The sequence below is a fragment of the Fibrobacter sp. UWB13 genome, from assembly GCF_900177805.1.
Taxonomy (GTDB): Bacteria; Fibrobacterota; Fibrobacteria; order Fibrobacterales; family Fibrobacteraceae; genus Fibrobacter.
On record NZ_FXAX01000001.1, the window covers coordinates 1,555,328 to 1,612,998 of the forward strand.

Here is a 57,671-nt window from a genome sequence, read left to right on the forward strand (position 1 = left end):
GAATCCATGTAATTCAAATAAAGTTGTTTCAGTTCACGCACCGTCAAAAATCCACGGCGCGAGTAAGCCCGCCCCACTTTCACATTTTCAAATGGGTCACCCTGAATCACTCCATCAGCCTTCATCTTGTTGCAAAAAATACGGAACACCGAGAGCGCCTTGACCACAGTCGCCTCCTTATGATGGAGCGTTTCCAAATGACGCTTGTAATTCCGCACCGTTTCGGAAGTCACATCTTTGCATTCGAGCCCCGGCTCAAAAAGCGCTATTTTCTTTAAATTCCAATAATACGTGCGTACCGTCAAAGGCGCGAGTTCATCAGCATCCTTCTTTAAATAGTCTAGCGCACAGTCCAAAAAACGCATAAAGCCTCCAATAGTTTAAATGAAGGCTGAATTTAATCACGTTTTTCAATTATTTCGACTTCTGTTTAAAACATCCCATATTCATAGATTATATTTATACTAGCGATTTATTACACATTTTTTAATGGAGGGAGCCATGAACGATATTATCCAGGCGGTAAACATCTGTATAGACTTGTTCAGCCTTTCCATATTGTTCCTCATTTTGGTTCTCCTCTGGGTCGGGCATTGGCGTAACGACAGGCTTCAGTACAACTTCACAGGCATGATAATCGCCTACCACGGCGTGATTATCACGTACGCCATCATCCACTTTTGCGACGGTGAACTTTCGGCCCCAGTTTATACCATTGTCGATTTAGTCAGCTTTGCTTCAAGCGCGCTGTGCATATACTATTTATCTCAATACGTCATTGCATTACTCGAAAACAAGAAATGCGAACTGCACAAAAACATACACTACATGATTTATGCGCTTTGCGTCCTTGACTTTTTGCTGAACGTCGGCGTAGACATCTCTACAGGCGACATTACCCGCGACTGGACTTCAAACGAGACAATCGTTTCTTGGCTTGCCACAGGCGTTTGGGGCATTCTCATGACGGGAATCATCATTTATTACCGCAAGCAGTTTGGACTACGGACTTTTATCTTCTTTATCATCTACTTTATTCTGCCCTTTATTGCAGGCTCGGCAGCTCCGTTTGTCGAAGGGATCCGCGTGGATATCGTCAGCGTGGTCTTCGTAATTGTCTGCCTTTTTGTCGGTGTTCAGGTCAGCGAAAACACATCGCATAAAATGTTCGAAAAGCTGAGTTTCAACGACGCCATGACGGGACTTTTCAACAGAAACTACCTTGTGATGCACCCCGACGATGTGAAGCGCAAGCTCCCATGCAGTTACGTGATGTTTGACCTAAACCACCTCAAGGAAATTAACGACAACTACGGACACAGCAATGGTGATGAATACATACGAAACTTTGCCGAGATTCTAAAGAAGATTCTCCCCGAAAACGCCGAAGCCATCCGCACCGGAGGGGATGAATTTTTGGTGATTATCCCCAAGTTCAACCGCACCAAATGCGAAGCTTTCTTGAACCGTTTCGTTGAGGAGTCTAGGCAAACTCAGGTTCAGGGAATTACGGAAAGCGCGGCCTATGGTTTTGCGGTGCGCACATCGGGCGTCCAAACCGAAGACGAAGTCATTGCGTCAGCCGACAAGCAGATGTACTTGCAAAAGAAAGCGTCACGGGAAGGAAGATAGTAGGTAGTTAGAAGTAGACAGTAGGCGGTAAGAAGGATTTGCTATAGGAATGCGCGCGGAAAGCGGCGATGCGCCATAGCATACAAAAAGACCTGAAACTAAATCCAGATCTTTTTTTCAAGTTTTTCGAGATGGCGAGTAAGCATTTCAGGTTTTATCTAAATCAGCCTGAATTGCTAAAACATCAACTTCAGAAAGCTCCGTGAATTCAATAATTTCTTCGACGGGCTTCTTTTTCAACAGCATTTTTTTCGCAATTTCGCGAGCTTTTTGATCGGCGCCTTTTGCAAGACCTTTTGCAAGACCTTGTTCGAGACCCTGTGCGAGACCATGTTCGAGACCTTGTTCGAGACCTTGCTGCAAGCCGCTATCAATAGCCGCTTTATGGATTGCATATTTATCCCACTTGGCTTTCTGAGCTTCGTCAATCATCTTCTGTTCCTCTTTCGATAATTTAGCCAATTTCGCTGTCGAAAACAAGAGTTCGAACACCGTATTCACATACTGCTTGGGCATCTGCGTCATGTTTTTCATATTCTTAAGAGCATAAAGCGCCTTGTCGAGCGTCGTTTCTAGTTCGTCCAAAGGCTTGTTGAACTTCGGGAGTTCTACATATGCAAAATAAAGAGTATCGCTGATGCAAGACCCATTAATTTCTCGAAGTTTTGCCCGACGGATGTAGCGGTCATCGGCAAACACATTAAATTCCATGATCACAACTGTAACAACAGGGTTCAATTCGTAATTGTACTTTTTGCCGCGTTGCCCCTGAGCAACGACCGTCTGCGAAGCATAATAAATCGAACGATTGACAATGTTTTTCTGAAAAAGAATCTGCACTTCGATGATGAATCTCCGCTGAGCCGAATCGATGCAGTGCAAGTCGAAGATGGAAGTCCGATTTTCATTCGAACCGTCGCTGTATTCCTTGTTACGAGACTGCACATCCACAATCGGCGATGCAATTTCTCCTTCAAGTACAGCGTTCAAAAGCGCAATCAAACATACTTTGTTCTGCGAGTCAGGATTGAAAGCCTTCTTGAAAGTTCTGTCGAGAAGAAGATCCGCAAAGACGCCAGCCCCTTTGTATTCTTCGAAAGTCTTTGCCTCGCCAATCATTTCACCATGGCTATTTTTTATTTCAGCCACAATATTATTTTCCATATTTTTTTCGTTGTTAAATTCCCGATAATGTCGGGATCATAGACAGAAAACCGCTCCCCGTCCATTATATTAACACGCTTTTTTGAGCGATTTATTTCACATTTTTTTGAAATAAAATGAATTTTTACAATTAGTAATACACAAAGCATACAAAAAGACCTGGAACTAAATCCAGGTCTTTTTTCAATTTTTTCGAGAAGACCGCGCGGATTACTTCGTTGCCGCAGCGAAAGCCGCGCCAAGCTTCGTCAAAGCTTCGTCGCATTCAGCGGCGGAGACGTTCAGCGGCGGGAGCAAACGGAGCACGTTGCCCTTAGCGCTGAGAACCATCATGCCTTCGTCACGAGCGGCAGCAATCACGTTACCGACCGGGAGGGATTCGTCGAGAGCGAGGCCGAGAATAAGGCCTTCACCACGCACGCCCTTCACTGCCGGGAACTTAGCAGCAATCGCTTCGAGGCCAGCCTTGAGCTGAGCGGAGCGAGCTTCGACATTGGCGAGGAATTCCGGCTTTGCAATCTGGTTCACGACAGCGAGACCCACTGCGCAAGCAACCGGGTTACCACCAAACGTCGTGCCGTGATCACCCGCCTTAAGCTGGTCAGCGACCTTCTGGCGGAGGAGCACTGCACCGAGCGGGAGACCGCCGCCAAGAGCCTTGGCAAGCGACACGAGGTCAGCATCAATGCCATGCTTCTGGAGGCCAAGGAATGTTCCGAGACGGCCCATACCTGCCTGGACTTCGTCGACAATCACGAGGCAGCCGAATTCTTTCTTCAAGCTGTTGATTGCAGCGACCATTTCATCGGAAACGGTCATCACGCCACCTTCAGCAGCGAGAGATTCAAGCATGATAGCGCAAGTGTCGCTGTTGACTTCGGCCTTGAGGGCTGCGACATCGTTCCAAGGAACGTGAACAAAGTCACCCGGCATGGAGCCAAAGCCTTCGCGGATAGCCGGCTGACCCGTTGCAGAAAGGGCTGCAAACGTACGACCGTGGAAGCTGTTGATGAACGTCACGATCTTCTGGCGGTTCTTTTCACCCTTGCGATCGAAATACTTACGAGCAAACTTGATGCAGCCTTCGTTAGCTTCGGTACCGGAGTTGCAGAAGAATGCCTTGTCGAAACCCGTTGCAGCGAGGAGAGCCTTGGCGAGGTTCACCTGCGGGTAGTTCGGATAAAGGTTCGAAATGTGGAAGAAGCTGTCCATCTGTTCTTCGACAGCCTTCTTGATTGCGGCGTTCTGGTGGCCGAGAGCGTTCACGGCGATGCCAGCGACAAAGTCAAGATACTTCTTGCCGTTCTTGTCGAACAAGTAAGAACCTTCGCCACGGACAAATTCAATATTGGCCTTGCCATAAAGCGGGGCGATAAACTGCTTGTCTTCTTCAAAAACGGAATTAGCCAAGGATTGTGCCATAGTTCAGTTCTCCATTAATTTGTTTTACAAAGTGGTCGGCATCCTTCCAGCCGACAATGTGAATGCTCTTGAGGCCACGTTCAATGCTCTTGAAGCTTTCGCGGACCTTCGGGATCATGCCGCCGTTGATGACGCCAGAAGCAATGAGGGCTTCGCTTGCATCTTCCGTGAGTTCCGGAATGACGGTCTTGGTATCGTCCATCACGCCCGGGACATCGCTCACCAGCACGAACTGGTCAGCGTGGAGTGCCACAGCCAGTTCGCTTGCGGCAGTATCGGCATTCACGTTCCAGCTCACAGCCTTGCCGTTTTCGTCCGGACCGATAGAGATCGGGCTTACGACCGGGACAAAGCCAGCAGACCAAAGCGTTTCCACAATCTGCGGATTGACCTTCTTGACTTCGCCCACGAGGCCAAGATCCACCTTGCCCTGCTTCTTGACCACTTCAAACAACTTGCCATCGACGCCACTGAGGCCGACAGCGTTGCAATTGTTTTCGAGGAGCATTCGCACGAGCTTCTTGTTGACGTGTCCCGAGAGCGTCATTTCGACCATCTTCATGATAGAAGGCGTCGTGACTCGGAGACCGTCGATAAAGGTGGGTTGTTCTCGGAGCAAGGAGATGTTCTCGTTGATGTCCTTGCCACCGCCGTGTACCACGGCCACTTGGCAGCCCATAGCCGGAAGCTTGCTGACTGCCGCCACAAAATCGGCCAACTTGGCTTCGTCGATTGCCAAGCTGCCACCAATTTTTACAACCACTTTTTTCATCGCTTACGATGTCCTCATAATTCTCAGGCGAAAAGCGAGCACCATTGCCCGGATTAGCCCGAAAAATTTACCGCAAATGTAGAAAAAGGAACTCTAGGCTTACCGCTAAGGATTAATTTTTAAAAGAAAAAAGCACGACTTATTGGTTAAACCTTTTTTTCCCAATTTCTTTCACTTTTTCACTCTTCAGGCGTAATTTTTTTATATCTTTTGGGAAAACCTAACCAATATAAGAGGTATTTTATGGCAATTACGAAAGTTTGGCTCGATGAATCTAGCGACGAATGCGTCTCCTGCGGCGCTTGCGAAGCAACTTGCGATGCAGTCTTCTCCGTTCCGGAAAAGATGGTCGTTAAGGAAGGCGTTGACTTCAGCGCATACGAAAACGAAATCAAGGACGCTGCAGACAGCTGCCCGGCCGGCGTGATCAAGTTCTCGTAATTCGAGCATTTAGGCAAAGTTATCGCGGAACCCCGCGATGGTACGAAGCTTTGCTTATCTTGTAAGATTGAACACAAAAACAGCACTCGATTCTATCGAGTGCTGTTTTTGTTTGTTTTGAAAGGGGGATGCCCGCTCGGCGGCGGGCATGACAATGAAAGCCGCGACTCTCGGCTAGAAGCCCTTCTTCATAGATTTAAGAAGAGCGTTCAGCTTGGCGGGCTGGGCTGCATTCGGCTTCTTCTGCGGCTGCATGCCCGGGCGTTCCTTACCGGCAATTTTGTTCTTGAGGTCGGCAATCGTTGCATGTCCCTGAATGCCACCCTGCGGGCGAGCACCACCGTCGCGATGACCGAAGTTACCACGCGGGCCACCCACGCGCTGACCGCGAGGACCGCTCACGCCAGCACCGGCAACACCGTCCGTCTGTTCCTGCTTCATGGAAAGGCTGATGCGCTTCTGGTTAGCATCGACTGCAACCACGCGAACCTTCACCACGTCACCGACCGTAAGCACGTCCTTAGCGTCCGTCACATACTTGTCGCTGATTTCAGAAATGTGAACGAGACCGTCCTGATGCACGCCGATGTCCACGAAAGCACCGAAGTTAGCAACGTTGGTCACGACACCTTCCATCCAGCTACCCGTCACGAGGTCGTTGATGGTCTTGATGCGGTCATCGAACTTAGCATAACGGAATTCCTTACGCGGGTCGCGGCTCGGCTTCTGGAGTTCCTTGAGGATATCTTCCAAAGTAGCACGACCGACTTCGTCGGAGAGGAATTCGTCGAGCTTGATGCCCTTCACGGCGTCTGCATTGCCGACCATTTCCTTGACCGGAACACCGACCTTTTCAGCCATCTTTTCGACGAGGGCGTAGTTTTCAGGATGCACGGCGGAATCGTCGAGCGGGTTTTCTGCACCCGGGATACGCATAAAGCCTGCGGCCTGTTCGAAAGCCTTCGGACCAAAGCCCTTGACCTTCTTCAAATCTTCACGGCTTGCATAAGCGCCATTTTCTTCACGGTACTTCACAATAGCTTCAGAGAGCGTGTTGCTGAGGCCTGCCACGTGAGAGAGGAGCGGAGCAGAAGCGCTGTTCACGTCAACACCGACCATGTTCACGCAGCTTTCCACGACTTCGTCCAAGCGCTTCTTGAGTTCGCGCTGGTTCACGTCGTGCTGGTACTGGCCCACGCCAATGGACTGCGGATCGACCTTGACAAGTTCAGCGAGCGGGTCCTGCAAGCGGCGGCCAATGGAAATAGCACCACGGGTCGTCACGTCTTCCTTCGGGAATTCGGCGATAGCAATCATGCTTGCGCTATAGACAGATGCACCGGCTTCGGAGACGATAACGCGCGGCGGAACCTTGCCCTTGAACTTGAGAGCCATTTCGCCACAGAAAGCGTCCGTTTCGCGGCTTGCCGTACCGTTACCGATTGCGATGAGGTCAATCTGATACTTGTCGATGAGGCTCATCAGATAAACTGCGGCACCGGCCTTGTCGTTCCACGGTTCATGCGGCTTGATGATGCCGTGATCCATGAACTTGCCGTTCTTGTCGAGCACAGCGACCTTGCAACCCGTACGGAAACCCGGGTCGAGGGCGAGCACAGCCTTGTGGCCTGCCGGAGCGGCGAGCAAAACGTCCTGGAGATTCTTGGAGAACACCTTGAAAGCTTCTTCTTCGGCGCTGTCCTTGAGGAGGAGGCGCACTTCGCTTTCCATGCTCGGCTGGAGCAGGCGTTCCCAAGCGTCCTTGCACATATCTTCGAGGTACGGCTTCCAGACAGAGTCGTGCTTGATGACCTGATTCTGGAGATAACCGATCATTTCTTCGTTCGGGACTTCGATGGAGAGGCGAAGCACCTTTTCCTTTTCGCCACGGCGGAGAGCGAGCATACGGTGGCTCGGGATCTTGGAGACCGGTTCGCTAAAGTCGTAGTAGTCCTTGAACTTGGTTTCTTGCTTTTCGAAATCCTTCTTGACCTTGGAAACCATGACGCCAGTCTTTTCGACCTTGTTGCGGAGGTACTGACGGTATTCGGCGTTGTCTGCAACTTCTTCGGCGAGGATGTCTGCAGCACCCTTGAGGGCGGCACGTGGGTCGGCAAGTCCCTTTTCTTCGGACAAATAAATGCGTGCAATTTCTTCTGCCGTGTTTCCGGTATTTTCCTGAGCCCACATCAGGCGGGCGAGCGGTTCCAGACCAAGTTCCTTTGCAATCGTTGCGCGAGTACGCTTCTTCGGCTTGAACGGAGCGTAAATATCTTCGAGAAGAGTCTTGTCCTTGCAAGCTTCAATCTGAGCCTTGAGTTCCGGCGTGAGCTTGCCCTGTTCCTCGATGCTCTTGAGGATCGTTTCCTTGCGGTCCACAAGTTCCTGGAGGTAGTCGCGACGGTGGCTGATGTCGCGGAGTTCAATTTCGTTCAATGTACCCGTTTGGTCCTTACGGTAACGGGCGATAAAGGGGATCGTGCCCCCCTGGTCCATAAGTTCGAGCGCCTTAGATACGCGCCACACTTCAAGATTCAGCTCTTCAGCAATAATCGCAGAAAAATCCATTTGAGATTCCTACTTGTAGATTCCGTTTCCGGATTTGGGGTCCACCGAACCGTACACCCCTCATTGGATAGCACAGCCCGCACGGCCCTCAGTGACACAAGCCTGGCAACTACCGCTGCCAGACACCCCTCTCGGGGTTCTACCGAATATAGCAAAAGAAAGTGTCAAATTTTCGACACTTGGGGGCAAGGCTCAAAAAAGCCGTCCGGAAACCGCCCAAAGACGGGTGCGGCGCATTAAAACACCTGCAACACTTTTGAAATTTTAGTTTACGATGGATTCCCCAACCACCCCATTAAAAGTTACCTTTGGAGTATAGAAAAGGGATGTTTTATGAAAAATTCAAAATTTTTCGTTTTGAGTCTTGCCGTTGCATTTGCCACAGAAGCCTATTCCCAGGATTTTTGCAACACAGCAACCCACAGCGGCGAAAGCACGGTCGTCACTTCCAACGACATCAACGATATCGGTAACTATAGTTACGAACTTTGGGCCGACATCGGCAACAACTCCGCCACGTTCTACACCGACGGCTCATTCTCCTGCGAATTCAACAACGTGAACGATTACCTCTGCCGCGAAGGCATCCGCTACGGCATGAACAGCGGGCTCAAGTACACTGACCTCGGACACCTTTACGCCGACTTCAAGCTGACCGACCCGTCTTTCAAAAGCTACTCCAACGTGACGTACTCCTACATCGGCGTTTATGGCTGGTCGCAAGACCCGCTCATCGAATGGTACATCGTCGACACCTGGAGCCCGTATCGTCCGAACTGGATCGGCAAATCTACAGCAAACTGTGACGAATGCGGTCTGCGCGGCACCATCACCGTTGACGGTGCGGTCTATGAAGTCTACGTCGACAAAGTCCAGCGCGGATCCATCGAAGGCGAAAACACTCCCTTCACGCAATATTTCAGCGTGCGCAAGACCAAACGCGCCTGCGGCACCATCGATATTACCGCCCACTTTGACGGCTGGAAGAGCTTAGGTCTTGAACTCGGCAACTCCATGTACGAAGCAAAAGTTCTCGGCGAAGCGGGCCAATACCCCGAAAACGGGAACGCCTCCGGCACACTCGACTTCGCCTACGCCAAGGTCTACACAGGCGAAGCAAGCTCCACGGCCCTTCCCCAATTTGCACCGAAAACAAACACAATCACTAGCGCACAGGTTTTCGATATGCAGGGCAAATTCCTCGGAAACGTAAATGCCACAAGCGATATCCAGAGCGCCATCAAGAACAAGTTCCATAGCACCGGTATTTATATGGTAAAGCTCGGCTCTGCAATGAAGAGCGTTTCCGTAAAATAAGTTCTTTTCATAACAAACCACACTCTAATCATCAAGCTTGCGATTTCCCCAATCGTAGGCTTTCTTATATTTAAAATAATGGAACAACAAAACTTATCAGTCGCAAAGCAATTCAAGACCGGGTTTGCCACATACATTAAGGCATTCCGTCTCATACGTGCAAACAAGCTCACTAAATATTTGCTCATTCCCGCCATTTTGAACATCATTGTCGTGGTCGCGTTCATTTTCTCGGGCGTCGGCATTAGCGACTGGATCAACGGCATCATCGAGCGCAGCACCGAAAACATGAACGGCTGGATTCACGCCGGCATGGTCGCCATCAAGATTATTCTCCCCATTGTTTTCTTTGCGCTATTCATTTTTATCGGCGGAACAATCGTCAATATTCTCATGTCGCCCATTTACACGTTCCTCTCCGAAAAAACAGAAACCATCCTTACCGGGAAAGAATTTCCGTTTGACATGAAGCAAACGCTCAAAGACATTTGTCGCGCCATCGTGATTGCCATCCGCAATACTGCAAAGCAGCTTGTCTTGACCGCCCTTTGCCTGCTTTTGAATTTTATTCCTGTCGCGGGGAGCATCGCATCGCTTGTCCTAATTTTCATCATCAACGCATATTACTTTGGCTTTGGATTCATGGACTACACTTACGAGCGCTGGCGTTTATCGCCGAAAGACAGCCGCAAGGAAACCCATAAATTAAAGTTCGTCACATTTGCAAACGGCGCCGTATATTCGTTACCTCTTTACCTCATCTGCGGATCATTTATCGCCGCATTTATCGGAGGCGTTTCAACTGTTGCCGCCACGCTATCGCAATTAGAATTGAGCGAAAAATCGCCATCTTAAATTTCTATCTTTGCGACATGCTCAAGAACTACATTTTTGATTTAGGCGGAGTTCTTTTGGATATCCGCATGAAAAACGCTTACGAACGATTTGTCGCACTCGGCTTGCCGCCCACCGAACTTGAGCCGGGCAGTTTTGTCTACAAACTGATGGAAGATTACCAGCTTGGGTTTGTGACGACCACAGAATTCTGCCAGCAAGTCGCAAGCAAGTGCGTTGCCGATTCTAACACCAAATGCGCAGCAAGCCTAACAACGCCACACGATATCGAAGACGCCTGGAATTCCATTTGCTTGAGCGTTGCCGACCGCAAATTACAAGCACTCCGCAAACTGCGCAAAATGGAAGGTGTTGCAAGCGTTTCGCTTTTGAGCAATACAAACGAACTGCATTGGGAATGCTGTTGCCAAAATTGGTTCAATGCGAACGGCAACAAGCTCGAAGACTTTTTCTACAAGATTTTCTTGAGCCAGGAGCTCCATTTGCAAAAGCCCGACCCCGAGATTTTCAAGACTGCCATTCGCGAACTCGGAGCCTCCCCCGCCGAGACGATATTCCTCGACGATAGCCCTGTCAACACCGCCGCCGCAGCAGCATGCGGATTACAGACGCTTACCGTAACATCAGACGTTGACTGGGTGGCAACGCTTTTTTCGCAAAAACCTTGAATCAATGTAAACATTTTCTTATTTTTACGCTACATAACGAGTACCTGCAACCGATTTTTGGGGCATTTGGCACCTTGAATTCTGTATAGCAGCCTCGTCTCAAGGAGTTAAAATGAGAAACAACATTCAAGCGATTTTCGCGTTAGTTCTTTTACTAACGGTTTCGCTTTTTGCACAAAACATGTGCATTGAACTTTGCACAACTTGTCAAAATAATACAGATCAAACTTGCCAAAAAGTTGAAAATAGCTGCCATTGCACAGCCCTCCTCGACAGCATCAACGCAGTCCAAGCAAACAAAGATGAAGCGATTGCTAAAGAAAAGCCCGTTGAAGAAAAATCAATTGAAGAAGCTCCCGTCAACAAGTCCCAAGACACAAGAATCGTCTCCGCGCAAAACAATAATTTTGGGTCAACGTCCAACGAAGTCACCCCAAACAACCTAGAAATACGTTCCAAAAAGAAATCAAGCAACTACTTAGGATTTACACTTGCATATGAATCGCCTAAAAGTTACGATTATTATGGAAGCAATTTAATAGACTACGGTAGCGATAGCGAATTCGGTCTAAACGCAGGCTTTGTATTTAGGCATTACCTTAATCGTTTTATATCATTTAATTCCGGGATTAATGTTGTATACCATACCGGCGATTACGGTATTTCACAAAGGGCTAAGGAATACAATTTTTCTATCGCATCTCTCGGTTTCAATACAATAATGGCAGAAATTCCGCTTGGTTTCCGCTTTGGCATTCCCTTGGGTTCATCCCCAATTTCACTTTTCATCAGCGCCAATTTCCATATTCGCAAGCCCATCTATCAATGGCTTGAGCTTGATGTCCTCGACTATTGGTGGTATGACGACAGTTATGATGATGTAGCAGCATCCTCTGATTGGGAATTCATCCATCTTTTGGGATTGGGCATAGAATTAACACGCCATTTTTCACTTGAAGTCCAATGGTTCGCAGGGAACTTCCGCGCCTACAAAGACGGTGTAGAGCAAGCCTACGAAAACGGCAATAGTTGGCATCTCAAAATGGAAGCAGCATTCTAAAAGGAGCTTAAAATGACAAATAAATTCAATTTACTTTTCATCACATCACTCCTTTTTATTGCCTGTGCCGACGAAAGCCCCATGGAGTCCGTAAACGAATACGTCAGCGCAGCAGAAAGACAATACGCAGAAGACCAAGAATATCAAAGAGAAGAACAAATAAAGCAACGAGAGCAAAACGATTGCTATTATGGAACTAGCAACCATTCCGCATCTTGGTGCTGCTCCAATTATGGCTACCAGTGCAACACCGCCAAAAGTTCGTCTAGTTATTACAACTACTATTACTCTAGTTCCAGTTACAAGAGCAGCAATTCAGGCTCAACTTCGTACAATTACCTCACCCAATATAAAACGATGAAGTTTACGCTTACATACTATAAGCAATTAACTTCTGCTTGGGATGGAATTTCAGCAGGAGGTGCATACTCCGACGGCGATCCAACTATCAGTTTTACCATCTATTTTATCGCTTCAGGCGGACAATCTGATTCAGAATCAACAGGGACTTTACTTTCTCTGCAAGATCAAGGTTCTTGGAGCGGAACAGCAACAACCACAATTTTCGTCCCTAATGGAACTCAGGATATAAAGGTTTGCCCAAAGGTTATAGATAAAGACGCATTTAGCAATGACGACATGTCATCAGGGAAATGCTATACAAAAACCAATATTGGAAAACTCGCCAATAATTCCAAAGTCGAACAAAGCGATTATAACGCCACCAAGTACGATCTCGAATGGGAATGGTACTTGTACTAAAAATTTAAAATCAATATAAGGAGAAACTCATGAATAAACTTTTTAAAGGCATTATAGCATTTGCTATCGTGCTGTGCGCCTGCTCGGGAGAAAATGGCGTAGACGGCAAAAACGGAAAAGACGCAGAAGTCAACATAGACTCTCTTGCAAACGTCATCCGTGAAGAAATCACAGGATCTCTTTGGGATACACTTTATGCCAAGCCCTACATCGATACGGTTTATAACGCCCTTTTCGATAACACGTTCGCATCCAAATGGATGGATTCTGTTCGCAACGCTTTGTTGGACAGCCTCAGAGATGCCGACTACGAAGATCTCTATACCAAACTCTACGACAGCGTCTACAGCGACATTTATTCACAGACAACCATCCGTTCCCTTGACGGATTTATCTATTACGCCAAAGAAAATATCTATGGTTCCTTCGCCAATCAATACCCCTTGATGTATAAGACATTCAAAAGCGGCAAGGACAGCAATTTCGTCCCCCTTTCTGTTAGCGTTCGAAATCAATGTCTCAAATCCACCAAGAATGCCGCCCCCTGCAACTACAAGAAAATCATGGTGCAGGCATGGATTCCAGGATTTACCGACACCGCTAGCGTCACTAGCTTTGTCAACCCCGATACATCAGCCAAGTTCTCTCCGAAATTCAAATTTGACAACAAGGCGCTTGCTAAATTAACAAGCTCTGAAAAGGCTCAATACGAAATTCGCGCTTACGCACTCGAAAACGACCACCAGATACTCTTCTTCAACGGTTCTTCGCCAGTGACCATCCACCCGATGCAAGTTTTTGGTACTGAAATTGAAGGCGTAAAAAACATCAACTGGTGGTACTCCGTCTGGGTAACTCCCAATGCAGATTCCATCTCTCATATTTTGACTGAAATTTCTCGCACATTGCCTGACACCACACTTAAAGTTTATCAGAAATACACAGCAGACACAAGCATTGCCCAAAGCTCAAGACGAGTCGTTTCTGCTCTATTCAGCGTTTTGCAGAAGAGAAAGATTAAATACGTGCAAAACGAAAGCCTCGGTAGCGTCGGACAAAAAATTCAATACCCCGTCGAAACGCTCCGCAAAAAGCAAGGCATCTGTATCGAAACAAGTACATTATTCGCCTCAATTCTTGAAGCTATGGGATTCCAGGCTGTATTGGTTATCATTCCTGGACACTCTTTTGTCGGTTGGCACTCTGAAAAAGATTCAAAAGTCTACGACTTCATTGAAACAACCATGATTTCGAACAGCAAGGCAACGGCAGCAGACGCAATCAACTCAGCCATAAAGACCTATAACGCAGAAGTCGAAGCCAAGAACTTTTCCACAGGAAAATCTGAAATCGTCGACCTGGCAACAGTACGTAAGTACGGCATTTTGCCAAACGACGTTCCGTAACGGATTCTTACTTTATTATCAAAAAAGGTGGCCATTTGTGGTCACCTTTTTTTGTATAAGCATTTTATTGCAAGCAACTCTTAGATGCTCTTTCCATCGCTGAATGCGTTACCCACGCGGCGTTCCATCACGTAGTAGCCGTGACCCGCGGAATCGTAGCACACCGGAGCAAGCTTTTCGACGGAAAGTTTTCCGTCTTGATCAAGCACGGATTCGTCGGCAGTGACGTTCACGATTTCACCGAGCAGGAGTTCGGATTCTTCGTCGTAGCTCACGAGCTTGCATTCGAGCGCAAGCGGCAATTCAGCAACAAGCGGGGCATCGACATTATCGCTCTTGACGGATGTAAAGCCAGCCTTCGCAAATTTATCAGCCACGCGATTACCACTGGTAATGCCCAAATAGTCGATAGCCTTGATGAGATCTGCAGTCGCCATGCTCACGGTAAAAGCCTTGCGAGCAAGAATGTTCGGGATGGTCTTGTGGGTTTTCGCCACGTAAATTGCAACCTGATTGTTGTCGCTGATAGAACCCCAAGCGGCCACCATGGCGTTCGTCGAGCCATCCTCGTTATAGGTGGCGATGACCAAAGTCGGCTGCGGGTACAGATACGTTTTCACTCCGAGATTTTTGCGCATAGACGCTCCTTTTTTTCTTGAATTATAAAATTTTAATGACGGTCAAGATAGACTCGCGCTCCGTTCAGCTTGTAAAACTTCAATAGTTTTTGCGGATTCTTGTTGGGATTGCGCGACTTTTTAAGCCCGACAGTCTGCGATTTCCACTTTTCTAACGAATCTAGCCCAGCGTTCCCAAGAACAGCCAAATCATAACCGATGACATTCACAACACCCGAAGCACGCGCTGTATCCAGTTGCGCCGAAATTCGCGCACTATCCGCAAGTGCTTTAGAATCATCCGTGCGGAACAATTCCGCATCGACCCAGAATTCAATTCCATATTTTGCACAAGCTTGGGCCACCACACGTTCGTATTTTCCGACTGTCGCAATATCTGCATGAGCCTTCCCTGCATCACTTGCCCCAATGCCATCTTGAACCGCAATCACATCAGGCTTGAATCCCGCTGCAAAAAGTTTTTCGAAAAACAATTGCAATTTTTCGGGAGATTCCAAATTCTGGTTGTAGAACGGAGCCGTCATAACCTTCCAGCCAATTACCTTCGCAGCATCCACAAGCGGTTTCAAAAAATGAGTCACTAGCGATTCTACGGTCGCATCATCGCGGAGTCCATCCCAATAATAACGCGCAATTTCTTGCGGGATATATACGCCCTCAATTACAGTCTCATGCCCATACAATTCATAAAGCTCATTTAAAACGTGAACGTTTCTCGCAGACAAAGTATCAAGTTGTGTAATCGTCGGTGGAGCAAACCAATCATTTCCATTGTAATAAAGCCCAAGCCAAATTTTGGTTCCTGCAATTTTTGCAGCCTCTATACTCTTTGGGAAAAGCTGATTATTCTTGTACTGCGTATTCTGCAAAAAATCGAGTTGCGAAGGGTAATACAAATGAGTCGCTTCAACTGCAGCATATTGCAATACGATATATTCCATTCCGAGTGATTGCAAACGCTGATGCATGTGCGTCAAGGAATCCTGCGACTGGTACGCCGTTGTCCAACCCGCATCAAATACACCATTAAGCCCCGCTGCATAAGCACCTTTATTTGTAAACAAAGAAATACAGCACAAAAACGTGACAGAAGTATAGTGCAAAATATGACACAACCTAGACATACTTGAAATATAACATCGTTTCCTTTTATTCGTAAAAAACATTTATCCATATTAGGCTTTTGTTCGTTGGTTTTAGCCACATGGAATGTGCTAGTTTAATAAAAAAAAGGAGTACATCATGAAAAACAAATTCTTTTTATCAACAGTAATCGCATGCGCTTTCATGTTCATCAACTGCAGCGACAACACCAATAAAGAAACCACAGAAATCTCAGAAGACGATGAAACCAGAGTCGAAACGGTTATGACCGTTTCTCCATCAATATCACACGAACATAAAACCAAAGGAGAGCCCAAAGCAAAAGCATCTTCACTCCTCGATAAAGGATCGGTAAAATATTTGGCAGCATCGTCAAAAACATCGCCATCTTATTCAATGGCGGATGCCAAATTTTCAAAAGACATCAGTAAAGTCTTGAAAACCGTAGATGGCTTACACACAACCGGGAAAACAGTTCTTGGGGGAAGACGTGGGAAATCTGCGGGCTTTTCCGAAGGGGCCGCCGGTTCAGCTGGAGTTAGCGACGGTTTGGCAGGACTGCTCGGAGGTTCCGCATCCATGCTCTCCACATCAGGTTCCAAAACGTACGCCAAGAAATCATCAGTCGTAGCCAAAGCTACTCCTAGAAAAAGTTCAGAACGTTCAGTTTCATCAAAAACAGTATACCTCGCTTCTGACAGCGACGAAAGCAGTTCTTGGGACGATGATGAACCTGTTACAAGGCGCAAAAGAAGAGCAAGACATTCCGATGAGCAAGCATCAGGATTGCTCACCGCCGGTGAATGGAACGATCTGGAACATTGGAAATTCTGGACCAACATCATCAACGACAATGATTACAACGGAAAGATGAGCTACTGGAAATTCTACCCCCAGCAACTCGTTGCGGTAAAAGTCGTAGATGGAAACGACGTTGCCATCGCGAACGTTCCCGTGACGCTCCTCAACGGCAGACAAGTAGAATTCACAACCAAAACAGATAATGCGGGTTACGCTTATTGCTGGATTAATTTATTCAATAAATACCAAAACCAAAAAAATGATTTTTGGCTAATTGTTGACGGAGTTGTAATCAATGGGCAACTTAAAATTTCATCTAGGAATAACCGCAAGCTCAACATCAATACCGTTGTAGACAAAGATGCCCAACCCACCAAAACAACAGCTGACATCGCATTCATCGTTGACGCCACAGGTTCTATGAGCGACGAAATCAGGTTCCTCAAATCCGACCTCAATTACATTATCGACCATGCGAGTTCGGAAAGCAATGTTGGCTTACGCACAGCAGCACTCTTCTATCGCGACGTTGGCGACAATTACCTCACGCGCCACGATGACTTTACCGATGACGTCGCAAAGACCCAGGAATTTGTATCACGCCAAAGCGCAAATGGCGGCGGCGACTACCCCGAAGCCGTTCACACAGCGCTTGAAGCCTCATTGCAAAATCTCTCTTGGGACGAAGGCGCTCGTGCACGCATCGCATTCCTCATCCTTGACGCCCCCGCCCACTACGAAGAAGACATCATCAAAAGTCTCCAGAAGTCTATCCGCCTCTTCGCCAAAAAAGGCATCAAGCTTATCCCTGTAGCGGCAAGCGGTGTAGACAAAGAAACTGAATTTATGTTGAGATTCTTCGACTTGGCAACAGGCGGCACATACGTATTCCTCACCGACGACAGCGGCATCGGCAATTCACACATCAAGGCAACCGTTGGCAATTACCAAGTGGAAAGCCTCGCTGAACTGATGATCAGGCTCATCAAGAAATACGTGGAATAACAAATTTTAGACACGACAAAAACACCTCAAGCCGCCATTTTTGGCGGCTTTTTTGTGAAAACAAGCAAATTTCGCTAAGAATTTCGACATCGAGAACGGAATCACGTCCGTTCCGCTTTATGCAGTGTTTATGATTAGGTGATAGAGAAAGGCTAATAAGCAATAGACCGCAATGTTCGGAAGATTCTTGATAATCTAGAATGTCTTAAAATATTTATCCACGAGAGCATCTTTCGAAGAGCGATCCTATCATTTTGGCTCACAAATTATGCATTTCCGTTACCATAACAACAAAAAAATGTATATATTCCTTAACAATCAGGAGAATTATATGAGCGCATTCGATCAAGTCACAAATACTCAAGCTCGCCCACTACCAGTCATCGTTTTAGCCGACACTAGCGGCAGCATGTCCGTTGATGGAAAGCTAGATTCGTTAAAGAAATCGCTTATAGATATGATTAAGTCATTTAAAGGGGCTACAGCATCAAATCTTGAAACCGAAATTTATGTTTCCATTATTTCATTCGGCAATAATTCCGCAACAACAATTATCGAACCTAAATCAGCAAGCGAAATCGCAGATAGCCCATCATTTCTAAATGCGATATACGCAATGCAAGCAAATGGAAACACACCACTAGGTCTCGCATTGACTAAAATTTTAGGCATGCTTGAGCATCGTGAAACATACCCATCTCGAGCCTACCGTCCATTCTTGGTCCTAGCATCAGATGGTCATCCTAACGATAAATGGCTAGATCCTCTAAACAAGCTTCTTACTAGCGAGCGAGGAAAAAAAGCAACACGTTTAGCGCTCGCTATTGGAGCCGATGCAGACGAACCCATGCTAGAAAAATTTACAAATAACAAAAAAATTCCTGTATTTAAAGCAAATAATGCAAACGAAATTCGGGAATTTTTCAAATGCGTCACAATAACAGTGGAAGAAGTGTCTCAATCTCCAAATCCTGGGGAAATTACCGAAGCCGAAGTCATAAAAATAGCCAATAACGTTGGCTTAAAAATTGCTAAAGATGCTGATGATTTTTTCGAATAATAAGGAATAAACATGCTTTCCGAATTCCTAACACGTTTCAAATGGAAACTGTTAAGTGCATCCGTTCGCGGGCCAGGTCATATCAGAAATAATTTACCAAATCAAGATTCCGCATTTGTCGGTTTTATCGGGAAATATCTTTTAGTCATGGTCTGTGATGGACTCGGTTCACATAAACATAGCGAATTTGGAGCAAAAATACTTTGCCAAATTTTTCCAAATTGTTTTAAAGAATGGAGTAAAGTCAAACCACATAATTTCGATGATTTTCTAAGGCTTTTGCAAAGCAAATGGCTCATGCATGTAAGAAAATTTGGGGTTGATTCGTGCGGATGCACTTGTCAATTCGCTATGCTAAACTCTAAGGGAAAAGGATGGGTGGCACAACTAGGCGACGGAATGACATTGATAAGACACAACAAACAAATAACCAAATTTACCGAAACAAAAGAAGGTTTCGCCAACGAAACAATGGCCATGAGCGATAGTTACATACTCCCATATTGGCGTACAAGCAAAATTGATTTATCCAATCAGGGAGATCGGTTACTAATAATGACGGACGGAATTAGTGAAGACATTCTACCACAATCTGAAGATAAATTCATCTCTATTTTCGACATGTTCTTTATTCAATCAAAAAGAGCAGGACAAAAAAAACTAACCAAAGAATTAATCAATTGGCCAACGCCACATCACACAGACGATAAAACCATAGTCGCCATCGAACGCAGGTAAAAAATGGGTTTGACAACAGAATTCTTAGAAAAAGAACAAATAACACAAGTTGAAACAGAAAATTCCGAAATTTTCGAACTAAAAGACTGCATTGGTGAAGGTGGTCAGGGCGCCGTATTTAAAACACAACGAAAGAATCTTCTTGTCAAATTAAGCATTTCAAGAGACAACTCTTTAAACAAAATCAAATCTATTTATAGGCGCTATAACAATTTAAGGTGCAGGCGAGATTTTCCAGCCTATCTAGCAAAACCTTTATGCGAAATCGCACCTATAGAACGTAACGACCATATCATATATGGCTACGTTATGGAACTTATGGAAGACATGGTATCCATAAACAGTCTCTTTCGAAAAAATAATGAAAATCCCCTAGAATACATTAACCGAATGGGCGGCATTCGACGAATGTACACAATTTTACGTAAGACTGCAGAAATTTTAGACAAAATTCACTCCTCAGGTTATTGTTACGGAGATCTCAATCCAAATAACGTTTTTGTATCTAGTGATACAAACTATAACGAAATTCAGTTAATTGACTGTGACAATCTCATGATAGCCTCCGAATTTGAAGGAATGATCTATTACCCTAATTATGGAGCACCCGAAGTTGTAAAAGGATTATCCTCAAACAATGCTATTACAGATACATGGAGTTTTGCGGTTCTTGCATTTTACACCTTACGTCAAGTATTCCCATTTAACGGACTACTGGTAACCGAAGCCAATTCTCTAAATCTGTCTCAAATGGAAGCAAAAGCTAAATTTGCCGAATTGCCCTTTATTGATGATGAACAAGGTGATAATAATCCTCCATCAACAGCATATCCAATTGACACAATGGAAACTTCGGAATTAAAAGAGCTGTTCAAACAAACTTTCGAAAAAAAACAAAGTCCTAGGGAAAGACCAGCTTTATTCGAATGGATCGAAGCATTACAGCATGGTGAAAATAGTTTTGTCATTTGTGCATCATGTGGAGCCCACTATTTAAGGCATAAAGCAAATAAGCAGTGTCCGTTCTGTGATAACACTTCTCTTAAAGCATGCGTCGTCATCCAAGCATATGTTCAGCATGGAAACTACGTAGAATTATGCGGGAAACAGACTATCATCACGCAAAATAATTCAGCGATTATCGAAATTCCCTTTAAAGAATATCAAATGCTAAAAGTAGAAATGTCGTTCAACAATACAGATCATAAAATCATTGTTAAGCAGTTAACTTCAGAAGAAATACCTACAAAATGGGTCATTGAAAGAATCACGGCAAAGGCAAAAACAGCAATTCTTCCTCCAGAAATGCCAATACGTTTCTCAGCACAAGATGGCATTGATAACTATCTAATTTTTCCCTCATACACATTTAAAATCGACAACAATGAAGAAGAATTACACGAAGCAACAGGAATCATAAGATTCAAATATAGAGGAACCAATGGTTAATTTAGAACTATACAATATAGCCTCTAGTTGCACATCCGAATCTAGTTACATGGATGTTGACTTTGATAATGACGCTGTAATTAATAAATATGATGTATTAGAATACACATCGGGTGGATACTTTGTAAATATTAAATCTCGCAATATAAGATTATGGCCAAAGATCGACAACGACTTATTCCGAGACAGCTCTCTTTATATCATAGAATCACTAACAGAAAATAATGATTTCATCACAGCAACACTAATACATTGGTCTTTTGGAGCTCCGACTATCCTCGGTGAATCAGATCAAGAATACGATATTGTTGTAACAGAAAACTTATTGGAGAGATTACCTAAAAATTTATACGTTAAAAAAACAGAACAGTTAATCGAATGGCTTAATACAGAATTTTTATTCAAACTTAATAACGGGCAATCTGTATTCCTACGCATCATAAACGGCAACAACGGACTCGATGGATCCTGGCTAGGTCGTAACTGGATTGCCATTATTAACGAAAAAAAGATTACCAATAGAAACGGAACTCAAAATTGTTTTGTAATTGAAGGTTTCAAAAAATCGCCTCAAAAAGCCCTAAACATTCAAAAAGGCATTGCTAACATAAATTTTGTAAGTGAAAAAGATGCTATAGAAGCAAACCCCATATTCAAAGCACAATTTGCACTCAGTTCATCCGACCCTAGTTCCATCATAAACCTTTGGAAAAAATATAATGATATTGATGAAAAATTTCTTCTAGAACAACAAGAAACATCAGGTATTTTGCGTGCAGATAAAATCACAAAGCGCAATGACGGGAAAATCTATGCAACAATACAAAATAGTTCTGAAAACATAGAAAAATTCAAAAACGTCTATGAAGCACTCAAAGAAGACTACTACATTTCTGTAAGTTCTTCATCTAACAAAAGAGATTTACCCATAAAAAACGTCTATTTCAACAGTGAACAACGAACCATGCTATGGGATTGGGCAGAAAAAGACAAAATTCCACACGAAAAATTAAACAACGCTTTAATTAAAATAGACTTCAAACCTTGGGCAGTTCAGGCTAAAAGAAGAAAAGAAGCACTTGAAGCCATTCGTTCTAGAAACATTCCCATACCGGCCATCACAGATTTATTAAACGAGTCCGCACCTTTTACATTTAGCTCTACACAACCGAAAAGGATACCAAGCGACATAATATTACGCAAAGCTTTTGGGAATAACGAGCCTAATGAAGCTCAACTACGAGCTCTTAAAATTTGCCTAAGTTCGCCTGACATTGCCTTAATTCAAGGACCTCCGGGAACAGGCAAAACAAGCGTTATCAGAGCCTTGCAAAATGTATTACAAAGTGAAGATGCAAAACACAAAAAAGCAGTTCCAAGCATTCTCCTAACAAGCTTCCAACACGTTGCGGTAGATAATGTGGCTACAGGGAGCAAAATATGGGGGTTACCCGTTTTTCGTTTTTACGGAGCTAAAAAAGATAAGGAACAGATTTTCGAAGGCTTAAAATCATGGCAAGAAGAAACCGCAAAAGTCGTTGACAAACAAATCGAAAATTTAAAAGTCGATGACAAATACAATGATTATGAGCACATCATTTTCATGTTGCATTGCGTAAAAGACGCGGAAAACGCTTATGAAATACGATCGTTGCTTAGTGAAATTTTAACATTGGCAGAAAAGGACAGTTTTCTTTCAACTGACGAAATTTTAGACATTCAACAATGGAAAAAAAAATTTTCAGCAAGTGAGAAAAACGATACATTTTACAAACTACTTATGGGGATTCGCATCACACCGACTAGTTTTGAAGACGATGGAGCGGCAAACATAAAAAAACTACTAGATTATTACGATCTCAGAAAAGAGTTTCTCAACTGTCCAACACTAGAACAGGAATACGATCATATAAAGAGTTTTATCGTTTCAATTCCAAGCAAAGAAGATTATGATTGGTTAAATGAATTTCGTAATAAAAGCATAAACCAAACCAATTCTAACTCAATTCGGTCTTCTGACAAAACATTATTTAGAGCTCTTCAGAAATATATTGAAAAAACACTCATTCCAAACATCGAAGAACGAATCAAACATAACGACATTCATTTAATGCAGATATTGAACGAGTATCGTAAATCAGTCGAATTCAAGTCAATTCGTAACGCTATGATGAAATACGCGGTAACGTTCGCCGCAACAACACAACAGTCCAAAAGCGACGCTTTCGTAAATCTACTTGGTGACGAAAATTTTGGTTTCGATTATGTAATTGTAGATGAGGCAGCAAGAGCCAATCCTTTAGACCTATTTATTCCAATCACTCTAGCTCGAAAAAAAGTCATCTTAGTCGGAGACCACAAACAATTGCCTCAACTCGTAGACCAAGACATCCTTGAACAAATGCAACAAAGTGATGATGAAAAATTACCCGATAACTTACAGCAATATATGGATAAATCCCTATTTGAAGCATTATGGAATTATCTCAAAACAGACTGTAATGACGGAATTAACAGAACAGTAACATTGGATTGCCAATACCGTATGCCTCAAAAACTAGGCGATTTTATCAGCACCAATTTTTACGGGGATAATAAAATCAAAACAGGAAAAAAATCCAACGACTGCATACATTTCAGTTCCCGCTATAAAAAAAGGAACGGAGAATGTATGTGTGCTGCATGGGAAGATGTAGACGGAAAAGAATCTGGTCGAACCAGTAAAGAAAACAGAGCTGAAGCAGAACGTATTATAACACGATTAAAAGAGCTAATTCAAGAAACAAAAGAATCCATCGGAGTTATCGCCTCCTATAGTGCACAAGTTAAACTTATAGAGCAAATGGCTAAAGAAGACTTGAACCTTAGTGAAGCTATTAAACAAAAACAACTAGAAATCGGATCTATCGATGCATTCCAAGGCAAGCAATTTGATATCGTATTTTTTTCAGTTGTTCGTAACAATAATCAAGGAATTTTCGGTTTTTTGACCATGAATAATCGTCTCAATGTAGCCTTTTCACGTCAGAAAAAACTATTGGTTGTTGTCGGAAGCCGAAAAATGTTTAGCACAAGTAAAGCTTGTGAAAAAGTTTCAGCATTGAATGCTTTTATCAGTCTTGCTGATTCGGAGGTCTAAAATGAATGTAGGATCTTTATTTTGCAATGCCGATTTCCTAGAAAAAGAAAACCTATCGAGACTGTATTTTGCATTACCCGTAGTAGCATGGGATGTTATACTTGAACAAGCCGCAATTCCTAGCAACTACTTTTCAGAGCTGATTGTCAAAATTTTAGGTGTTGGAGACAAAACAACTTCAGAACTACATAATTTGACCAATCTCGACGAAGGCTTAATCCAATATATTCTTACATATGAATTAAAAAACATAGTTTCAAAAACAATTAATGGTTGGCATTTAAGAGAAAGTGTTGAGTCGCAAGTTGTAGAAATAAAAAAAATAAGAATTACCATATTGCAATCAAAAATAACAGGACGTTTAATACCGCATCCTGTACATCGAAACGCATTAATGTCATTGAACTACGATGTAAACGAAAATGGTTATCCATTAATAAAGGGAGGATCCAAAGGAAAGCCCTTTGAAATCCGACCATTCAAAATCAATCCAATTACAAACGAGTTACCCGATATTAGCGAACAAGATATTTTTGAGATGTGGGATGAATATGAATCCAATGACAGTGACATAGCATTATCAGACTATAATGGAATTAAATCAGAATACATCAATCCTCCAGAAAAGATCCTTTCCATCACGAAACGGATTGGAGAATCAAATTCCTGTGATTATCTTTTAGTAAAAGTTACCAAAATCGCAGATGACGAGCACTTTGAATGTATAGATCTTCTTGAACCGACTACGAATATTCCCATGCAATTTCTTGAAACGGAACTAACGAGAAGCATGGATATAGACGAAAGAGTTGCAATTCGATTAGGATTAAAAGAAATCGAAATTTCTTTAGATTTTAAGGAAGCCATTAAAGCAGAGTATCCAAGATTCAGCGAACGCGTTATTGACGAAATATGCAGGTTTTTAAGTCTAAAAAAAGAAGTCCTTGAAGCAGACAACGATGACGAAAAAGACGATGTTATTCTAATACGAATGCAGACTATGTACGAAGGCCTCCTTAGAGATAGAGACGTAGATTGTGAGTCGGAACTCATAAAGAAACTTACCGAAAATGAAAAATACAATCAAAAAAAAGAACGTTCTTTTGAACTAGGGGTTGGACTAAATCGAAAAAATCTAAAACTTGATCTTGAAATAATTAATCAATTCATAAACAAAAAAGTTTGGCAAGAGATGAAAAGAAAGGAAGCCTCCTTAAAATCCTTAATTCTTAGACATCTCATGACACACTTAAAGCCACATCAAATAGATTCCCTATTTATATCCCAGCTCGTAAAAAAAGGACTATTCACAGAATCCATAAAATTTATTATGGACATGACCCAAATACGAAATGCTTATGGACATTTTAGCGATGAACGAAAGCGTATTCGAGATTATTATACCGATAAAAATCTTTCCGATAAAGAATCATTACAAGAATTCTTTAAAACTATCGAAAATCAACTTAAAATTTTAAATGAGGTTTACTAATGGGTAAAAAAAATAAAGCAAAAAAGGATAATGGCAACAACAAGACAATCTCTCTCGCAGGATTGAAAGACATCTTCACCAATGCAAAAACTATTGTTGATTCAGCACCCAAAGACGCCAATCTAGACGTACAGACAAAAATTGAAAATGTTCAATCAGACATCAAAACAATTTCTGATATAGGAAATAAATTGTCAGATGATGAAAAGAAAAACTTCGAACAGCTACTCAATGATCTAAAAAGTGCAATAGAAGCATATAAAGAATCGAAAAAAACATTCGACACCAACACAGCCGAACTTGGAAATTTCAAAAAAACACTGGACAATCAGAAAAGTAAGCAAGAACAAAAAGAAGCAGATCTTAAAGAATTCCAAGAAAGTCTTAAAAAGCAAGAATCCACACAAAATACAAAAGAATCCAAGCTTTTTGCCTGGGAAAATGAGCTAAAAACTAAAAATACAGAAATCGGAACAAGAGAAATAAACGTATCGAAAAAAGAAGCTGAAGCTGATGCCGGTTTTCAAGCCAAAGCATTAAAATGGGAAAAAGAATCGGTAGACAAATTCAACAAAGAAATTGAATCCATAAAAGCCAACCTAGAAAGCGAACGAGCTAGGTATATTGAAGTAAAAAAAAATCTTGAAAAGGACCAAGAGAAATGCCAAATAGAACTTGAATCATACAAAGAAAAAAAATCTGCTTACGACGACGCCAAGACAAATTTGGAAAACTATTACAAAGAACAATTACAACAAAAAGAAACGGAACATCAAGATGAACTAAACAGAATTCTTGATTCCAAGAAAAAGCTACAAGAGCAATTAAATCAGTTTAACGATATTCGAGCTGAATTGGGAGGAAAATCAGCTTCAGAAATCAAACATTTGATTGAAAAATACCGAGAAGAAAACGCAAAACTTCAACTCGACATTCAACAAACAGGTAGTGCGGAATACCAACAAGCCCTTGAAGAAGAACTTCAGAAATGTAAAGACGAATGTGATTCACTTATTATAGAAAAAAATCAACTAGAAGCAGAAAAACGTCAGTTAAGAAAAAAGATTGTTGATAATGAAGGTTTAATAGCATTAAACAGAACTCTAGAAACACATAAAAAAGCATTAGAAGCAGCACAAGAACAACTTCAAAACAAGCTTGACGAACTGACATCCAAAGACGCAAATAAGGAAATATTCGCAGAATTCAAGAGTATCGATAATAATTGCAGTATAGAATACAGTAATTTCACGCACTCTGATAAAAACCTCAAAACATTTATCAATGCAATTGGTTACCGACTAACACAATATACCCCCCATTTATTCTATACCCCAGAAACCCTGCAGCTATTCGTTGGAGGCCTCGCTATGAGCCGTCTCATTTTACTCCAGGGTATTAGTGGTACTGGTAAAACAAAACTTGCACAAGCATTCGCATCAATCGTTGGAGACAATATTGAAAACTCAGCAACAACCAACAATCAAGAAAAATGCAGTTGTATTGTTCCAGTGCAAGCTGGTTGGCGTGACAACCAGGATTTACTTGGATATTACAATGCTTTTGAAAAGAAATTCTACGAAAAACCATTCTCTAAAGGACTTTACACTGCATCTACACCATCATTCAAAGAAAAACTATTCTTTATCATTCTAGACGAAATGAACTTGTCTCATCCAGAACAATATTTTGCCGATTTTATTTCTGCAATGGAACAAGCTAATTCTGTAAGTGATAAATTTGAAGTTGACTTACTTTCAGGCATTTCCAATGAAATCATGGAAAAGAAAGAACTTTGGCCAAAGTATCTCAATAAAGAAAAAATCATAGTTCCATCCAATGTATGGTTTATTGGAACCGCAAACCATGATGAAACAACCATGGAATTTGCAGATAAGACATACGACCGAGCCCATGTTATGGTTATGGAAAGAAATACTCAACGACATCAATACCATGAAGTTCAAAGAGGGGCCGCACACTGGTCGGCCTCGGATTTAAGAGAAGCTTTTGTCAATGCTCAAAATAGCCAAGATGGGAAAAATCAATCAGATTGGGTAAAAAACAAGCTAGAAACACTAAAAGATATATTAAAGAAAGAGTTTGATGTATCTTTTGGAAATCGCCTAGAACGACAAATAGAAAACTTTGTACCCGTAGTTTGTGCGGCCGGAGGAACACAAACAATGGCTCTAGACCACTTAATCGCAACAAAAATTGTCCGTAAAGGAAAAATAACAGGATTATTCGGTGTACAAAAGGAATCTCTAGAAAATCTTCGCGATGAAATTCTTACAGGAATAGGTCTGAACGAAAATTCACAAACAATCAAGCTTCTAGATCAAGACATCACTGCTAAAGATCGAGGAAATTAATGTTTGATGTTTTCTTACAAAAAGAAACGGATTTAGAACATCCGGCATGCGGAGGAATCTTCTCTAAAAAAAGCCAACCCCTAAACAGAGAAGATCTTCTGTTTCATTTTTCTGAAAACGAAATAAAAGATTCCACTCCAATTCCGCAAGAAATAATCAGTGCTTTCACGCTTTTAGTGAATGATGAAGAAGGATTTTTCGCATTATGTGATGACCCCCAAAAAATGGATCGAAATCGACTAGAAAAATATTTACAAAGCGATCCGGAAAAAGTATCCCATAAGGATCCTCTAGTTCACATGAAAGAAATCATTTCTCGACCAATTTTAGACTTAAAAGAAGACGAAATCAAACAGCCAACCAGTCGTGTAAAAAAATTTGCTTCACGAGCACTAGATTATCTAGCTAGTCATTCTGAGGACTGGAGAAACAAATCTTTTGTGGGTGTACACCCACAACGTTTATTATCGTTAGTTCGTGAAGACAAATGGGAAACATACGAAAATAGGCTGCTATATACACTTTGTCAAATACTAAATACCTTGATTAATCAACGTCTTCATGAATTAAAAAGTGTTGATGATGGCTATGGAGAAATCCAGAAATATTACGAAGTTGTAAACAATCTTGACTACAATGGAATGTTATATGAAGTTAATAAATATCTAACAAATTACAGCAGTGAAAAGGTCGATAAAAGTAGAGAACAACTTAAAAAGACCATTGCTTTTCTCGAACATATTCAAATGGTAATCCATTCTTTTTGGAATTCACAACTCTTTAGAAATTTAAAGAGAATTCCTAATATAGAAGTAGATATAAATCAGTTCATTACAACCAACATTCTAATGAATAATCAACACTACCTATATTTGCCAAAGGTCCAAAAGGTTATTCTAAATTCATGTTCAAAGGCACTTTCTAAAAAAGAAAAACAAGAAGAACAAAAGCTACTATTAACAAATGAAATTTATTATGTTAAACGCTGCATCGACAATTTTAAAAGTGAATATAATTTTTGTTGGGATATTATTAAGCCAACAACGTCAATAAACGAATTTGAAATCATTCTCGAATGCAGCAACAAAAAATTACGTTTCTTTTTTGCAACATCGAATCCTTCTGAATCATACAAGCATCAACTAAAAAATAATCATGGCAACAATAATGAAATTTCCATTCTAATCTACCCTCAAGAAACGCCTTATCTCAAAGAAGAACAAAATCAAAAACAAACTATAGATACAATGCTTTCCATATTTGGACGGCAGTTGCCCCAATATGGAACATATTCTTCTGAAAATTCTGTAATCGGAATATCACCACAATCTGTATTTTCCAAACTAATAATACAGAGAATTTTACTACAATGGGCTTGGTCATTAACAATAATCAAATTTCCATTTGAATTGCCCCAGACTAAATTTCTCGAAAATTTTGTAAAAAGCAAATACATATTCAAAAAATATGACGAATCTGAATTTCGGAAATTTATGGAACATAAATGCCAGTCAATTTATAAAAAGAACGAAAAAATAGAACTAAAAAAGGCACAAGATAAAGAAGTCAGAATATTACAAGAAATGAATCAATTAGTCTCAACCGCTTTAGAATGCCCTTGTTGCAAAAAATTTGGTAAATTAAGTGATGGGGCTACAATTCTAAATTTTATGATAACGTGTCCTAATTGTGGTTGTAGATGGAGCCGTAACAACAACACGACAAAGTGGATAAAAGGAGACGATTCAAAAATATATGGGAAATTTGAAAGCTTTGAAATAAACAAAACTCCTTAAAACTAGAAACACCTAAAATAGTCAACCTATTTTAGGTGTTTTTGCTATTAACCCGCCCCTACCCTTTGTACTTTATCACAAGCATGGTAAGGTCGTCGCTCTGCTCTGCGCCATTCACAAACTCGGACACTGCATGCGACATGGTATCCAGCAATTGCTGCGGTCCCGCAAACGCAGGTAACTCGCGATTTTTGTCATCAGCATTCATTCCACCGTCGCCACAAATTGCGCTTTCGACTCGCTTCAATCCAAACAGCTTTCCATTTGCGTTCATGGCTTCGGTGAGGCCATCCGTATAAAGCAAAATCATATCGCCCGCAGCGATGACCGATTCCTGGACATTGTAATTTTTTTCTTCCATGACCCCGATAGGGATATTTGCGGTAACATCGAGATATCGCATATTACGTCCAGTAATGATAATGGGCTTTTCATGGCCGGCATTGCAGTAGCTCAGGCGCCCCGTTGCAAGGTCTAGCACACCAACAAAAAGCGTTGCAAACATTCCCGTCGTATTTCCACGACTGGCCATCGTGTTCATTCCCATCACAATGTGAGATGGATCATCGACTTTAGTTGCAATCGTGCGGAACACGGCCTGCGTCATCGACATGACAAGTGCCGCCGGGATTCCCTTGCCGCAGACGTCACCGATATTGAAGAACAGCTTTCCATCACGCACAAAATAATCATAAAAATCGCCACCCACCTGTTTTGCCGGGACCTGACTACCAACGATATTCAGGAATTCGCTTTCGGGCAGCGGTGGCGGAAGCATCGCCGTCTGGATAGCGTTTGCAATGCCGAGTTCCCTATTCATCAAATCTTTTTCGGCACTGACTTTGCTCAGCTTACGAACGCTGAGAATGCTACGATACATGATAAAGCCAAGCACCACAAGTCCAATCAGCTGGAAGATTATGACCGGAATGAGAGAGCGCTGCTGGTTATCGTACAACTGCACTGCCATCGAAGAGAGTTCGCGCATTGGGACATCGGCGCCAATAACGGCAACGACACGTCCTTGAGGATCGTGGACTGGCCGCGAGAATGTAGACATCAGCGCCACGTAATAGCGGCTCATGTACGGTTCGCTCCAAGAACCGTTGCCATGCAAGCCCTCGCGGTACCAAGTGCGTTCCGTATAATCAAACCCAATAACGGTGTCCTTAATTTCGTTGGTCGCATCATCTCTAAAAGTAAAGTATCCATCGCGAAGACCGTCGCTCCCCACTCGGTAAGCAAAATCAACGCCGACAATTTCAGGATGGTTCGCAACCACTCGTTGCAACGCCATGTGCAATGAATCTTGCTGTTGTGTATCGATTAGACGTTCTACTTCGGGCAGCACAGCCGCAATGGCGGCCTCGACTAATTCCTTGACTTCAAAGGTCCGGTTCGCAGAAGTAAGGTCTTGCTTAGCCATTTCCTTAATTTGTGCGGTAATGGCACGGCGTGTAGAAATGTACTGCACAGCGGTCGTCAGTTCGAGCAACAAAGCAGCAACGACGAGGACCGTTACGCTCCGGATTTTTGTATGGCGGGATGTGTTCATAATACTGCGCCCCTCAACATGCTAATCTTGTAGTTTTATAATATATCTTATTTAGGGAAAAATTGTAATTTGGGTCCCAATTTTTATTATAAATGCTGATTTAGAACACACTTTTTGGTCCCAAAACGCCATTTTTACGATTTTTTAAGCTAGTCCAAAAGCCCGCTATTTTGACGTTGGAACACAAAATAATATATCAAACTCCAGGCGCCCCACACGACGCAAAGCGCCATACCAATATAACCCACCGCATAAACAGCGGAGGCAATTTCATCGCATTTCAAAAGCAAGCCCGTTTCTGAGAGGATAAAATTCCAGTCGTGAAATCCGTAAGGGGCTTCGGCGCCGGTGCCACCGCTAATAAGCGTAAGCTTCATGGGGAGAGCATCTTCGATGTAAGGCGCCACGTCTATCAAGTTTTCGAACGCCCACCAAAGAGCAATGGAGGCTCCGAACAAATCGCGGGGCTTAACCCACAGCGCAAAGCAAAACACGAGCGGCATAATGGTCTGGAAAAGCGAGCCGCCAAGCGATGTCAGTACGGGCTTTCCGAAGATTCTAAAAACGATGTGCCCCGTTTCGTGAACGGGCAAATTCAAGTTGTGCAAGAATTGCGCAATCCAGGATTCATAGCCACCAGCAAAAGCCTGCAAAGTAAAAAACGACATTGCAAACAACAAAACAACACGGGCCGCGAAAAAATTATTGCGCCCGAGCGGTCGCGGCAACAAAACGAACTGCACCCAAGCAGGCCATTCTTTAGGCTCGTTCAGCCAATCCAGAATTCGGGCAAGTAACGGTTTCTTTTCGTGTGGGACAAAGGTCATAAAAGTAACGATAGTAATCTTTGTAACAAGATGCGCCGAGGACCCTTATTTGTTATAAATTTCTGGCGACTGGCTGTAGAATCGACGATGCGTGAAGCTGTACCAGAGATTCGGATTTTCGTAGATGCGTTCTTCAAGCCACTTGTTGAATTTTTCGAGAATCCGCGGGCCTTCCACCTCAATCGCATGGAGCACGCGAACTTTTTTTAAAGATGCGCATTTCAGAGATGCATCTTCCGGAGATGCGCCGCGCTCCTCCATCCAGCAAATAAATACGGGTGTTTGCGGACGATGCTTGAGCAGAAAATCCGGCAACGGATTCACATTCGCGGGGCGACCGAGAAAAGTTCCCGGGAGTGCGCTCGGAATGCGGGAGTCCTGATCAGAGAGCAAGCAGAAAAGTTTGCCCTCGTTCAATATGCGTATAAAGTCGCGTGGCGTCCGGGCATCCACCGAATAACTCCGGCCATCGACCGCACGGATTTTGCGTTCAAGAATGTTATTAAGCCACTTGGGCTTCACGGGTATATAACTTGCGACAAGCGGAATTCCAAGGCGGCAAAGCCACGGTCCCATCGCTTCATAATTGCCGTAATGCGCCGTCAAAAAGATTCCGCCACTCCGCATTTTTTCAAGCACCGGAATGGCAGCCTCGTCAAGAGCAAAATCCCAGCCATCCACACGACACGGGTACTTCGAGAAGTCCGCGGGCAATCGCTTGAACGTTCCAAAGCAGAACAGCAGTTCGCCCACATGACGAGTCAAGTTTATCAAGAGCTCATCGTAGTTGACGGGAGCGATAGTTGGCGCATTAGTCACGTTCAATGCATTAGACAAAGCGCCCGCCACATGCTTTACGTTCGCAAAAACAGTTTTACGCTTCCAGCCCACAAGCCTAAGCACCGCATAAGCGCCCCACGCAAAAACCGCCGCCGCTATTTTACCAAAGAAAACCATTACGGATTAAAGATACGAAAATCGAACAAACAATAACGAAATAATTTGTACTTTGAATAGGCTTTATTTCTAAATTACCTACTAGAGGTTATTATGATTTGCAATAATACGCAAAGCGCATTCTTTCTAGACGAGCCAGAGAACGTCCGACGCGGCAGAAGCGCCATTATATGGTCTTTCATATTCCTTGTTTTTACAATAATTGCTTGGGTTTCCATCGAAGTCTTAATCCAATTGCTCAAAAATTACACAAAAGGATCCTTTACTACTGTAGAATCCTTTGCTTTTTGTTTTTCCAGTCTCGCTATAGCATTCTTTCTCATAGTCTTTCTTTTATACGCCTACAAATTCAGTATATGGATTTACTACGCCGTAAAGGAACAGAACCAATACACCACCACTGAGCTCACCCCACTAAAAGCAGTCTTACTCGGTATCGTATTAGGTCCTTTCATTGACGCATATATTTTCAAGGACTTGTTCCATAAGCAAAACGCGACGCTCGAGAAATACGGGATTAAGCCGGCCGTTCTTCCAGAATGGATTTTCGCATTCATCATTGTCACTACGTTTCTCTCAATCCCAGCGTGCCTCTCGTCCTTATTCTTCCCCGGAAGACTCGCCCTAGTTGTATTGACCACCGTGATTTTCGCCTCATACATAAAAGTTATGCAGGTCATCATAGCAAACGGGCGTTCGTTACAACAAAAGCGATTCGACGACTTACTAGACCGCAAAGTGGAAGAAATCTTAAAACAACGCGAAAATTCCTAATCTCCTTTTACTACTATTATACATACTATGAGTGAAAATTGTCTTTTCTGCAAAATCATCAAGGGTGAAATCCCTTCCAAGAAAATCTACGAAGACGACGATGTGTTCGCCTTCTATGACATCGCCCCGCAGGCTCCGGTACACTTTTTGGTCGTGCCGAAGCGCCACATTGCAACCATCATGGACATGAAGCCGGAAGATTGCGAACTCGTGGGTAAGATGCTTTACCGCGCACAGCTCATCGCCAAGGACTTCGGCCTCGAAGAAGGCGGTGCACGCTTTGTGTTCAACTGCAAGGCTGATGCCGGTCAAACCGTATTCCATATCCACCTGCACGTCGTTGGCGGACAAGAAATGGGCTGGCCTCCGTTCCCAGCGAAGTAATCACGGCATAAAAGCCGCGAACTTATGATCAAAACTCGCGCTATAGTTCTGCACCGCTTTCCGTACAGCGATTCTAGCTTTATCGTCAAGGCACTTACGGAAGAAAGCGGGATTGTCTCGTTTATCGTGAAGGGCGGAAAGAAAAAGGAATCTCCGTTCCGGGGAGCCCTTGATCCGCTCGCGTTAAGCGAAGTCGTTTTTCGCCAAAATCCGAATACCGATTTGCAGTTCATCAAGGAAGCAACGCTTTTGGACTGGCGGAAGAACTTGCGCAACGATTTACTCAGCCTTGCAAAAGCGCAGGTCATGACCGAAATGATTTTGCGTTACGCACCGCAAGGCGTCCCCCTGCAAGAAGAATTTGAGCGATTGGAGCAAGCCATCCGCGAATTGGATGAGGTTACCACCGAAAAGTCGCGCATCTTTGCGCAGTGGCTACTGGACACCTGCGACATGTGGGGCTACAATCTTGACCTCACCACTTGCAGCCGCTGCGGTCGCACTCTCGAAAAGCCAGCCGCAGACTTTTTCCCCGAAACAGGCGGATTCGTATGCCAAGCATGCCTCGGTGTCGAGCACCCGCGTGCACGATTAGAAACGCTCAATGGGCTTTGGGCGCTGCAAACAGGCGACAAAATCGAGCATCCCGAATTCACCGAAAACGCGCTCCTCACCTACCTGCGCCACCACATCGGATTTTTAAAAGAAATCCACTCCATAAAATTCCTGAACGAGACACGAAAGCTGTTTGGTCAGTAGCCAATGGTCATTAGCGATTAACCATAACCAATGACTAACAACCAACAACTAGCTACTAAATAGCCATAACTTTACACTATTTGTATATTTGCCCATAGTTGAAAAAGTTTAAGTGAAGAGGTCATCATGTTAACACCAGAAGATATCAAAGCAAAAAAATCCAAGCACGAAATGATTTCCATGATCACCGCCTACGACTTCGCTTTCGCAAATATTGCAGAAGCCGCCGGAATTGACCAGATTCTCGTAGGCGATAGCCTTGCAAACACAATGCTCGGTTACAAGAGCACCCGTGAAATCGGCATGACCGAAATGCTCATCTTCACAGCAGCCGTCTGCCGTGGCGCCCCAAACACTCACGTAGTCGCCGACATGCCCTACTTGAGCGACAAAGATCCGCAAACCGCTTACGACAACGCCCGCCGTCTCATGGATGTGGGAGCCTCTAGCGTAAAAATTGAAGGCACACCCGCTGGCGTTCTCGAATTCTTGCACGAAAAAGGAATTCCCGTCTGCGGGCATCTTGGACTTTTACCGCAGACCGCAGAAAACTTCAAGCAGAAAGGCCGCACCGAAGAAGAAGCTCGCGCCATTGAAGAAGCGGCCAAGTTTGTAGAAGGACTTTGCTTCGAAACCGTTCTCGAGCACATTCCCGAAGAACTCGGCAAAAAAATCACCGACGAAATCAGCATTCCCACCATTGGCATCGGTGGAGGCAAGTTCACAGACGGTCATGTTCTCGTGATGCACGATGCTCTCGGCATGCACCCGAACAAAATTCCGCCGTTTGCCACAAAGTTCGTAGACATGTATTCTGTTGGTGTTCAAGGAGTTAAGAAATACATCGAAAGTGTCAAGGCAAGAGCTTAATTTCGAACGAACTAAAACCTAAAATTCAAACAACATAATTAATTTTATTACTGGCAGAATCGATCTCAGAAGAGGTCGATTTTTTCTTTACATACAATTTCAATCCGACCGATTTTCCATAACAAATTTTTTCAAGAAAAAATTGAATTTTTATAAAATAATTGTTGATTATTTGTGAAAAAGAAGTTATTTTTCAGGTATCAACAAATAAATAACAAAAAAGGAAGAAAAAAAATGGCTAACGAAACAACCGCTACTAAAAAGGCAACAAAGAAACCCGCTGCTGCTAAGAAGCCGGCCGCTGCCAAGAAACCCGCTGCCGCTAAGAAGCCGGCCGCTGCTAAGAAGCCGGCTGCTGCTAAGAAGCCTGCTGCTGCTAAGAAGCCGGCTGCTGCTAAGAAGCCGGCCGCTGCTAAGAAGCCGACCGCTGCTAAGAAGCCGGCTGCCGCTAAGAAGCCTGCTGCTGCTAAGAAGCCGGCTGCCGCTAAGAAGCCTACTGCTGCTAAGAAGCCCGCTACTGCTACAAAGAAGCCGGCTACTGCAGCAAAGAAAGCTCCGGCAAAGAAGTAATCTTCTTTTTGACCCAACGATTTTGACCCGCAGACCTCTGCGGGTCTTTTTTTTATATTGGCGGTCCGCCCTCCGTTTACTATTTTTGTTAGCATGATTTCAGAAAATGATTTGACCAATTCGCAGAACATTCCCTTTGAAGAACGCATCGCCCGCATCGAAAAGATGATTGAAGCCGAAGCAGAACCGAAAGCATTCGAACTCGGACTTTTGCTCGCTCTCAAGATGGGCCAGGAAATCCGCGAAAAGAAACCGCTCGGCAGCACGACTGGCGACATCGTCGCCGCATGGAGTTCCAAGTACCCGGAATCCGTCGTCGAAGAAGCAATCGCTCACGCCAAGCAGTTCCTCACAAATCCAGGCGCCCTCGCCGAAAAGATGAAGAACATTATGCTGAAGAAGATGAATCAGCAAGAAGAAAAAACGGACGAGGCCGAAAGTGGAAAATAAACTACAGGCAACAATCGACATCGGGAGTCACAGCTGCATTTTGCTAATCGCAGCGTTCGAAGACGTACCCGCCGCAGCAGCGGTTGCACCCGAAACGACTGAAACACCCGCCGCATCAAGCGAAGCGCCTGCAGCTCCACGCAAAATTCTCGTGCCAAAACTCCAGAAGGTCGAAGTCTGCCGCCTTGGCGAAGACATTTACGAACACGGGAAAATCACGCCCGAACGCATCCAGGAACTCGTCAACATCATGACCAAGTTCCGCATGGACTTACACGCTCTCGGCGCAGATCTCAAAGCAGTCGCCATGACCGAAGCCATGCGCAAGGCGACAAATCCGGACGAAGTGATCGAAGCTGTCGAAAAAGCAGTATGGGTCAAGCCACGCGTCATCACCGGCGAAGAAGAAGGCAAGCTCACCTACCGCTCCGTCAAGGAATGGCACGGCGAAGGAAACGTCACGATTGACATCGGTGGCGGATCCACAGAACTCAGCAACGGCGAAACGACTTTCTCGATTCCCGTTGGCGCGCTCAAGATGTTCAAGGCGATGGGCCCGATTCCCGGCCCGGAATACAAGAAGTTTATCAAGGAAACTTTCAAGGATTTATCCTTCAAGGGCATGACGAAAAAGCCCGTCTACCTTATCGGTGGTACAGGCACCGCACTTGCGATGGTCTTCTTAAACAGCCAAACGTTTGACTACAAGGCGATTGAAGGTCTCGAAATGAGCCTCGCCGACCTTGAAGCGGTCACCACGCGCATCACGAACCTTTCGAAAGAACTCCGCGCGATGCTCCCGGGACTTGGAAACGGTCGTCACGAAGTTATCATTTGCGGACTTTTCTGGTTGCGTTCGCTCCTCGAAAAGCTCCGTGTAGAAACGTTCAAGATCAGTACGGCAGGGCTCCGCTTCGGTTTGCTCTACCCGCCTGAAAAAGAACCGGAACCCAAACCAAAGAAGCGCCCGGCATTTTTGAAAAGTTAGTTGATAGTTATTAGTAGTTAGTCATTAGTTATTAGTTATTAGTTATTAGTTATTTGTTGTTTGTTGTTTGCGATAGCTATTGACCATAGACCAATGACTAATGACCATTGACAAATAAAGGAGATGCTTGATGGATCCTATCGCCTCTACGAGGCTCCAGGATGACAGAGCAAAAAGATTATGCGTATAAACAAGTACATTTCTCTCAGTGGTTTTGCTAGCCGCCGTGCCGCAGACGAACTCGTCGCCGACGGTCGCGTACAGGTGAACGGAGAAACGATCTCTGACCTCAGCCATCAAGTGGATGAAACCAAGGACCAGGTGACGGTTGACGGAAAGTTGCTGAAGCTCCCGACAAACAGGAAAACAAAAGTCATCATGCTCCACAAGCCGGCTGGTTGCGTTTGCACCAAGGACGACCCGCAGGGCCGCCGCACGGTTTACGATTACTTGCCGCCGGGATACCATAATTTCAAGTACGTTGGACGACTTGACTTGCAGAGCCGCGGTCTCTTGCTGTTTACCGACGACGGCGAATTGCTTTACCGCCTCACGCACCCGAGTTTTGAAGTGCCGCGCAGCTACTACGTGTGGACAACGCGTCCGCTCAGCGAATCTGCCGCCCAGCGCTTGGTCGATGGCGTGGACATCCGCGACCCGGAAGATCCGGACGCCCGAGAAGAAATCGCATTTGCAACAGACGTCTATCTCGAAAACGGATTTGCAGAACTTGTGCTTATCGAAGGCAAGAACCGTGAAATCCGCCGCATGATGCGAGCTGTCGGTTACGAAATCCGCGACCTCAAGCGCGTAAGCTACTGCCAGATTCAGCTCGGCGACTTGCCCGCAGGCGAATTCCGCGAACTCACGCCCAACGAGCTCAACAAGTTAAGACAAGCTGTACACTTATAACGGCATCGCCGCACTTCCTACAGTCTACTAATAATGAAACGTACTTTATATATCGGTGATGTTCATGGTTGCGCAGACGAACTCTCTGCGATTATCGACCAATTCGGCTTTGTGCGCGGTAGCGATACCATTTACCAGACCGGCGATATCATCAACAAAGGTCCCGATATGATGCGCGCCATGCGCATTGTCGAGGAACTTGGCATTCTGACCGTCCGCGGGAATCACGAAGAACATCTCATCCGCATGATGGAAACGCCCAAGAGCAACTGGACCGAAAAGCAGAAGAAGCGTTTCAAGGCGCTCTCGCTTGACGAATGGGTTTACATCCGCAATACCGTGAAGAACTGGCCGCTCTGGCGCGACACACCGCACGCCCTCCTCGTGCACGCAGGCCTAGAACCGGGCAAGACGCGTCTCGAAGACATGAGCCCCGAAGTGCTCCTTTCCATCCGCTACTGGAATGACAAGCCCTGGTTTGAACAGGTCAAGTGGAACAAGCTCGTCATCTTTGGACATTGGGCCAAGATGGGCTTCGTGAACATTCCCGGATTTATCGGTCTCGATTCCGGATGCGTCTACGGCAAGGCTCTCACCGCCTGGTGTCCCGAAGAAGACAAGTTCTACAGCGTCCCCGCACTCCGCGAATACACGCCCGTCAAGGACAAGGCAAAAGAATCCGAAGCCGCCCCCTGCAAAGTGCTCGGCGACAACTCCCCCGATTCCGTGCCACCCAAGACGTTCGACGAAATCAAGGAACGGATTGCAAGTGGCGACATCGCCTGCAAGGAAGAGACACCCGAAGAATCGAACATCCGCAAGGCAAGCCCCTCCATCAGCGCTGAATGGGCCGGGTATTAATTTACTATCTTTTAACTAGGCAATAATCTAGGTAACACAATGACAGCAGAAGAACTTTACAATCGTCTCAAGTCCGTCAAGCCGGGCGCAGCCCTTTGCACTTACACCATGGAAAAGGTGGAAAAGATGCTCCCGCTCATCAACGAAATCAACGAGCTCAAAAAGCAGCAGGATACCGTTATCCTCGCCCACAGCTACTGCGCTCCTGAAATTCTTTTGGGCGTTGCCGACTTCACTGGCGATAGCTTTAAGCTCAGCAAGGACGCCACCACCGTCCAGCAAAAGACCATTCTCTTCTCTGCCGTGCGTTTCATGGGCGAAACTGCCAAGATTTTGAACCCGCAGAAGGATGTGATTATCCCAGGCCCGCTCACGGGTTGCAGCCTCGCCGATTCCATTACCGGCAAGGACGTCGAAGAACTCCGCAAGCAGAATCCGGACTACACGTTTGTCTGCTACATCAACACGACTGCCGACGTGAAGGCAGCCTGCGACGTCTGCGTGACTAGCGGTAACGTGATGCACATCGTCGAAACGATTCCGTCCGACAAGATTTTCTTTGTACCGGATGCCCTCATGGGTCAGAACATCATCGACGAAATGAAGCGTCGCGGTGTCAAGAAGGATATCAAGCTCTATAACGGCTGCTGCTACGTTCACGAAAACTACGACCCGGATTTGATCCAATTCTTCCGTAGCCAAAACCCGAATCTCAAGGTGATCAGCCACCCGGAATGCAACCCGTCCGTCGCCATGCTCAGTGACTACGTCGGAAGCACAGGTCAGATGGTGAGCTACATCAATCAACAGCCCAAAGACAGCTGCATCTTGCTCCTCACGGAATGCGGTCTCAATGCCCGTATGCACTACGAACACCCCGATATGAACTTTATCGGTAGTTGCTGCATGTGCAAGTACATGAAGTCGAACTCGCTCGAAAACATCTTGGAAGCTCTCCGCCACCCCGAAAAGGCAGAACACATCTCGCTCGACGAAGGCGTACGCGTCAAGGCAAAGAAGTGCATCGACGCCATGTTCAAATACGCTGAATAATTCGCGTAAGCCACAGCGGTTCACAACAAGCGACTTCAAAATTTCTATCTTTGCGACACTCGGATTGTGGGATGTCAAAAACTCTTGGAGGATAAAAGATGAAGAAATTTTTATTAGCTTTAACCTTGTTGTGTTCCGCTATTTTTGCACAACCCGAAGACAGTGATTTTACCTACTGGCCACGCACTTATTTCGCTAGCATCGGTTTTAATGTTATAGCCAATCGCGGTGACCTTTTTGACCGCGCCATGGTCTTGAAAGACGACGGTATCGATGAAACCGTCCATTTGCCCAATACCAAAGTTATCGTTTCTCCGGACTACAATATCGGTGTAAACATTCGCGAATTTACCCTTGCCGCCTCTTTCCAATACTGGACCATGCAAGGTTCCATCCCGACTTTGCCCGCCCCCCAAAACGAACAGGACATGCGCTTTTGGAGATTCGGACTTGAAGGGACATACAACTTTTTCTATCCTGACTTTTTCCAGGTAGGTGTCGGTCTCGGGTATTCTTTCTCAAAATTGACTATAAAAGATAACGTTTCCAATGCCAAAGGATTTTTCGATTCCGAGCTGAACGGTTCTGCAATTGCACTTGTGACTCAAATACGTTATTTCATCACAGATAACTTTGGGCTCACTTCTGCTTTACGCATTTACGAAAACTGGTATAAATCAGTCCATACAAAGAATAGTGGAACTGTCGATTTCCACGAACTCGATATCAGCTACTATTGGCAAACCTACATAGCCGTTTCCATCGGAGCCATGGTTCAGTTTTAATTAAAAACTAAAGAAGGCACAAAAAATGATAACATTCCTAATCGGTGTTGCAATCCTCATCCTTGGATATTTCACCTACGGCAAGTTCGTCGAACGCGTGTTCGGACCAGACGACCGCAAGACTCCGGCACTCGCAAACCCGGATGGCGTTGACCGAGTCCCGATGCCGCACTGGAAAAACGTTCTCATTCAGCTTTTGAACATTGCAGGCATTGGCCCTGTGATCGGCGTGATTCTTGGCATCAAGTTTGGCGCCATCGTGTTCATCTTGCTCCCGCTCGGAAACGTCCTCGGCGGCGCAGTGCACGACTACTTCAGCGGCATGATCAGCATGCGCAACAACGGTTACAACGTTCCGGCACTCTCCCGTAAGTTCTTGGGCAAGGGTCCGGCAAAGCTTGTGATGACACTTATCTCGGTCGCGCTCATTCTCGTTGGCGCCGTGTTCACCAACACTCCGGCAGCACTCGTGAATACGCCGATTCTCGCAGGCAGCCACGTTTCGCCGACTCTTTTCTGGATTGCCGTCGCCGTCATTTTTGCCTACTACTTCATCAGCACCTTCTTCCCGATTGACAAGATTATCGGCCGCATCTACCCGGTTTTTGGCGCCCTCTTGATTCTCGCCTCCCTCGCTATTTTCGTGGGCATCATCCCGAACTTGAACGTCCTCGATGAATTCTGCTTTGCAGACATCATGAGCAACTTCCACAAGCATCCGGCTGGCCAGCCGATCATCCCGATGCTCTTCGTGACGATTGCTTGCGGCATCATCAGCGGTTTCCACAGCACGCAAAGCCCGCTTGTCGCCCGTACGGAAGTGACCGAAAAGACCGGTCGCCAGACGTTCTACGGCATGATGATTATTGAAGGTTTGATTGGTATGATTTGGGCCGCAGGTGGCATGTTCATTTATCACCAGATGCCGGAACTTTTGACAGGCGCTTCGGGCGTGAAGGTTTTGAGCGTTCTCGTTTCGACCGTGATTCCTTGGGCTCCAATTTCGATTCTCGTGGTCGTGGGCGTAATTATCCTTGCTATTACAAGTGGCGACACAAGCCTCCGCAGCCTCCGCCTTACGATTGCTGAACTTACGGGCCTTGAACAGACCTCCGTGCGTAACCGTTTGATTCTCACGATTCCGATGTTCGCTCTCTGCGCTGTGATTATCTTCTGGAGCAACTTGAACCCCGAAGGTTTCAATATCTTGTGGAACTACTTCAGCTGGAGCAACCAGCTCATGGCCGTTTGCAGCCTCTGCGTGGCAACCGTTTATCTCCGCAGTAAAAAGAAGAACTTCTGGATTGCGCTTATCCCGTGCATGTTCATGACGTTCATTACAGCCGATTACATTCTCTGGGTGAGCCCGGAAAACCTCAAGGGCGCTCCGCTCGGATTTGGTCTCGACTACAAGACAGCACTCGTGATTGCACTCCACGATGCCGCTATCCTCGGATTTTTCCTCTGCGTCCGTGGCAAGGAGCTTACCAAGATGCCTGGTTTCGATGCCGATGTTTGGAGACCGGAACTGGACGAAGGTAAAATTCCGAAGGCTCAGTAGCAATTCGTGCAAGTTAAAGGTTCAATAAAAAGCATCACGTTCCATAGCCAGCAAAATGGCTTTACCGTGATGCGCCTGAACGATATCGAAAGCAAGAAAGTCGTTGTCGTCACGGGTACTTTCCCCGCTTTGCAGCCTGGCGAAACCATCTCTGTAGAAGGCGACTGGGGTTCGCATCCGAAATACGGTAAACAGTTCCAGGCGACTTCTTTTGAATACCTCGCCACCGAAGACAACGATATCCTTGAATACTTGGCAAGCGGTCAATTCCCGGGTGTGGGGCAAAAGATTGCCGAACGCATTGTGGAAGCTTTTGGCGATGCAACCGCCGACATTCTCGACAACGATCCGGACAAATTCCGCGAAGTAAAAATCAAAGGCTTCCCCGCCCGCAAGGTGGAAACTTTTTTGGCACGTTGGCAAGAAGCACGACACAGCCGCGAAACGATGCTGTTCTTGTACAAGCACGAAATTGTCGGCAGTGTAGCCAAGCGTCTTTGGAACAAGTTCGGGCAAGCGACAATTGAACGCATCACACAGAACCCGTACATGCTCTGCGAAGAAGTCTGGGGCATCGGATTCTTGAAAGCTGACGAAATCGCGCAGAAAGTCGGATTCCCGAAAGACAGCCCCGAACGTTTTCAGGCAGCATTGCTTTACACATTGCAAGAAGCGTCGGTTAGCGATGGACATGTGTTTTTGCCGAAGAACGTTCTTTTGGAACGCACATTCCGCAACTTGCGTTTAATGCAGGACGACGAAAGCGCCATCAACACGCTCCTCGATGAATTCGAAAAAGCAAGCGAAAGCGGGCGTATTACGCGTGAAGGCGACGACTGCTATTTTCCGCCACTCTACAATGCCGAGCAGCGCATCGCAGACAACATCAAGCTCCGTTTGCGATACAACGAGCTTTCAACAGAAGGCTTCGAAGACGCCCTGGCGCAGTGGGAACGCGAACACAAGTTCAGCTTTGACCCAATCCAAAAACGCGCTATCCAGATGGCGCTCTCGCGAAAGATTTCCATCATCACCGGTGGCCCCGGCACAGGTAAGACAACAATCCTCAAGGGGATTCTGTACCTCGCCCGCCAAATGGAAGAGTGCGTAAGCCTCACGGCCCCGACAGGGCGCGCAGCCAAGCGCATGGGCGAATGCTGCGGCGAGAAAGCCCGCACGATCCACCGTCTGCTTGAAGTGGACCCGATTTCGGGTAAATTTCACCGCGATGGAGACAACAAGCTCCAATGCAATTTGCTCATCGTCGATGAATTCAGTATGGTCGATACGTGGCTTGCCGCGTCGCTCCTCGAAGCGACGCCACTCAATGCGAGAATTGTTCTCGTGGGCGATGCCGACCAGCTCCCCAGCGTGGGAGCTGGCAATGTGCTGAACGACTTGTTGCGTTGCCCCAAGATTCCGAGCACCCGCCTTCAGCACATTTTCCGCCAAGCCGGCGGAAACGACATCGCCGACAAAGCATCGAAAATCAATCAGGGCATTAGCCCCTCGCCCATCGAAGGCACGAACTTTCACTTTTTGCCTTACGAGTCGGCCGATGAAGCTAAAGACATCATCGCCCGCCTCGTCACGCGCGGCATCAAGGAAAAAATTGACATCGATACGCAAGAGATGCAGCTCCTCACACCGATGCGCAAAGGACCGCTCGGCATTTACGAGCTAAACAACTTCTTGCAAGACCTCCTGAACCCCGGCAAGGAACGCATCAAGATTGCAAGCGGCAACTGGAGTACCGGCGACCGCGTGATGCAAATCCGCAACAACTACGACAAGAACGTGTTTAACGGAGACGTCGGCATCATCTACAAAATCGGGAAAGACACGAAAAAAATCACAGTCTTTTACGATGACAAGACTGTCGATTACGAGCCCGATGAAGCCGATGAACTTATCCTTGCGTACGCCTGCACCATCCACAAGAGCCAGGGTAGCGAATACCCCGCCGTCATCGTCGTGCTAGATTCAAGCCACAGCATTATGCTGCAAAGGAACCTCATCTACACCGCCATCACGCGTGCGAAAGGCCATGTGTGGATTTTGTCTGCACCGGGAGCGTTCTATCAAGCCGTGCGCAACAACCGCAGCACAAGACGATATACAAGACTTACTGAAAAGCTGGGTTAGCTCCGAGGATGACGAGTCGCAAAATGCGCGGGCATTTCAGCACAGGCATGCGACGATTTTCATCATTATTGACTAATAACTAATGACTAACGACCAAATCTATTTTGGCCAGTAGCCGGTTGGCTTTTGGTTCAAGTAAATGAGTCTCGCCCATTCAGAACCTTTCGCCTTATTCATAAAGTAAAGTTCATCAAGCGAACCCTTGAAAACACGGTCCACCTTCCCGCTGGATTGCTTGCGGGCGCCAATGATAAACGGACCATCAGACATTCGCTTATCATCCGTATTGTTGCGGCCAATCAAGGTTTCTTCAAGCTTGCCATTCCTGTAAATCGCAGTCGAATCGCCCGACTTGACGACCGTAAAATGCACCCACTGCTTGTAATCGGTTTCCGGCGCAATCGCGATGCTCGCCTCATACCAATGATCCAAATCCGATTCATCGAGTTCCTTGAACATCCAGCTCGACCGGTCGCTATCGCCAGCCTGATACTTGAAGTGGTATTCCGATTCGGACTTGCCCCAGATGAATCGAGACGTCGAAGTATCTTCAACATTCACCCAGAACGACGATGTAAAGCTAGATGTATCCTTCAACGCAAAGCCCCAGTAATCTGCGGATTCCTGAATTTCAATAATGGAAGATTTTCCGTTAAATACAAACGCACCGCCAATAATCCCATCGCCTGCGGTAACGTCAGTGACGCGCCCCTTGAACGGATTATCGCCAGAAGTCAAGACTGATGAATCCGGGAATTCAGATTCATCAAAGTTCCACGCAGCCACAAAGCCATCTGTGAAAGAGAACGGATCTGCAGCACGCATCAAGGCCTGCGCATTTCCGGCAGTACCAGCATCACTTGAACCGGCGACATTATCCGAGAGTTCCGCAGCCCCAGCATTCCACGCGAAAACGAGCTTCTGCGTTTCGCGTTGCGGGTAAAGCGTCGACAAGCGAACCCACAGCCCCGTCGGAATAGAGTCCTTGCCACAAACGACCTTGAATGTTGTCCAGAACGAAGCTGGCTCTAAATAAACTTTTAGCGAATAAAGATTCTTGACAAGCGACTTGCGGTCATCCGCATTCAAATCGTTCAAGCGGACATACAGCGGAAACCCTTCAATAGTATCGCGCAGGTCTATGCCAGTCGCCGATGTATTGAGCGGGATTTCCAAAGTGCGGGCAGAACTATCATAGTAAAAGGCCTGCTTTGCATCCGTATTTTCAACAAGAACGGCCTTGATGCTATTAGTGCCCTCCGAAGTACTCACTTGCACCGAATCATAGTACGAGGCCGGCACTCCGGTAAAAGTCGCATAACGATTATTTCCGTCCGTTGTAATCTTGGCGGTCGCCTTATACGTTGAACCCACGATAGAAAGGCTTGCTACCGAGTCCTTAGGGTTTTGCAAATAAATCTTGATATCGTGACCTTGCCCCAATTCCAAATCTACGGATTGAGCCTGATCAGTCGCAATTTTCAAGCCCGATTCGCGAAGCACAAAAACCTCTCCATCCGGCACTTCATAAAACGCTTCCAAGTTGTAAACGCCCTCAGGCAAATTATCAAATGCAAAATGCCCCATCGAATCCGCAGTCGTTGTGTAGTACGACGTGCTATCTTCTTTTGCAGGATCGAAATCCGCCGGGACGCAGTAAACTCGGGCGTAAGACGCAACTTTCGCGGAAACTTGCGAACCGTCCATAAACGCAAGCGTGCCCATCAATTCCGGGGAACCAACTTCGGAACTGTTCCCGCCCGCCACCTTATTGTCGGAGCAAGATACGAGGAAAACCATTGCAAGCAACGCCTGCAACGCGAACAATGCAGAAACCGCCGATTTAGCCAATCGAGTATTTCGTTTCATTGCTTCCTCACTTGGACAACGGGAAAATCTGGATATTCATCTGGAAAACGCGGCCACCGTCCTCGTCCTCATTAGCAATCATAGAAATTTTTTTGCGGAACTCATTGATGCACTTGACAATTTTCTTGTAAGATGCCTCCGAAATGCCGAGAGTCACACTGCTGAGGTTGCGTTCGCTGCCGGGAATCGTCGAGATGGACTCCTTCGCCAAATCAATAAATTCCTTATGGTAATTGATAAACGCCTGCTGGATGACCTTGTCGCCTGTGCTAATCGCCGGATTGTTCAAAATCCAGTTACCCTTGGCGTCCTTCTTGATCAGCCCGACGCGTTCCAGCAAATCCACCGCCTGCCGCGCCTGCTCTCCAGAAATCGGCGGCATCAAGCGCGCCCCGAGAGCATCGTAGTCACCATCAAAACCAATCATCCCGATAATCGAGCGGATCGCGGAATAGTACCAATGCGAATAAACTTCATACTGGTACGCGCGGGTCAAAAGCATCTGCTGCGTGAAACGGTAAGTCGCCGTGATTTCTTCCATGCGCTTCTTGTAGTTTTCACGCTCATCGTCATTGGACGCCTGGCAGAACAGTACCATCGCCTCGAAATATGCAGCCTCGCTTTCATCGAATTGCAAGCCACCGACAATTTTCGCAATGCTTGCCGGAGTGAGGCTCTTTTCGCCCTTCATCACACGCGAAATAAAATCCTTGGACGAAAATCCCAACTTGTCCGAGAAACTCCGCAGCGAATAACGGCGGTTCAAGGCTTGCGCACACTCAAAATAGTGCCGCAAATAAGCGCGGTAATCTTCAAATTCAAAAACCAACATGCGCTTCGGAGGGATAGAACCGAGACGCTCTTCAGGCTGCAATTTTTCTGCACTGGATTTCATACTCTAAAAATATATTGTAAAGCCGATATTCGGTAAAAAAGCCCTAAAAACATCCCCTAAATCGTTGTCTGCCGAGGACGCTTTGTTCCCACGACACCAGTTTTCCCTCGACATTTAGGGCACACACATCTATTTTTATAGAAAAAGGAATTTTGCTCTGGCATCGGATTGAGCTATAAAAGCCCCACACCAAAACAAGCTCTAGCGGTGCTACGAGAACAGGTCCATCTCTCAAACACGCAGGGAACGACTCCGGTCGTTCCCTTTTCAGCATGTCATGCCGGCCATGTGCCGGCATCGCCATTCCTTGTCAGAAAATCCTAGCGTTTAGTGTAAATTTTCTGATGCGACGGTCCTCGAGCATTTAAAGCACGACCTTGAGCGTCAAAGCGTTGCACCGATTTAGCCATGTTCGCAGCTCCCGCCGAATTTTCGCGAACGACACGAGCCCCCGGCTTCAAGGCAGTCGTCTTTTCGACTTTCAACGGAGCCGTCACAATTCGCGAAAGCGTCCTTTCGTCCACCTTCACAGAAACCTTGTACTCGCCATCACCCGAAATAGCAAGCGTTTCAAGCGTTTCGCCATCAAGCAGTTTCCCATCCTTGTACCACTGGTAACCAAAGCCCTTCGGAGCTTTGAGCGTTGAGCCATCCTGCGTTACAAGCAACGTATCCATCTGCAAATGCGCATACACAATTTCAGCCAAGTGCTTTGCGCCCTCAACAGACGGATGCACCATATCTTCCAAATACCAGCTCGGATTTTCAAGGGCGCTAAAACGTGAATGCAAGTCAATCACGTTCACACCCTTTTCAAGCCCAGCCCGCAAAATAGCCGGATTCACGCGCTTTACGACAGCCGTATCAAGGATATTCCATTCAACGTTGTTCACATAAGGCGCCAAGCAAATAAAAACATGCGGTTTCGACTTCACCTGGAACGTGTCAATCAGCGCTTCAAAATCCGCCGTAATCGCAGAGTCCACCGCCGCATCCTGCTCCGGAGTATTCCAAGTCGTGTACGATTTCGAATCGTTCGTTCCCAGCTCGATGATAACCGTATCTGCAGCGAATTCTATCGCCGGCGCAAAGCGGTAACCTTTCCAGTAAGAAGCCTGATCGTCCTTGCGGACCGTAAGCCCGCTCACGCCAAAATTTTCGACCGTATCGCTCGGCGCATTTTCGCGAAGCATCCCCTGCAAATGATGCGGATAACTCGTCTGATCGGGCCAGGACTCAATCCCGTAACCATACGTGATGCTATTGCCAACGCAAGCGACCTTGCCCGCCGCAAACGCCGATGCCACCATAGCTGACGACACAGCAGCCGCAGCCAAAACAATCTTCCCAAACATATTCATAACCATGAGGTAAATATAATCAAGAAAGAGGGATGACGAGATAAGAAACTGCTATGGTTATGCTGCAATAGTAAAATCGTCGATTCAAAACACGATCTCTGGAGGACCGATCTCTTCTGGTGCACAAGCAGATCCAGAACGAACACATGCTAGATAAAAGCCAGCGTCATCCAAAACGCGCTTGCGGTTATATTCAAAGTGGACACTCTGAATCGATCTCTGCATAAACGACGCGTAATCTTCAACAGCCTGGTGAACCTTGTCGAATGTCGGGCGCAAAGCTTTACGCTTGCTTTCCACACGTGGAGTCGGCAACTGGCGAGCTAGATCCAATGCCAGAACCTGAACGGAGTCGAACTGGCTCTGCATTGCATCGTATGCCTGACGAGCACTATCGCGAGAAGCAACAGACACCATCGGCTTTTCCGTGCGTTTTTCAGCTTCGCTCAAAGGTTCGATAGCGTTCCGCCAGTCTTCCTTTATGTAGTAGCAGAAGCCAATCACGAAATACGCTTCGGAAGCGATGAATGATTCCGGAAAGTTGTTGATGATCCACTTTGCCACTTTCATAGCGTCATCCAGTTTGCGAGCCTTGAGAAAGCACCATGCAATACCGAGCATAGCCTCGTCGAACACCGGAGAATCCTTCTGCACCTGGACATACATCTGAGCAGCCGCAACGAAGTCCGGCTTTTCAACAGAGAAGAATATGTGGCCGAGCTTGACCTTAGCAGCATTCTGAATGTCGCGTTCGGATTTGTTGGAAACCGGCTGTTCCGTAATAGCACGGAAGCTGTTTTCAGCTTCGTCAGCCATGTTCATACGACTGTAAGCAAAGCCCATGGTATAGCGAGCATAGAAATAATTGGCGTTACCCGGAAGAATGGAGGAGAGCAGGTCAATGGATTCCTGATAGAGGCCCTGTTCGAACTTGATCTGGCCAGCAATGTAGTCAGCGTCAATCTTCGCATCGCTTTTGCCGAAATTCTTGGCAATGAATTGATACTTGTCCATACCTTCCTTGTACTTGCCTTCCTTATAGTCGATGTTCATCAACTGGAAGTGGTACTTGGCAAGTTGATCGCTCTGCGGATAACGCTTGATAGCGTCTTCATAGACAGACTTAGCAGCCTTGTGCATACGGAGGTTTTCGAAGGACTTTGCCATGTAGAAAGCAGCCTCGTCCGCCAAGCGGAATGATGGGTACTTGGTCTGGATTTTACCAAAAGCGTATACGGCATCCAAGAACCGACGGTTCAAGAAAAGACGCTTAGCGGCGCGGTAGTCGTCGAGCGGACCCGTTTCAAATAATCCTGCCGAGTTCTCGTACATCCAGGTGCTACTACCATATTCGGGAGACCACTCATCCTGCTGATACTGATTCGGCGTGTCGGTGGCCTTTGCAAACAAAGAAGTGCAGGCTACAGCAAGTCCGATAGCGGACGCCTTGATGAAACTAGTACGCAACGTCATTTTATCTACGCTTAAAAAACTCTTCAAAAAACAGCTTCTTCAATATACTTCATTTTGAGAGGGATTTACAAGCGATGGGGCGTTTCCCACAAAAAAACTCAAAATTTTTATATCTTTTCGCCCCTCCTAGTTGAACTATAAAGAATTTCTTTATAGTAGCCTCCCTAGGGAGTTCATCGGCAAAACGTACCGAGACATTAGTCTTGCCATCTTTATCCTGATACAACAAAATGCTATTATTCGGTTCATCGCTGTTTTTCGGCTGCATGACCGATGTTTTTACGCTGAAAAGGTCGTTCGGCGGTCCGCAGCATGTTCGCAGCTATACGGCCTGGCCTAACAGAGCCAAAGGGTCATTTTCGCAGTTTCGACCCCAAAGAATGCGAAGTCCCACCGTGGTACGCATTGTTAAGAGGCGCGGTGGGAACTGTTATTAACAAATATAACTAATTATCATTTGTCAAACAATACTCGCTTCGTCTGAAGAAAGTTCGCTCAACGACTAATCTTGTCATGCACTATTCTTCGTCCTTGACACAACGGACAGATAACACATGATTCTTTTCATAATCAACCAGTCTTACTTCGTCAAAATCACAATAAGTAAGGTTTATTACAGTAGCCTTGGACGCGCCAGACTGAGATGACGTCCAATAATACGCACCTTCAGTTCCCCCAAACTGAATTTTATCAATATTTTTACAATAGATATCATGCGTTGTTTCACAATCAGGAGAGCCTTGATCTTCAAGAACATAGTATCCTTTTTCATTATCCCACGCACTAAATCCATATTCATCAACTGATTGACGACCATAAGTGTCATCAACGCCCCAATCTTTCAAACGGAATAAAGCCTCGGTTGCTCCACCAGCAAAGTTTATCAGAGTATTCCATTCTTCTTTAGATGGCAAATGCCATCCATTTGGACATACACCTTTTCTATTTTCGCCATTATACATTTCTTCTTGATACCTAGACGAGACATCCATAGCCGCATTCCAATAATACACGCGAGAATCACAATCTTCATACCCCCATCCTCTTGTATTACCACCGTAAATCAAGCCGCACCAAGAGGCTCCTTTTAAATTTTCAGTCGTATTAGAATCAGCATAATTTAAATCCTGAGACATCCAAATCTGTGTACCGATACGAACAGTTTGATAAGATAGACCATCTCTTTCATCTATAAGAACATTTTTGTGTATTTGCCATACACCTTGTTTACAAACGTAATCGGATGTATCTGATTTTACATTTACGTTACCTTCATTATAGTCCGTACATCCTTCTTTAATGTAGATTTCTCTTGAATTCGCAATTCTAAACATTTCATTTTCATATACATAAAATGTATCCGTCACATTTCCTTTTCGTACGGTAGCATCTTCCTTTTTATTCCAACCATATGTATCTTTTTCATATGTAGTCGCATTTCGCCAGTTCCTTTTGTCGCATATATGGTAAACCCTATCACTCCCCTTACCCACAATATCTTGACGCGATGCAGTACAACCGCTCAATCCAAGCGAGCAATCCGAAGAAACTCCACTACGCCAAACGTTATCTTCAAATACATAGCAGTTATTGATATTTACAGAACCGTACTTACTATCACCATCTTTTCCAGCAGTCCAACGATAAGTATCATACTCAAACTGAGTCGCAGCAACCCATTTTTCTGATTTACAGATGTAATAAGTACTACCAACCTTTCCCACAGAATCTTTTATTGCAGTCACGCAACCACCAAGATTTTTCTCAATATCATCCGCAACGCGCCAAGCCGTTTTATCAAATACATAAATAGTATCAGTAACAGAACCCTTCTTGATTTCGCCATTTTTTCCAACAGCCCAATCCTTATTGTTTTTATAATCGTAAGTATCTTTTTCGATTGTGGTTGCATTTCGCCACGTTTTTTTGCTGATTTCATAGATGTAATAGATACTCTTATTCACTTGACCGGCACGTACTTCACCATCAAATTTTCCTGCGCCCCATGTAGCCGTATCTTTTTCAATATTGGTAGCAACACGCCAAGTTTTCGCATCGCATTTATACCATACTTTATCACTACCAAGACCAACCGTATCTTGTCTCAATGCTGTACATCCACGCAGTTTCAATGTACAGTCATTTGAATTACCGCTACGCCACATTTTATTTTCATACACATAGCAGTTCTTAGAATTTACATCACCCGTCTTACAATCTCCATCCTTACCAGCAGCCCACTGATAAGTATCATATTCAATAGACGAAGCTGTAGTCCACTTTCCTGATTTGCAAATGAAAAACGAACCTTTTGTTTGACTCAATTTATTTGAATTCTGCAATATTTTACCTTCATTTTCAGAAGAACATTTTCCTAAGCCATATTCTGTAGTCCCAAAATTATGGATATGCTTTTCAAAATTAGGGACAATCGTAGAAAGTTGCCAATTCGTCACATTTTTGCGGATACTCTCCATTTTTCCATCAAGTTCTTTTTGTGCAGCCCAATCCGCTAAAGACGCACGCATAGACGTATTATCCCATTTTCCGTCTTCTTCCATGTCATTTGCAATTTTCTGCAAAAGTTCAGACAACTGAGAAACGCTCCTGTTACCTTGCAAAATAATCGAGAACGCAAGCAAGGCTCCATCTTCATCACTGCCACCCGCAATATTCAAATCTTCGGAATTACTGAAATCCGTAGCATCAACATCAAGCAAAGCAAGAACTTCTTTCTGAGCCTGTTTCTTGGCAGCCTGCACTTTCATTTTCTTTTGCGTGACTAGATAAATTACACGTTCATATTCAAGATGTGTGAGCAAGTTTATATTCACCGTATTGCGGTCATTCACATCCGTAATCGCAAACAAAGTTAATTCAGAGTTAGAATTTTCACCCGTTATTTCATTACGATAATAGCCAGAAGCTTCAAGCATCACATATTGGCTCACAAGCATTCGTGCCTTGATTTTGAATTCACCCTTGTCGTTCAAAATCTTTCCATTAAAACTATTACCCGTCTGCGTCAAAGTACGACCATCTTCCATTTCACGGATAAGGACTCTAGAGCCAGAAAGGAACGGTCCTTTTTGCGAAACACCAGAGACTTCGTTTAACGACACTGCAACTTTTTCAGAGTCTATAACAACAGGGTTCTGTGAAGATTCTGATTCATCAGATTCAGAACCAACAAAAAGAATTGTGGAATCCTTACCACAAATCACACGAACTTTCTGTTCATCTATTTTTGAGATAGAGCAACCAACGCCGTCTTGACCATTCGTTCCATTAGATCCATCTTTACCATTCTTACCATCTGTTCCATTTTTGCCATCGGAGCCATCTTTACCATTAAATACAACACCTACAGAATCCCCATTGCAGATTATCTTCACTCCGCTTTTATCCTTAAGCTCTTTCGTTGAGCAAGAAAACGTATCGGTAGAATCAGAACCAACTGTAGAATACCACTTTTCGTCAACACAAACTCGGGCAGAAGTTTCGCCTTTGACCCACGCCATTTCCCCCTCATTAGATTTCGTGCACTTGGGTAGTTTTGACACATCTGAAACAACGTCCATATTATAAGACGCAGAACTAGTCGATGAATCATCGTCGCCACAAGAGGCTAAGATGATTGCGCAAAGAGAGATTGCAATAATCACTAAAAACTCTTGCAATGACGTATTTTTAACGGAGTTCATGCATTTCATAGTTTTCTCCTTCTTTAAACTTTATTTTTTGACGCAGCGGACTGAAATGTATTGGTCGTTATCCATCTTGGCTGTTGCAGAATAAGAGTCGCCATCCCCATTGAGGGAGAGTGCCAAGTGGCTTGTATTTTTGACTTTTTCAGTCGAGGTCCACCAATACCCTAATTTTCCGATATTCAAGCAAGTCTGTTCCTCGTTACACTTGCCGCCAGGAAGCGCTGTAAATTCCAGGAAATCATCTCCATTTTCAGGAGTCCAACCCTCTATTGCCTTAAAGTGCGCTCCGGCATCATAAAGCGTAGCGCCTTCCATAGAATATTCGGCCAAGGCATCATATTCGGCACTTGTCGGGAGGCGCCAACCTGTCGGGCATGCAAGCGAAGCCGCTTCGTAATCATAAAGCCGACCGTACTTGTCACAATTTGAGTCGTCGTTTCCGTAACACATCGTATTACCAGTACTTGGGAGATATCGCAAATTTTCCTTTGTCCAGCATTGTTCTTTAATCACAACCGTTTTGTATTCTCGATCGCCACGCGTTACCGTAGACTCGCCACATGTCCATAAATTTTCGCTACTTGAAGACGTGTGTTCAGAACTTGATGATGATTCTGCGTTTTCACTACTTGATGATGATCGTGCGCTACTTGAAGATGATTGTTCACTACTAGATGACCATTGTTCGGAACTTAAAGCGGGAATAACAGAGGAAGACGACTCCACCTTTTTACTGCTCGATGAAGCTTTTTTGCTTGAACTAGATGGCGATGCCGGAACAGAGTCCGGCATGACGGAAGAAGACGAGCGCGTCGAACACGATGAAGACGATTTTGTGTCATCGTCTTCTATAACGTAATTAGATGCACCAGGGTCAAGAGGATTGTCACGGTCACCAAAATCGCTACAAGATGCAAAGAGAAGCATTACCAAGGACGCAATCATCACATGCCCCAAAGACCGCAACACAAGAGGGAGATTCCCGCCTTCGCGGGAATGACATTTACAAGAATTATTCTTTTCAATTTTCATAATCATCCCCACCTAGAACACAAAGAACATCACAGCACCAGCGCCGAGCATTCCAAAACCGACACCATAAAAAACGTTGCGTTTCGTTCTTGCCGATTCGACCTTATCCCATTGCTTGTCGAAATCCCGCTTATTTTTAAACGTCGCTTCGTCATACTTTTTACGTTCATCATTCCCGACAGAATTTTCATAAATACCAATAGCAACTCCAGCTACACCCAAAGCCATCATCGCAATGGAAATCGGCTTTGTAATCGAAAAACTTTTTTCCGTAGTCGAAGCCGCTCGAGAAGCATCTTCAGCGGCAATCTGCTTTGCTGCGGTCAAAGAATCTACCCGCAACACATGTATTATTTTGACTTTATCCTTACCTTTCCAATCTAGTTCAACTTTTTCGCGAGCTCCGTCTTCACCAACTTCAATTTTCGAACAAATTGGAATCCGCCCCGAATAATCCGTTCGCCCAACCAAGGAATCATTTACAAATACAGGAACCTCACGAAAATTTTCATTGAAAAGGGTCCTGAGAGAAACTTTACCCATAGCAACATTCATGGAACCATTCAACGTTATTGTCTTGCCACTCAACACATTCACATTGAATTTCTGAGGTTCGTAACAACGATGAAGAAATTCAACTTCATGTACTCCCGGAGTCAGTTTCCACGAGCCTCGGGCGTATTTACGACCATCCTTGTCGCTTTTTCCATCAATTTTAATGACTAGGTCTTTCTCAAGACCTCCCTTATAAGGCAACGAAGGCTGTAAATTGACTGTTCCAAACGTACTTGTCGTTATTTGCATAAACAAATCTCGTGACTTTTGACGAACCTCAGTCTCAAGAGATTCAACATTCGGAGCCTTGGAACTAAAGCTTCCCAACAGTCTATTACCAGCAGTCTCATAAAGTTCCACTGTAATCGTCAAGTTGTTTGCAAACTGTCCCACATGAGCCTGAGCCACATAATCGGCAGAAATATTTCGACCTATTTCGACAATAAAGTTCTGTTCTGCAGGGAGTGCCTTGACAGCCTCCGACCGTAATACATCTGTCAAATATTGTTTTTCTTCGAGCGTAATAATATTTGCAGCAGAGACTGTCTCAAGAACAGCCACATGAGCAGCAAGAGTTGGAAATGCAAAAAAGAGAACTAAAGCAAAAATTCCCCTAGCCATAATAATCTCCATCGTTTACACCTATGGAGTTTCTCCCCTGCCAAGCAATATTTTCGTCGATTTTTGAGAATACAAAAAAGGACGCAGATCGTTGCATTTATCTGTGTGGGGCTCTAGACTGCCTTTGAACAATAAACACAAACGACCCACGCCCCGAAAGGGCTGTTGCCCATTGGTCATACGACCAAAGACCGACTCAAAAGTCGGTACAGCAAACTGAAACACACCGCAAATACGGCATGCCTGCGTGAGCGTTCGCCTTATTCTCGTTCAAGGAAATTGTCTAGATTTCACACAGAGAACAAGAGCTAAACTCTTCTATGCTAAAAAGATAACTTATAATTGATGAAATTGCTCTATTTCAAGCTAAAAATTTGCTGATTGAGGGAATTTACCCCTAAAAAAGGCGATGCCGTCCCCATTCGCGGATCATGACCACATAAGAACTAAAGTTCTAAGTGGTCAAAGAGAACGGAGTCCGGCATGACATTCTCAAAGCAAAGCGCCTTTACGCACTTTGCACTTACGTATTGTATTCCCTGTCGGGGTGTTCCGCCATCTCGTCCAGTTGAATCTGGTGGATGACCACATGGCCTTCGACAAGGCTTTTTTGCACATCGATAATGCGCTGGTTCCAAGAACCTCTGAACTTGATATCCAGGGACTTTTTCGCCATGACAAACGGACCGTCGATGAGGATGTCCGCAAACGTGAGCAGTTCAAAAAGCTCCGGCTTTTCGGGCGTAAGCTTCATCAGCTGTTCGTACGTGTATCCCGTGAAAATCACGAGATTGAGACCGCGTTCCTTGATTTCGCGGGCAAGCGGAATAAGAGCCGCCGCCTGGTCCATCGGATCGCCTCCGCTAAACGTCACGCCATCGAGCAGCGGATTATCCTTGATCATCGTGATGATCGCTTCGCGCTCGATAAAGTGCCCGCCCTCAAAATCATGAGTCTGCGGATTCTGGCAACCTGGGCAGTTGTGATGACAGCCCTGGGTAAACACAGTCAAGCGGATTCCGGGACCGTCCACGAAAGAT

The 57,671-nt window shown here is 45.0% G+C and carries 47 protein-coding genes (2 of these 47 running past the window's edge); 29 read left to right on the forward strand and 18 right to left on the reverse strand.

Annotation, left to right across the window (positions count from 1 at the left end):
* Positions 1-365, reverse strand: the 5' portion of a protein-coding gene (locus B9Y77_RS06510) for a site-specific integrase (protein WP_085490904.1). Its footprint begins 472 nt before the window's first position; only the first 365 of its 837 coding nucleotides appear in the window; the start codon lies at positions 363-365; the stop codon falls past the left edge of the window.
* Positions 366-501: 136 nt separating this feature from the next.
* Between B9Y77_RS06510 and B9Y77_RS06515 the strand changes: the two genes are divergently transcribed.
* Positions 502-1,632, forward strand: coding sequence for a GGDEF domain-containing protein (locus tag B9Y77_RS06515; RefSeq protein ID WP_085490905.1), 1,131 nt, complete (start codon positions 502-504; stop codon positions 1,630-1,632).
* Between the two features lie 147 nt (positions 1,633-1,779).
* On the opposite strand, the gene B9Y77_RS06520 is transcribed toward B9Y77_RS06515, so the two are convergent.
* From B9Y77_RS06520 to argB, 3 genes are all read right to left on the reverse strand, one after another.
* Positions 1,780-2,796, reverse strand: a complete 1,017-nt coding sequence (locus tag B9Y77_RS06520; protein WP_085490906.1) for an Rpn family recombination-promoting nuclease/putative transposase — start codon at positions 2,794-2,796, stop codon at positions 1,780-1,782.
* A gap of 210 nt (positions 2,797-3,006) precedes the next feature.
* On the reverse strand, positions 3,007-4,218 hold the full coding sequence (locus B9Y77_RS06525) for an aspartate aminotransferase family protein (protein ID WP_085490907.1): 1,212 nt from the start codon (positions 4,216-4,218) through the stop codon (positions 3,007-3,009).
* Positions 4,199-4,990 (reverse strand): acetylglutamate kinase, encoded by a 792-nt coding sequence (argB, locus tag B9Y77_RS06530; RefSeq protein ID WP_014546850.1) that lies wholly within the window; start codon positions 4,988-4,990, stop codon positions 4,199-4,201. The genes B9Y77_RS06525 and argB overlap by 20 nt, the downstream gene beginning before the upstream one ends.
* A gap of 243 nt (positions 4,991-5,233) precedes the next feature.
* On the opposite strand from argB, the gene B9Y77_RS06535 reads away from it, so the two are divergent.
* Positions 5,234-5,431 carry a ferredoxin gene (locus tag B9Y77_RS06535; protein ID WP_014546849.1) on the forward strand — a complete coding sequence of 66 codons (198 nt, stop codon included), beginning with the start codon at positions 5,234-5,236 and terminating at the stop codon, positions 5,429-5,431.
* A 174-nt stretch (positions 5,432-5,605) separates the two neighbouring features.
* On the opposite strand, the gene B9Y77_RS06540 is transcribed toward B9Y77_RS06535, so the two are convergent.
* The gene (locus tag B9Y77_RS06540) at positions 5,606-7,999 is read right to left on the reverse strand and encodes a Tex family protein (protein ID WP_085490908.1); all 2,394 of its coding nucleotides are present in this window, start codon (positions 7,997-7,999) and stop codon (positions 5,606-5,608) included.
* A gap of 333 nt (positions 8,000-8,332) precedes the next feature.
* On the opposite strand from B9Y77_RS06540, the gene B9Y77_RS06545 reads away from it, so the two are divergent.
* The 6 genes from B9Y77_RS06545 (at position 8,333) to B9Y77_RS06570 (ending at position 14,067) form a co-directional block, all read left to right on the forward strand.
* A complete protein-coding gene (locus B9Y77_RS06545; protein ID WP_085490909.1) occupies positions 8,333-9,316 on the forward strand; it encodes a glycoside hydrolase family 11 protein in 984 nt (327 codons plus the stop codon).
* 78 nt (positions 9,317-9,394) lie between these two features.
* Entirely contained in the window at positions 9,395-10,171 is a 777-nt protein-coding gene (locus B9Y77_RS06550) for an EI24 domain-containing protein (RefSeq protein WP_085490910.1), read from the forward strand.
* A gap of 17 nt (positions 10,172-10,188) precedes the next feature.
* A complete protein-coding gene (locus B9Y77_RS06555) occupies positions 10,189-10,839 on the forward strand; it encodes an HAD family hydrolase (protein WP_085490911.1) in 651 nt (216 codons plus the stop codon).
* Between the two features lie 112 nt (positions 10,840-10,951).
* Positions 10,952-11,899: a porin family protein gene (locus B9Y77_RS06560; protein ID WP_085490912.1), complete on the forward strand. Its 948-nt coding sequence runs from the start codon at positions 10,952-10,954 to the stop codon at positions 11,897-11,899.
* 12 nt (positions 11,900-11,911) lie between these two features.
* The gene (locus tag B9Y77_RS06565; protein WP_085490913.1) at positions 11,912-12,661 is read left to right on the forward strand and encodes a hypothetical protein; all 750 of its coding nucleotides are present in this window, start codon (positions 11,912-11,914) and stop codon (positions 12,659-12,661) included.
* Between the two features lie 29 nt (positions 12,662-12,690).
* Complete coding sequence (locus tag B9Y77_RS06570) at positions 12,691-14,067, forward strand: transglutaminase-like domain-containing protein (protein WP_085490914.1); 1,377 nt, start codon at positions 12,691-12,693, stop codon at positions 14,065-14,067.
* A gap of 80 nt (positions 14,068-14,147) precedes the next feature.
* On the opposite strand, the gene B9Y77_RS06575 is transcribed toward B9Y77_RS06570, so the two are convergent.
* The gene (locus B9Y77_RS06575; protein WP_085490915.1) at positions 14,148-14,705 is read right to left on the reverse strand and encodes a flavin reductase family protein; all 558 of its coding nucleotides are present in this window, start codon (positions 14,703-14,705) and stop codon (positions 14,148-14,150) included.
* Between the two features lie 32 nt (positions 14,706-14,737).
* On the reverse strand, positions 14,738-15,829 hold the full coding sequence (locus B9Y77_RS06580) for a DUF4434 domain-containing protein (RefSeq protein ID WP_176221718.1): 1,092 nt from the start codon (positions 15,827-15,829) through the stop codon (positions 14,738-14,740).
* Between the two features lie 118 nt (positions 15,830-15,947).
* Between B9Y77_RS06580 and B9Y77_RS06585 the strand changes: the two genes are divergently transcribed.
* The 8 genes from B9Y77_RS06585 (at position 15,948) to B9Y77_RS06620 (ending at position 29,664) form a co-directional block, all read left to right on the forward strand.
* The gene (locus B9Y77_RS06585) at positions 15,948-17,615 is read left to right on the forward strand and encodes a vWA domain-containing protein (protein ID WP_085490917.1); all 1,668 of its coding nucleotides are present in this window, start codon (positions 15,948-15,950) and stop codon (positions 17,613-17,615) included.
* Between the two features lie 331 nt (positions 17,616-17,946).
* Positions 17,947-18,675: a vWA domain-containing protein gene (locus B9Y77_RS06590; RefSeq protein WP_085490918.1), complete on the forward strand. Its 729-nt coding sequence runs from the start codon at positions 17,947-17,949 to the stop codon at positions 18,673-18,675.
* Positions 18,676-18,687: 12 nt separating this feature from the next.
* Positions 18,688-19,413: a PP2C family serine/threonine-protein phosphatase gene (locus B9Y77_RS06595; protein ID WP_085490919.1), complete on the forward strand. Its 726-nt coding sequence runs from the start codon at positions 18,688-18,690 to the stop codon at positions 19,411-19,413.
* Between the two features lie 3 nt (positions 19,414-19,416).
* Positions 19,417-20,862, forward strand: coding sequence for a protein kinase domain-containing protein (locus B9Y77_RS06600; protein ID WP_085490920.1), 1,446 nt, complete (start codon positions 19,417-19,419; stop codon positions 20,860-20,862).
* Entirely contained in the window at positions 20,855-24,001 is a 3,147-nt protein-coding gene (locus tag B9Y77_RS06605; protein ID WP_085490921.1) for a DEAD/DEAH box helicase family protein, read from the forward strand. The genes B9Y77_RS06600 and B9Y77_RS06605 overlap by 8 nt, the downstream gene beginning before the upstream one ends.
* A 1-nt stretch (position 24,002) precedes the next feature.
* Positions 24,003-25,493, forward strand: a complete 1,491-nt coding sequence (locus B9Y77_RS06610) for a hypothetical protein (protein ID WP_085490922.1) — start codon at positions 24,003-24,005, stop codon at positions 25,491-25,493.
* Positions 25,493-27,868: a hypothetical protein gene (locus B9Y77_RS06615; RefSeq protein WP_085490923.1), complete on the forward strand. Its 2,376-nt coding sequence runs from the start codon at positions 25,493-25,495 to the stop codon at positions 27,866-27,868. The genes B9Y77_RS06610 and B9Y77_RS06615 overlap by 1 nt, the downstream gene beginning before the upstream one ends.
* The gene (locus B9Y77_RS06620; RefSeq protein ID WP_085490924.1) at positions 27,868-29,664 is read left to right on the forward strand and encodes a hypothetical protein; all 1,797 of its coding nucleotides are present in this window, start codon (positions 27,868-27,870) and stop codon (positions 29,662-29,664) included. The genes B9Y77_RS06615 and B9Y77_RS06620 overlap by 1 nt, the downstream gene beginning before the upstream one ends.
* Before the next feature lie 58 nt (positions 29,665-29,722).
* Here B9Y77_RS06620 and B9Y77_RS06625 read toward each other — a convergent pair whose 3' ends face one another.
* The 3 genes from B9Y77_RS06625 to B9Y77_RS06635 form a co-directional block, all read right to left on the reverse strand.
* On the reverse strand, positions 29,723-31,219 hold the full coding sequence (locus B9Y77_RS06625) for a PP2C family protein-serine/threonine phosphatase (protein WP_085490925.1): 1,497 nt from the start codon (positions 31,217-31,219) through the stop codon (positions 29,723-29,725).
* A gap of 149 nt (positions 31,220-31,368) precedes the next feature.
* Positions 31,369-32,046: a hypothetical protein gene (locus B9Y77_RS06630; protein ID WP_085490926.1), complete on the reverse strand. Its 678-nt coding sequence runs from the start codon at positions 32,044-32,046 to the stop codon at positions 31,369-31,371.
* Positions 32,047-32,091: 45 nt separating this feature from the next.
* Entirely contained in the window at positions 32,092-33,003 is a 912-nt protein-coding gene (locus B9Y77_RS06635; protein WP_085490927.1) for a lysophospholipid acyltransferase family protein, read from the reverse strand.
* A gap of 93 nt (positions 33,004-33,096) precedes the next feature.
* On the opposite strand from B9Y77_RS06635, the gene B9Y77_RS06640 reads away from it, so the two are divergent.
* The 13 genes from B9Y77_RS06640 (at position 33,097) to B9Y77_RS06700 (ending at position 45,115) form a co-directional block, all read left to right on the forward strand.
* Entirely contained in the window at positions 33,097-33,777 is a 681-nt protein-coding gene (locus B9Y77_RS06640) for a hypothetical protein (RefSeq protein WP_085490928.1), read from the forward strand.
* 27 nt (positions 33,778-33,804) lie between these two features.
* The gene (locus B9Y77_RS06645; RefSeq protein ID WP_085490929.1) at positions 33,805-34,161 is read left to right on the forward strand and encodes a histidine triad nucleotide-binding protein; all 357 of its coding nucleotides are present in this window, start codon (positions 33,805-33,807) and stop codon (positions 34,159-34,161) included.
* A 24-nt stretch (positions 34,162-34,185) separates the two neighbouring features.
* Positions 34,186-34,920, forward strand: coding sequence for a DNA repair protein RecO (gene recO, locus B9Y77_RS06650; RefSeq protein ID WP_085490930.1), 735 nt, complete (start codon positions 34,186-34,188; stop codon positions 34,918-34,920).
* Positions 34,921-35,046: 126 nt separating this feature from the next.
* Positions 35,047-35,790 carry a 3-methyl-2-oxobutanoate hydroxymethyltransferase gene (panB, locus tag B9Y77_RS06655; RefSeq protein WP_014546826.1) on the forward strand — a complete coding sequence of 248 codons (744 nt, stop codon included), beginning with the start codon at positions 35,047-35,049 and terminating at the stop codon, positions 35,788-35,790.
* Between the two features lie 234 nt (positions 35,791-36,024).
* On the forward strand, positions 36,025-36,360 hold the full coding sequence (locus B9Y77_RS06660; protein ID WP_085490931.1) for a histone H1: 336 nt from the start codon (positions 36,025-36,027) through the stop codon (positions 36,358-36,360).
* Positions 36,361-36,453: 93 nt separating this feature from the next.
* Positions 36,454-36,810: a hypothetical protein gene (locus tag B9Y77_RS06665; protein WP_015732225.1), complete on the forward strand. Its 357-nt coding sequence runs from the start codon at positions 36,454-36,456 to the stop codon at positions 36,808-36,810.
* Positions 36,800-37,798 (forward strand): Ppx/GppA phosphatase family protein, encoded by a 999-nt coding sequence (locus B9Y77_RS06670; protein WP_073423348.1) that lies wholly within the window; start codon positions 36,800-36,802, stop codon positions 37,796-37,798. The genes B9Y77_RS06665 and B9Y77_RS06670 overlap by 11 nt, the downstream gene beginning before the upstream one ends.
* Before the next feature lie 180 nt (positions 37,799-37,978).
* The gene (locus B9Y77_RS06675) at positions 37,979-38,710 is read left to right on the forward strand and encodes a pseudouridine synthase (RefSeq protein ID WP_085490932.1); all 732 of its coding nucleotides are present in this window, start codon (positions 37,979-37,981) and stop codon (positions 38,708-38,710) included.
* Between the two features lie 33 nt (positions 38,711-38,743).
* A complete protein-coding gene (locus tag B9Y77_RS06680; protein ID WP_085490933.1) occupies positions 38,744-39,571 on the forward strand; it encodes a metallophosphoesterase in 828 nt (275 codons plus the stop codon).
* 39 nt (positions 39,572-39,610) lie between these two features.
* Positions 39,611-40,624 (forward strand): quinolinate synthase NadA, encoded by a 1,014-nt coding sequence (gene nadA, locus B9Y77_RS06685; RefSeq protein WP_015732223.1) that lies wholly within the window; start codon positions 39,611-39,613, stop codon positions 40,622-40,624.
* A 98-nt stretch (positions 40,625-40,722) separates the two neighbouring features.
* A complete protein-coding gene (locus B9Y77_RS06690; protein WP_085490934.1) occupies positions 40,723-41,409 on the forward strand; it encodes a TonB-dependent receptor in 687 nt (228 codons plus the stop codon).
* A 25-nt stretch (positions 41,410-41,434) separates the two neighbouring features.
* Positions 41,435-42,970, forward strand: coding sequence for a carbon starvation CstA family protein (locus tag B9Y77_RS06695; protein ID WP_073423352.1), 1,536 nt, complete (start codon positions 41,435-41,437; stop codon positions 42,968-42,970).
* A 6-nt stretch (positions 42,971-42,976) separates the two neighbouring features.
* A complete protein-coding gene (locus tag B9Y77_RS06700) occupies positions 42,977-45,115 on the forward strand; it encodes an SF1B family DNA helicase RecD2 (RefSeq protein WP_085490935.1) in 2,139 nt (712 codons plus the stop codon).
* Positions 45,116-45,214: 99 nt separating this feature from the next.
* Here the strand turns inward: B9Y77_RS06700 and B9Y77_RS06705 are convergent, their stop codons facing one another.
* The 8 genes from B9Y77_RS06705 to nrdG all read right to left on the reverse strand — a co-directional run.
* Positions 45,215-46,984, reverse strand: coding sequence for a LamG-like jellyroll fold domain-containing protein (locus B9Y77_RS06705; protein WP_085490936.1), 1,770 nt, complete (start codon positions 46,982-46,984; stop codon positions 45,215-45,217).
* 7 nt (positions 46,985-46,991) lie between these two features.
* Positions 46,992-47,879 carry a TIGR02147 family protein gene (locus B9Y77_RS06710; protein WP_085490937.1) on the reverse strand — a complete coding sequence of 296 codons (888 nt, stop codon included), beginning with the start codon at positions 47,877-47,879 and terminating at the stop codon, positions 46,992-46,994.
* A gap of 320 nt (positions 47,880-48,199) precedes the next feature.
* Positions 48,200-49,246: a GDSL-type esterase/lipase family protein gene (locus B9Y77_RS06715; protein WP_085490938.1), complete on the reverse strand. Its 1,047-nt coding sequence runs from the start codon at positions 49,244-49,246 to the stop codon at positions 48,200-48,202.
* A gap of 78 nt (positions 49,247-49,324) precedes the next feature.
* The gene (locus B9Y77_RS06720; protein ID WP_085490939.1) at positions 49,325-50,713 is read right to left on the reverse strand and encodes a tetratricopeptide repeat protein; all 1,389 of its coding nucleotides are present in this window, start codon (positions 50,711-50,713) and stop codon (positions 49,325-49,327) included.
* Positions 50,714-51,231: 518 nt separating this feature from the next.
* The gene (locus B9Y77_RS06730; protein ID WP_085490941.1) at positions 51,232-54,426 is read right to left on the reverse strand and encodes an FISUMP domain-containing protein; all 3,195 of its coding nucleotides are present in this window, start codon (positions 54,424-54,426) and stop codon (positions 51,232-51,234) included.
* 21 nt (positions 54,427-54,447) lie between these two features.
* A complete protein-coding gene (locus B9Y77_RS06735; RefSeq protein ID WP_176221719.1) occupies positions 54,448-55,455 on the reverse strand; it encodes an FISUMP domain-containing protein in 1,008 nt (335 codons plus the stop codon).
* 12 nt (positions 55,456-55,467) lie between these two features.
* Positions 55,468-56,631: a hypothetical protein gene (locus B9Y77_RS06740; protein WP_085490943.1), complete on the reverse strand. Its 1,164-nt coding sequence runs from the start codon at positions 56,629-56,631 to the stop codon at positions 55,468-55,470.
* Between the two features lie 523 nt (positions 56,632-57,154).
* On the reverse strand, positions 57,155-57,671 hold the 3' portion of the coding sequence (gene nrdG / locus B9Y77_RS06745) for an anaerobic ribonucleoside-triphosphate reductase activating protein (RefSeq protein WP_085490944.1). 44 nt of this gene lie beyond the right edge of the window; the window shows 517 of its 561 coding nt (coding positions 45-561); its start codon lies off the right edge, out of view; its stop codon occupies positions 57,155-57,157.

What these genes read in the sequence shown, in the direction of transcription:
- B9Y77_RS06675 (WP_085490932.1), top strand. Translation starts at nt 37,979, where the DNA reads ATGCGTATAAACAAGTACATTTCTCTCAGTGGTTTTGCTAGCCGCCGT.
- B9Y77_RS06705 (WP_085490936.1), bottom strand. Translation starts at nt 46,984, where the DNA reads ATGAAACGAAATACTCGATTGGCTAAATCGGCGGTTTCTGCATTGTTC.
- B9Y77_RS06555 (WP_085490911.1), top strand. Translation starts at nt 10,189, where the DNA reads ATGCTCAAGAACTACATTTTTGATTTAGGCGGAGTTCTTTTGGATATC.
- B9Y77_RS06610 (WP_085490922.1), top strand. Translation starts at nt 24,003, where the DNA reads ATGAATGTAGGATCTTTATTTTGCAATGCCGATTTCCTAGAAAAAGAA.
- B9Y77_RS06515 (WP_085490905.1), top strand. Translation starts at nt 502, where the DNA reads ATGAACGATATTATCCAGGCGGTAAACATCTGTATAGACTTGTTCAGC.
- B9Y77_RS06615 (WP_085490923.1), top strand. Translation starts at nt 25,493, where the DNA reads ATGGGTAAAAAAAATAAAGCAAAAAAGGATAATGGCAACAACAAGACA.
- B9Y77_RS06735 (WP_176221719.1), bottom strand. Translation starts at nt 55,455, where the DNA reads ATGAAAATTGAAAAGAATAATTCTTGTAAATGTCATTCCCGCGAAGGC.
- B9Y77_RS06545 (WP_085490909.1), top strand. Translation starts at nt 8,333, where the DNA reads ATGAAAAATTCAAAATTTTTCGTTTTGAGTCTTGCCGTTGCATTTGCC.
- B9Y77_RS06665 (WP_015732225.1), top strand. Translation starts at nt 36,454, where the DNA reads ATGATTTCAGAAAATGATTTGACCAATTCGCAGAACATTCCCTTTGAA.
- B9Y77_RS06720 (WP_085490939.1), bottom strand. Translation starts at nt 50,713, where the DNA reads ATGACGTTGCGTACTAGTTTCATCAAGGCGTCCGCTATCGGACTTGCT.
- nadA (WP_015732223.1), top strand. Translation starts at nt 39,611, where the DNA reads ATGACAGCAGAAGAACTTTACAATCGTCTCAAGTCCGTCAAGCCGGGC.
- B9Y77_RS06635 (WP_085490927.1), bottom strand. Translation starts at nt 33,003, where the DNA reads ATGGTTTTCTTTGGTAAAATAGCGGCGGCGGTTTTTGCGTGGGGCGCT.
- B9Y77_RS06710 (WP_085490937.1), bottom strand. Translation starts at nt 47,879, where the DNA reads ATGAAATCCAGTGCAGAAAAATTGCAGCCTGAAGAGCGTCTCGGTTCT.
- B9Y77_RS06680 (WP_085490933.1), top strand. Translation starts at nt 38,744, where the DNA reads ATGAAACGTACTTTATATATCGGTGATGTTCATGGTTGCGCAGACGAA.
- B9Y77_RS06620 (WP_085490924.1), top strand. Translation starts at nt 27,868, where the DNA reads ATGTTTGATGTTTTCTTACAAAAAGAAACGGATTTAGAACATCCGGCA.
- B9Y77_RS06580 (WP_176221718.1), bottom strand. Translation starts at nt 15,829, where the DNA reads ATGTCTAGGTTGTGTCATATTTTGCACTATACTTCTGTCACGTTTTTG.
- B9Y77_RS06690 (WP_085490934.1), top strand. Translation starts at nt 40,723, where the DNA reads ATGAAGAAATTTTTATTAGCTTTAACCTTGTTGTGTTCCGCTATTTTT.
- B9Y77_RS06575 (WP_085490915.1), bottom strand. Translation starts at nt 14,705, where the DNA reads ATGCGCAAAAATCTCGGAGTGAAAACGTATCTGTACCCGCAGCCGACT.
- B9Y77_RS06730 (WP_085490941.1), bottom strand. Translation starts at nt 54,426, where the DNA reads ATGAAATGCATGAACTCCGTTAAAAATACGTCATTGCAAGAGTTTTTA.
- B9Y77_RS06535 (WP_014546849.1), top strand. Translation starts at nt 5,234, where the DNA reads ATGGCAATTACGAAAGTTTGGCTCGATGAATCTAGCGACGAATGCGTC.
- argB (WP_014546850.1), bottom strand. Translation starts at nt 4,990, where the DNA reads ATGAAAAAAGTGGTTGTAAAAATTGGTGGCAGCTTGGCAATCGACGAA.
- B9Y77_RS06595 (WP_085490919.1), top strand. Translation starts at nt 18,688, where the DNA reads ATGCTTTCCGAATTCCTAACACGTTTCAAATGGAAACTGTTAAGTGCA.
- B9Y77_RS06715 (WP_085490938.1), bottom strand. Translation starts at nt 49,246, where the DNA reads ATGGTTATGAATATGTTTGGGAAGATTGTTTTGGCTGCGGCTGCTGTG.
- B9Y77_RS06600 (WP_085490920.1), top strand. Translation starts at nt 19,417, where the DNA reads ATGGGTTTGACAACAGAATTCTTAGAAAAAGAACAAATAACACAAGTT.
- B9Y77_RS06695 (WP_073423352.1), top strand. Translation starts at nt 41,435, where the DNA reads ATGATAACATTCCTAATCGGTGTTGCAATCCTCATCCTTGGATATTTC.
- B9Y77_RS06565 (WP_085490913.1), top strand. Translation starts at nt 11,912, where the DNA reads ATGACAAATAAATTCAATTTACTTTTCATCACATCACTCCTTTTTATT.
- B9Y77_RS06740 (WP_085490943.1), bottom strand. Translation starts at nt 56,631, where the DNA reads ATGGCTAGGGGAATTTTTGCTTTAGTTCTCTTTTTTGCATTTCCAACT.
- B9Y77_RS06645 (WP_085490929.1), top strand. Translation starts at nt 33,805, where the DNA reads ATGAGTGAAAATTGTCTTTTCTGCAAAATCATCAAGGGTGAAATCCCT.
- B9Y77_RS06540 (WP_085490908.1), bottom strand. Translation starts at nt 7,999, where the DNA reads ATGGATTTTTCTGCGATTATTGCTGAAGAGCTGAATCTTGAAGTGTGG.
- panB (WP_014546826.1), top strand. Translation starts at nt 35,047, where the DNA reads ATGTTAACACCAGAAGATATCAAAGCAAAAAAATCCAAGCACGAAATG.
- B9Y77_RS06550 (WP_085490910.1), top strand. Translation starts at nt 9,395, where the DNA reads ATGGAACAACAAAACTTATCAGTCGCAAAGCAATTCAAGACCGGGTTT.
- B9Y77_RS06625 (WP_085490925.1), bottom strand. Translation starts at nt 31,219, where the DNA reads ATGAACACATCCCGCCATACAAAAATCCGGAGCGTAACGGTCCTCGTC.
- B9Y77_RS06560 (WP_085490912.1), top strand. Translation starts at nt 10,952, where the DNA reads ATGAGAAACAACATTCAAGCGATTTTCGCGTTAGTTCTTTTACTAACG.
- B9Y77_RS06590 (WP_085490918.1), top strand. Translation starts at nt 17,947, where the DNA reads ATGAGCGCATTCGATCAAGTCACAAATACTCAAGCTCGCCCACTACCA.
- B9Y77_RS06525 (WP_085490907.1), bottom strand. Translation starts at nt 4,218, where the DNA reads ATGGCACAATCCTTGGCTAATTCCGTTTTTGAAGAAGACAAGCAGTTT.
- B9Y77_RS06640 (WP_085490928.1), top strand. Translation starts at nt 33,097, where the DNA reads ATGATTTGCAATAATACGCAAAGCGCATTCTTTCTAGACGAGCCAGAG.
- B9Y77_RS06520 (WP_085490906.1), bottom strand. Translation starts at nt 2,796, where the DNA reads ATGGAAAATAATATTGTGGCTGAAATAAAAAATAGCCATGGTGAAATG.
- recO (WP_085490930.1), top strand. Translation starts at nt 34,186, where the DNA reads ATGATCAAAACTCGCGCTATAGTTCTGCACCGCTTTCCGTACAGCGAT.
- B9Y77_RS06570 (WP_085490914.1), top strand. Translation starts at nt 12,691, where the DNA reads ATGAATAAACTTTTTAAAGGCATTATAGCATTTGCTATCGTGCTGTGC.
- B9Y77_RS06605 (WP_085490921.1), top strand. Translation starts at nt 20,855, where the DNA reads ATGGTTAATTTAGAACTATACAATATAGCCTCTAGTTGCACATCCGAA.
- B9Y77_RS06630 (WP_085490926.1), bottom strand. Translation starts at nt 32,046, where the DNA reads ATGACCTTTGTCCCACACGAAAAGAAACCGTTACTTGCCCGAATTCTG.
- B9Y77_RS06660 (WP_085490931.1), top strand. Translation starts at nt 36,025, where the DNA reads ATGGCTAACGAAACAACCGCTACTAAAAAGGCAACAAAGAAACCCGCT.
- B9Y77_RS06585 (WP_085490917.1), top strand. Translation starts at nt 15,948, where the DNA reads ATGAAAAACAAATTCTTTTTATCAACAGTAATCGCATGCGCTTTCATG.